This window comes from Flavobacterium sp. 2, assembly GCF_049949195.1.
In the GTDB taxonomy this organism is placed as follows: domain Bacteria; phylum Bacteroidota; class Bacteroidia; order Flavobacteriales; family Flavobacteriaceae; genus Flavobacterium.
The window spans coordinates 4,613,716-4,671,386 of the sequence record NZ_CP188206.1; the positions used below are offsets into that span (position 1 = coordinate 4,613,716).

The window sequence follows — 57,671 nt, forward strand, 5'->3', positions numbered from 1 at the left end:
TACAAATGGATTCTTTTCTGTTGTTGATGAAAATAAAAGAACGCCAAAATTTCTTGAGTTTACAAAGCTGAACGCTTATATCAGTGAATTCAAATTATATGGTCCAGATGTAAATACAAATATTCATAGATTTTCATTTCAGGATCATCGCGGATTGTATGTTTCTAATTTTGCCGGGAAATTTAGTTATACCAAAAAACAAATTAGAATTGAAAATTTGGCCATTAAAACTAAAAGATCTTCTATTTATGGCTACGCTATTTTAAATTATAAAGTTGAGGATTTTCTTCATTTTACGGATAAAGTTAGATTTGATGTTGCAATTGATTCGGCTTCGATTGCGTCAAATGATATTCGTTATTTTTATGATGGATTGGGAAGAAACCAGCATTTTAAAGTCCGCACAAAATTAAACGGACCTCTGAATAATTTAAATCTGCGTCGCTTGAGATTGAGCGATACCAATGGTTCGAGAATTGTCGGAAATATTAATTTCAAGAATCTTTTAGGCGATAAAATGCAAAAGTTCTCAATGGAAGGAAAGTTTGATAAACTGATTTCCAGCTATGATAATCTTGTTGTTTTGTTGCCAAATGTGCTTGGAAAAAAACTTCCAATAGAGCTTAAGCGAATAGGAAAAGTCAATATTGTTGGTAAAGCAAAAGTTTCAACGACTGATTTGGAAGCCAAATTTAAAATGGTAACAGATTTAGGAAATGGTGAAGCCGATATTCATATGAATAATATGGACTTTATCGATAAAGCATCTTATTCGGGAAATATTATATTGGATAATTTTAATATTGGTGCATTTTTAGACAGAAAAGATATTGGTAAAACAACTTTAAATGTTGATGTTGATGGTGTTGGCTTTACTGAGAAATATTTGAATACGATTATAAAAGGTGATATTGCAAAATTAGATTACAATAAATACACCTATAATAATATAACGGTTAATGGGAATTTCAAGTTGCCTTATTATAAAGGTGAAGTTACTGTAAATGATCCAAATTTGAATTTGACTTTTGATGGTTTAGTGGATTTGAGTAAACGAGAAAATAGATATGATTTCCATATTAATGTCGAAAATGCCGATTTGCGAAAATTAAGATTTGTGTCGGATTCTATTTCGCATTTCAATGGAGATGCAGTTGTTCAGGTTTCTGGTAATTCAATCGAAAATCTACAAGGAAATATTTTTATCAAAGATGCCGTATATAAAAATCCAAAAAACACGTATGCTTTTGATGATGTAACAATCAATTCTAGTTTTGATGCTGATAAACTACGTACTATAACAGTTAATTCAACAGATGTTGTAAACGGAAAAATTGTTGGAAAATTCCGTTTTGATCAATTGGATAAATTGGTAATGAATTCAGTGGGAAGTTTGTATACCAATTATAAACCTTATAAAGTTCGAAAAGGACAATTTCTTCGTTTCAACTTCCATGTTTATGATAAAGTTGTCGAAATGCTTTATCCGGATGTGAATATTGATTCATCTACAGTTGTTCGCGGTAAAATTGATGCAGATTTACAGGAATTTAAATTTAGATTTAAATCTCAGAAAATAACCGCAGCTAAAAACACATTTGATAATATCCGAATCAACATAGATAATAAAAATACACTTTATAATGCGTATGTTGAGTTAGATAGTATCAAAACGCCCTATTATAAAATACGTGATTTCAATTTGATCAATGTAACAGCAAAAGATACATTATTTGTTCGTTCAGAGTTTAAGGGAGGTGATAAAGGACAGGATTATTTCAATCTGGATTTGTTTCATACTATCGATAAAAACAAAAATAATATCGTAGGAATTAAAAAATCTGAAATGAAGTTCAAAGACTATATATGGTATTTGAATGAAGATGCAGAGAAGGATAATCAGATTATTATAGATCAATATTTTAAAAATTTCAATTTTAATAATATTGTCTTATCACACGAAAATCAGAAAATTGATTTAAACGGAGTTATTAAAGGAACAGATTATAAAGATCTCGTCCTCAATTTTGAAGATGTTGATATAAATAAAATTACGCCATTTAATTCCAAGTTTGTCTTTAATGGAAATTTGAACGGGAGTGTAAATTATAAGCAGAACAAGAATGTTTATCAGCCTACCGCTTCTATTAAAATTGATCATCTTAATTTGAATAAAACCGAATTAGGAACGTTGAATTTTGATATTTCAGGAGATGAAAATTTTAAAAAATTCACGATAAATTCTTCAATTCAGAATGGATTTACCGAGTCGTTTAAAGCAAACGGAACTTTTGCCATTGAAAATAAAGAAACATTTTTAGATTTGAATTTAAAGCTCGAAGGATTTAATCTGGCGACTTTAGGAACGGTCGGTGTTGATGTTATTTCAAATGTGCGTGGTTCAGTTTCAGGAAATGCGGCTGTTGTTGGGAATCTTAAAAAACCTGAAATCAACGGAAGGTTGTATGTTGAAAAAGCCGGAATGACAATTCCTTATTTAAATACAGATTATGAGCTGAGCGATCGAACTGTAATTGATTTGACGGATGAGAAGTTCTTGTTTAGAAACAATCAGCTGACCGATACCAAATACAAAACAAAAGGTTTGCTAAATGGAACGATTGAGCATCATAATTTTGGCGACTGGAAACTGGATTTAACCGTTACTTCAAAAAGATTATTGGCACTTGATACTAAAGATAGTGAAGATGCGGCGTACTTTGGAACTGCATTCATCAATGGAACTGCAAGTATAAAAGGTCCAACAGAAGGTTTATTTATTAAAGTAGATGCCAAATCTGAAAAAGGAACAGAAATTAAGATTCCGATTAGTAATGCGCAAAGCGTTGCCGAAAGTAGCTGGATACATTTTGTGACGCCAAAGGAAAAATACAATTTAGCCAATGGAATTGTCGAAAAAACGAGAAATTACAACGGACTTGAATTAGAATTTGATTTTGACATTACACCAGATGCAGAGGTTGAAGTAATCTTGGACAGAAATTCCGGTCACGGTATGAAAGGTAAAGGTTATGGATCTTTACTATTTAAAATTAATACGCTCGGTAAGTTTAATATGTGGGGGGATTTCCAGGCATACGAAGGAACTTATAATTTTAAATATGGCGGTTTGATTGATAAAAAATTCGCTGTAAAAAAAGGAGGATCTATCATTTGGGAAGGAAACCCAATGAAAGCACAATTGAATTTGGAAGCCGTATATAAAACTTCTGCAAATCCAGCTGTATTATTGGAGAATTCTTCGTTCAATAAAAAAGTGCCAGTTGAAGTTGTTATTGGGTTAAGGGGAGATTTAACAAGTCCTGATCCTAATTTTGATATTCAGTTTCCATCCGTAAGTAGTGTTTTAAAGTCGGAAATACAATACAAACTGGACGATAAAGATGTTCGTCAGACACAGGCTTTGTATTTGCTTTCGACAGGTTCGTTTATGAGTCCGGATGGATTTAATCAAAGTGATTTATCTGGAACATTTGCAGAAACTGCAGCAAGTTTGTTAGGCGGTATTATCAAATCTGATAATGATAAAGTAAATATTGACTTGAATTTTATTTCTGCAGACAAACGAATTGGTCAGGAAGCCGATGGTCAGTTTGTGGCTAATATATCATCACAGATTAATGAAAAAATTTCCATCAACGGAAAAGTCGGAGTTCCGGTAGGAGGAGTAAATGAATCGGCTATTGTTGGAGATATTGAAATCCTTTATCGAGTTAATGAAGACGGTTCAATGAATCTTAGGTTGTTTAACAAAGAAAACGACATTAATTATATAGGACAAGGAATTGGTTATACACAAGGTGTCGGTATTTCGTATGAAGTCGATTTTGATACATTCAGTGAGCTGGTAAACAAGCTTTTCAAAAGCCATAAATTAGAGCGTACAATAAAAGGTTCTTCAGATGATGTTCAGGATTCGTATTTAAATCCAGATTACATCAATTTTACCAATAAAAAGGATGCTGACAAGAATAAAAAGAAACCTGAGAAAAAAGAAGAAGAGAAGAAACCTCCACCCGTAAACAATAATCAAGGATTAATTCCTGATAACGATGATTTTTAAGATATTGTTAAAAAAAGCCATTATTCTCGTAATGGTTTTTTTTATGCTTAAATTTAAAGATTTAAACATTTTTTTCAAATGAAGGCACTTCGTAATTTTATAACACTTCATTTATGTATTGTTAATTTTAAGGATTTAATTAAAATAAGCGCCTTTTATTATTTTAAATGAATTTTTTGCCACCAAAAAACTTATTAACGAAAACGTTTGAATTTAACATATTTTATTAATTTATGATAAACATAGCCTGAAAAGTGCCGAATGTTTGCTAATTTTACAACTTAATACTTAAATAATGCCAAAAACAATAAAAAAAGTTGGTGTTCTTACTTCGGGAGGAGACTCACCAGGAATGAATGCCGCAATACGATCAGTTGTTCGAACATGCGCTTATCATAATATAGAATGCATAGGAATTTATAGAGGGTATCAAGGAATGATCGAAGGTGATTTTAAAGAAATGGGCCCTCGAAGCGTAAATAATATTGTAAACAAAGGTGGAACGATTTTGAAATCAGCTCGTTCAGTTGAGTTTAGAACCCCAGAAGGTAGAAAAAAAGCTCACGATAACCTTTTGAAAGCTGGAGTAGATGCTCTAGTGGTTATTGGAGGAGACGGAAGTTTTACCGGAGGTTTAATTTTTAATTCAGAATATGACTTTCCAGTAATTGGAATTCCGGGTACCATTGACAATGATATATATGGTACAAGTTATACATTAGGATATGACACAGCTTTAAATACTGTTGTTGATTCTATTGATAAAATCAGAGATACAGCAAGTTCACATAACCGTTTGTTTTTTGTAGAGGTTATGGGTAGAGATGCTGGGCATATTGCTCTAAATGCCGGAATTGGAGCAGGTGCAGAAGAAATCCTTATTCCTGAAGAAGACTTAGGTTTAGACAGATTGCTAGACTCACTTCAAAAAAGTAAAGCTTCAGGAAAATCATCAAGTATAGTAGTTATTGCAGAAGGCGATAAAATTGGTAAAAATGTATTCGAATTAAAAGATTACGTTGAAGCCAACTTGCCTGAGTATGACGTAAGAGTTTCTGTTTTAGGACACATGCAGCGTGGTGGTTCGCCATCTTGTTTTGACCGTGTTTTAGCAAGCCGTTTAGGTGTAAAAGCTGTAGAATCTTTATTAGAAGGAAAATCAAATTATATGGTTGGACTAAAAGAAGATAAAGTTGTTTTGACTCCGCTTGAACAGGCAATCAAAGGAAAATCAGAAATTGATAGAGAATTGTTAAGAGTGTCAGACATCATGTCGACCTAATAAATAAAAGTTTAAAAGGAAAGAAAGTTTATTGTGAGGAAATTAGACTTTTAAATTAGTGTAATAAAAACAAAAGCAAAAAATTTAGTAAAATGTCAAAAGTAAAATTAGGAATAAACGGATTTGGACGTATCGGAAGAATCGTTTTTAGAGAGTCTTTCAATAGAGATAATGTAGAGGTTGTAGCAATCAATGATTTATTAGATGTAGATCACTTGGCTTACTTATTAAAATATGATTCAGTTCACGGTCGTTTCAACGGAACTGTTGAAGTTAAAGAAGGAAAATTATATGTAAACGGAAGAAATATCCGTATTACAGCTGAAAGAAATCCAGCTGACTTAAAATGGAACGAAGTAGATGTTGATGTAGTTGCTGAATGTACTGGTATCTTCACAACTATCGAAACTGCAAGCGAGCACTTAAAAGGAGGAGCTAAAAAAGTTATCATTTCTGCTCCATCTGCTGATGCTCCAATGTTTGTAATGGGAGTAAACCACGAAACTGCAAAAGCTTCTGATTTAGTTGTTTCTAATGCTTCTTGTACTACAAACTGTTTAGCTCCATTAGCTAAAGTTATCAACGATAATTTCGGAATTGTTGAAGGTTTAATGACAACTGTTCACGCAACAACTTCAACTCAAATGACAGCTGACGGACCTTCTAGAAAAGACTGGAGAGGTGGACGTGCTGCTGCAATCAATATCATTCCTTCTTCAACAGGTGCTGCTAAAGCGGTTGGAAAAGTAATTCCATCTTTGAATGGTAAATTAACAGGTATGGCTTTCCGTGTTCCTACTGCTGACGTTTCTACAGTAGATTTAACTGTGAAATTGGCTAAAGAAACTTCTTATGAAGAAATTATGGCTGTATTGAAAAAAGCTTCTGAAAACGAATTGAAAGGTATCTTAGGATATACTGAAGATGCAGTTGTTTCTCAAGATTTTATTTCTGATAAAAGAACTTCAATCGTTGATGCTACTGCAGGAATTGGTTTGAATTCAACGTTCTTCAAATTAGTATCTTGGTACGATAATGAGTACGGATACTCAAGCAAATTGATTGATTTATCTGTGCATATCGCAGGTTTAAAATAATATTATATATTTTTGCAAAATCCCGTTATCTCCAAGTAACGGGATTTTCTTATTTTGTTACGTCTTTAATTAATGTAAAAAATACACTTTTTATTTAAATGAAGAAAAACTAACTCAAAAAACAAAAAAATAAAATGAAATTAATAGTTGATAGTGGATCTACTAAGGCAGATTGGATTGCAATTGATGATAATGGAAAAGTATTATTCACGACACAAACTTTAGGTTTGAACCCTGAAATTCTTGATGGTCCGGAAATCATCGAAAGATTAAACGACCGTTTTGATATTTTGCAAAATAAAAAAAATGCTTCACATTTGTTCTTCTACGGAGCAGGATGCGGAACAGACAGAATGAAAGAATGGTTGAAACAAATCTTTCAGGAGTATTTCTCTAACGCTATCGTGGATGTTCAGGAAGATACTTATGCTGCTGTTTATGCAACAACTCCTAAAGGTGAAGAAGCTATTGTTTCAATCCTTGGAACAGGATCTAATTGCAGTTATTTTGATGGAAAAGTATTGCATCAAAAAGTACAATCATTAGGATATATCGTAATGGATGACTGCAGTGGGAATGTTTTTGGAAAAGAATTAATCAGAAAGTACTATTTTAATAAAATGCCTAAAGAATTAGCTGTTGAACTTGAAAAAGAGTACGACGTTGATCCTGATTTTATTAAAAATAAATTATACAAGGAGCCAAATCCAAATGCTTATTTAGCGACTTATGCAAAGTTTTTAATTAAACATAAAGACACTGAATTCTGCAGAAAAATTATTTTCAAAGGAATGAAATCTTTCGTTAAAAACTACATTAAGCAGTTTGATAACTGTAAAGAAGTTCCTGTGCATTTCGTGGGTTCTATTGCATTTTATTTAAAAGATGAATTACAAGAAACTTTCGATAAATATGAGCTTAAATTAGGAAATGTTTTAAGAAGGCCTATTGACGGTCTAATTGCTTATCATGTTGCTAATCAATAGTTCTGGATTTATGGAAATTGCAATTATTGCTCATGACGGAAAAAAAGCGGATTTAATTGATTTTTTAATCAAAAATGAAGCTGTTTTGCACAATGAAAAAATAAGGCTGATTGGTACCGGAACAACCGGAGGAAAAGCTGAAGCTGCTGGATTTAAGACACAGAGAATGCTTTCTGGACCGTTAGGTGGTGATGCGCAAATTGCTGGAAGAGTTGCAGAAGGAATAACTAAGATGGTTTTCTTTTTCAAAGATCCATTATCAAGTCATCCACATGAAGCTGATATCAATATGCTTATTCGCGTTTGTGATGTGCATAATGTGCCGCTGGCAACAAATGAAGCAACGGCACAATTATTATTAGATGCTATTGCACAGCAATTATAGAAATTTCTACATTAACATTTTTTGGCAGACAAGCCACTTGAACCGTTTCACGAGCTGGAGCGGTTTTTTCGTTAAAATAAGAACCGTAAACAGTGTTTATTGCTCCAAAGTTGTTCATGTCCATGATGAAAATAGTTGCTTTGACAACATTTTCAAAAGTCATATCTGCAGCTTCTAAAATAGCTGCAATATTCTCCATAACTTGTTTTGTTTCGTCGTTGATATTATCGGTTACAAGTTCTCCAGAAGCTGGATTGATGGCAATTTGGCCAGAAGCATAAAGTGTGTTTCCTGATAATACGGCTTGATTATACGGACCGATTGGAGCCGGAGCTTTTTCGGTAAAGATGATTTTTTTCATAATGAAAGTATTTTGATTCGAAAATTGTTTATCTATTTGAAACGCTTCGTTTGTTCCATTTGATATCGCTAAGCATACCAGATTTAATTCCGATAAAGAAATTCCAGTTAGAATTTGTTCCTAATGGTTGCCAGTTAAAAGCCATTCTCCAGCTTAATAAATCTCTTTCAAAACGGAATTGAGTAAAAGTAATCCCTTTTTGTACAAAGTCATATCCTGTCGAAACTCCGCCTTTCCATTTTGGCGTAATATCGGTATTGATAGAAATCATTATGGAGTTTCCGCTTATTTTGTTTTCTCTGTTTACATTTGAGTATGTTAATGAATAAGCCATTGTCATATCCCACGGAATTTTTGCATTGAAAAATTCTGATATAACATCTTTGTCGTCATCTTTTTCATTGGCAAACTGACTGTTTCTGCTATCAGTTAAGTCGGTATTGGTTCCAAATAAATCATCATTACGACCTCCGTTCCGCTGGCTCTGCGTATTCGTTTTTTCTTTGTCTCCGCCTTTATTAGAAAACGAATAGTTTAAAGTAACATTGGCACTTGTCATTCTAAATAAACTTCCTCCGTTATCAATATTATATTTATCAATTCTTGTTCCTGAATTGTCAATTGCATAAGGATCTAAAGTAGCACCAAAATTCATATTCAGTTTATTGTCAAAAAACTGTGTTCCTCCTGATACAAGGACAGGCTGCCAGGCAAGAACTTGTTTTCCGTCGGCATTAAAATTGTAGCTCGTGCTGAAGTTTAAGTTGTTTAACAACATTATTTTTTTAGGTTCCGTTTTTGTGCTGTCACGGTCTCTTACTTTTGCTTCAAAAGTATTGCTTAATGCAAAGCCTACAACATTGGAATTTTCTTTTCCTGGAGCTCCGTAAACACCATTTTCAAAACGGGTGTATTCAGTTGTAATTCGGCCAGAAGCATCTACAGCATAAGTATCGTAGTATTTTTCAAAACTTGGTGTATAGGCGTAGGTAATAGACGGACGCATGACGTGACGAATCGATTGAATTTTTTTATCTGCACCAAAATTGAATGTTCCGTAAATTGTTGTTCCTAAATTTGAACTGAAATTATATGTTCTAAAAGCATCAAAACCATTTACAGGTGTGTCCACAACTTTGCTTTGGTCTACGTTGTAGCTTCGGCTGATTGTTTTAGTTACCCATGTTTCCTGGTAATTAGTTGACATTCCAGCACTAAAATATTTGAAAAGTTTAAAGTTAGTACTTAACGGAATTGTATGCTGCATTCCAATTTGAGCATCTCTAAACATTTGTGGCTTAAAGAATAAAGAATCAGTAGTTACAAAACTATTTTTCCCGCTTAAATTATATTGTAAATTGATGTTTTTTATGAAACCTTTTTTCACTCCGTCTTTTCCAACAAAAGGATAAATACGGTCAATACTTGCTTGAAGTGATGGCAAAGTCATGTTAATGACTTCGGTTTGGGTGTTTTGCGAATGTGTGGCTGTTAATGCTATTCTGGCTTGCGGAATCGTATTAAAAGTCTTATTCCATGAAATAGATGAACTTAATGTGTTGTTCAAATTAGAACCAATATTCGCCTGATTGATCGATTGCTTAAAATACTTACTACTACCCATGTTCACCGATGCAGAAAAAGTTGAATTTGGATTGGATTTAGTATCTTTTGAGTGCGACCACTGAATGTTGTAGATTTTTTGTTTCGAATAATCAGGATAACCTCGTTCGCTGCTGATTAAATTCTCAAAACGAACATTGATATTTCCTCTGTATTTATATCTCGTGGCATACGCCGATTCAAAACGCAAAGCGTAACTTCCGTTGGTATAATAATCTCCTAAAACAGTCAAGTCGTAATTATCGCTTAAAGCAAAATAATATCCTCCATTTTGAAGGGAGAAACCTCTTGTGTTTGAGTCGTTATAACTTGGTAAGATAATCCCTGAAACACTTTTTTCTTGGCTCATTGGGAAATAAGCAAACGGTAAAGCTAGTGGAGTAGGAACATCTGCAATAACCATATTAGTTAAGCCGGTTACCACCTTTTTTCCAGGAACAAATTTCACTTTGTTTGTTTGGAAGTAATATTCTGGGTTGTCTACATCTGTTGAAGTTGTGAAACGTGCGCCTCTTAAAAAGTAAACCGAATCGTTTTCTTTTTTAGTAACCGCAGCTTTAATTTTGAATTCACCTTGCTCTGTTCTGGAATTGAAAATTAAGGCTTTTTTAGTCTTGAAATTAAAACGAATCGAATCTGGTTGTACTTCATTTGATCCTTGTTTGAAATTTGGATACTGAGTTAAAACTCCTGCCGAATCTTTTATTCTTCCGGCATAAACTTCATCTTTTCCATAATCCAAAACAATGATTCCAGATTTTAATTCTACATCTTTATAGTAGAGTTCGGCTTCATTATATAAGGTAAGCTGTTTCTTTTTTTTGTCAATTGTTGCATAATCTTTTGCCTTGTATTTCACTTTTCCATCAAGAAAAGTCTTTGCAGGCTTGATACTATCTATTTTTACAGTATCAACTTTTGTCGCTACAGATTGATCTTTTTGTTTTGCTGCATCAGTTTTTGCAGTTGAACCTTTATCTGTTTGTTTTACAGTTGGTAACGGTTTTTTTGGGCTTTTTATATCTTGTGAATATACTTTACCACATCCTAGTGTTAGGAAAAATGATATTAAAACGATATTAAATAAGTTTGTGTGCAAAGGTTTAAATGCTATTTTTGTAAAAGTATGGCTTGTTTTTTGACATGTCAAAACTACATATAATTTTTTGGCAAAAATAATCAATTGCGAAAATTATAACAGTTGCAAATTATTAAAATTAACTTTTAGATTTATGAATATATTTAACAAAACTAGGCTATTATTTAGTTTTTTTCTAACTATAATTTCGTTTTGTGCTTACAGTCAGGCAAATGTTTTTAAAGTAACACTTGATGCCGGACATGGTGATCATGACTTTGGAGCTGTTTACAGTGGCCGAATAGAAAAAAATATTGCCTTGGCAATTGTGCTAAAAGTTGGGAAAATATTAGAATCAAGTCCAAATGTTGATGTGATTTATACGCGTAAAACGGATGTTTTTATTGATTTGGTTGAAAGAGCTAACATTGCAAACAGAGCTAATTCCAATATTTTTGTGTCAATTCACTGTAATGCCAATAAAAATACGGCAGCTGACGGAACAGAAACGTATGTAATGGGTTTGAGTAAAGTTGCATCGAATCTTGAGGCGGCGAAAAAAGAGAACTCGGTAATTACATTAGAAAAAGATTATAAGCGTAAATATGAAGGTTACGATCCGAATTCACCAGAATCAATGATCGGAATGACATTGATGCAAGAAGAATATTTGGATAACAGTATTTCTTTGGCTACAAAAATCGAAGATAATTTTGATCGACTTGGAAAAAAACTAAGACAAGGTGGTGTAAAACAAGCGCCGTTTATGGTACTTCATAAAGCATATATGCCGAGAGTTTTAGTGGAAACAGGTTTCGTTTCAAACCCTACAGAAGGAAATATTCTGAATTCAGAAGAAGGGCAAAATGATATTGCAAAAGCGATTGCAGATGCTATTTTGAGTTATAAAAGCGAATATTTTGGTTCTGGAATTCCTGAAATGTCAGATGTCAGACCTGCGAAAGATACTTCAACTCCAAAAAAAGCTAAACCTGCTGAACCATCTGCAGCAGCAAAAAATGCGGTAAAAGGAACATTTTATAAAGTACAGCTTATTGCTAGTATCAAAAAGACTACATTAGAACCTAAAAATTTCAAAGGTTTAAAAAATGTAACAATGCTTTACGAAAATAATGTTTATAAATATTTTTATCAGGAAACTTCGGATTATGAAGCAGCGAAGAAATTTTTGCAAGAAGCTAAGAGTAAAGGATATGGCGCTGCATTTTTAACTGCAACTAAAGATGGAGAAAAAATCAGTATTCAAGACGCTACTAAATAATAGTCACAAGTTCGAATATTTATATTAATTTTGTACAAACACTTAGAATTTTGAAACTAACAAGAGAAATTAAAACGGCTATTTTAGTCATCGCGTCAATTTTATTATTTATTTGGGGCTACAGTTTTTTAAAAGGCAGAGATCTTTTTACAAATTACAAAACATTATTTGTTGAGTATGATAATGTTGAGGATTTGGCACCATCAGCTCCAGTTACCATTAACGGACTTGCAATTGGTAAAGTAAATAAAATCACACTCAATGAAACAACAGGAAAATTATTAGTAGAGCTTCAGCTTAAAACTGATTTTCCAATTTCTAAAACAAGTACAGCAGCTTTGTATTCTCCAAGTTTAATTGGCGGAAAACAAATTAAAATTGTGCCAAATTTAACTGATAAAGATCCAGCAGCGGAAGGTCAGACATTGAATGGAACTGTTGAGCTTGGTTTGACAGAATCTTTAGGAGGAAAACTTGAACCAATTCAGGCTAAATTAGACAAAATGCTTGTGAATATTGATAATCTGGTTACTGGATTAAATAATACTTTAGATAAAAATACACAAGAAAATTTAAAGAAAACAATTGCTGAATTAAGCCAGACAATGGAGCAGTTTCACAAAGCTTCAGGAACTCTTAACTCTATCTTGGATACTAATAAAGGTCAAATTAATGGTGTTGTGACTAATTTAAATAAAATGTCAAGCAACTTTAATAAAATATCTGACTCATTAAATAAAGCCGATTTAGGAAAAACAGTACGAAGCTTAAATCAGACTTTAGCTAAAGTAGATGGTTTAATGACGAATTTGAATTCAGGAAAAGGCACAGCTGGTAAATTATTAAATGACGATGCATTATATAATAATTTAGCTAAAACTTCAAAAGAATTAGAATTACTGTTGCAAGACGTTCGTCTTTACCCAACTCGTTATGTAAATGTTTCCCTTTTTGGAAAGAAAAATAAACCTTACGTAGCACCAACAGAACAAACAAACTCAACCGATAAAAAATAATTATAAATGAGTTATTTAGATAATATTTTATTTGCCATACTTCTTATAGTTGGTTTTGGTTTTTTTACAGCGAGCGTAAAAAAAATCATCCGCAACATTAATTTGGGAGTTGATGTAGATCGAAAAGATAATCCTAAAGCTCGTTGGAAAAACATGGCATTGATCGCTCTTGGGCAATCAAAAATGGTGAGACGCCCTGTTGCCGGAATACTTCATATTTTTGTATATGTTGGTTTTGTAATTATTAACATCGAATTGCTTGAAATTATTATTGATGGGCTTTTCGGGACACATAGAATTTTTGCTCCTTATTTAGGAGTTGTTTATGATGTTTTAATTGCTTCATTTGAAATATTGGCAATGCTTGTAATTATTGCAGTTGTCACTTTTTGGATCAGAAGAAATGTAATTCGCTTAAAGCGTTTTATAAGTAATGATTTGAACGGATTTCCTAAAAGCGATGCGAATTATATTTTGTATTTCGAAACCGTTTTAATGATTCTGTTTTTATTGATGAATGCTTCTGATTTGCATTTGCAGAATGTTCCAGGTGGATATTCTCATTTTCATAAAGCAGGAAGTTATCCAATAAGCCAATTTATAGCACCAATTTTTAATGGTACATCTAATGAATTGGTAGGACTTTTATTTGAGGTATTTTGGTGGCTTCATATCGTTGGTATTTTAGTTTTCATGAACTATTTGTACTTCTCAAAACATTTGCATATTCTTTTGGCATTCCCAAATACTTATTTTGCAAACTTGAAACCAGAAGGTCAGTTTGATAATTTAGAATCGGTTACAAAAGAAGTGAAGTTAATGATGGATCCAAATGCTGATCCGTTTGCAGCAGCTCCAGTTGATGAAAATGCTGCTCCGGCTAAATTTGGAGCAAGCGACGTTCAGGATTTAAACTGGGTACAGCTTTTAAATGCTTATACATGTACAGAGTGCGGACGTTGTACTTCGTCTTGTCCTGCAAATCAAACAGGTAAAAAATTGTCTCCTCGTAAAATTATGATGGATACAAGAGACCGTCTGACGGAAGTTGGAAAAAATATAGATGCAAATAAAGGTGTTTTTGTTCCAGATAATAAGACATTATTAAACGATTATATTACACCAGAAGAATTGTGGGCTTGTACATCATGCAACGCTTGTGTAGAAGAATGTCCGGTAAATATTAGTCCGCTTTCTATTATTATGGATATGCGTCGTTATTTAGTGATGGAGCAAAGTGCTGCACCAATGTCGCTAAACGCAATGATGACTAATATCGAAAACAATGGTGCGCCATGGCAATACAGTCAGCAGGACCGTTTGAATTGGAAAAACGAGAATTAAAAAAGTTTAATCGGTTATTTGTGTAACCGTTTAATCGATTTGAAAATATTTAAGGTTTTTGGTAAGGTTATGGCAAAGAGTACGATTAACCAAATAAACGATTAACCGATTTAACAAAAGTGAGAGAAATGTCAGAAAGTTTAGTAGTGCCAACAATGGCTGAAATGCTAGCCCAAGGAACACAGCCAGAAGTTTTATTTTGGGTTGGTTGCGCAGGAAGTTTTGATGATAGAGCAAAAAAAATTACAAAAGCATTTGTACGTATTTTGAATCGTACTAATGTTTCATTTGCAGTTTTAGGTACTGAAGAGAGTTGTACCGGAGATCCTGCAAAACGTGCTGGAAACGAATTTTTGTTTCAAATGCAAGCCATGATGAATATCGAGGTTTTAAATGCATACGAAGCAAAAAAGATTGTTACGGCTTGTCCGCATTGTTTTAATACTCTGAAAAATGAATATCCTGAATTAGGCGGAAACTATGAAGTTATTCATCATACAGAGTTTTTAAAGTCATTAATTGATGATGGAAGATTGACTGTTGAAGGCGGTCAGTTTAAAGGAAAGAAGATCACTTTTCACGATCCGTGTTATTTAGGAAGAGCGAATAAAGTTTACGAAGCACCAAGAGAATTAATTCAGAAATTAGATGTTGAATTAGTTGAAATGAAGCGTTCTAAAGCAAACGGATTATGTTGTGGAGCTGGTGGAGCGCAAATGTTTAAAGATGCTGAGCCTGGTAACAAAGAAGTAAATGTTTTGCGCACTGAAGATGCATTGGAAACGAAACCAGATATTATTGCTGCAGGTTGCCCTTTTTGTAATACAATGTTGACGGATGGTATCAAACATCAAGAAAAAGAAGGTCAGGTTAAAGTGCTTGATATTGCAGAATTAATTGCAAATGCGCAAGATTTATAATATGAAGAAAATATTCTTATTTATTGTTTTATTGTGCAATGTTGCAGGATATTCACAAGAAGTGTTAACTGTAATAGCGAAAGAAACTTGTGATTGCTTGCAGGCTAAAAAAGATAAACTACCTAATTTATCCGGCGAGGATTTAAAAAAGGAAGTTGGCGTTTGTATGATCAAAAGTTACTCAAATCATTTATCTGAATTTAAAAATGGCGATAAAGTAGATTTTGGTGATAGCGAAGGAATGAGAAAGTTAGGAGAAAATGTTGCAATTAAAATGATGCAGTATTGTCCTAATGTAATTATGGAATTAGGCCAGGCTGCTCAAAAAGATGAGGAAGAGGTTCAAAAAGAAGATGCATTTGTTGAAGGTGTAGTTGTTGATATTTTATCAGAACAATTTGTGACTTTGCAATTGAAAGATCAAAATGGAAGAAGTTACAATCTTCTTTTATTGGATTATTTTGATACCGCATCTTTGTTGACAAATAATGAAATAAAGAAAAAAGATAAGGTTAAAGTAAGTTACTCTGAGATTGAATTATTTGATTCTAAAGCAAAAGAATTCAGATATTATAAGATTATGACCAAAATTGAAAAAAAGTAGTTTTTAAAACCTGATTTTTGAAGTTTTGAGCTTGTAATTTTTATGACTTGAGACAAAATAAATTTAAAGAAAAAATAAAATGTATATACCTTTTGAAAATTTACCTGGTGAATCTAGAGTTTGGATTTACCAATCGAACAGAAAATTTTCTGAGGAAGAGTTTTCTGAAATTGAAACTGATTTGAAAGCTTTTGTTGAACAATGGGCGGCACACGGAACAAGTCTTGAGGCTTCGTTTTTGTTGAAGTATAATCGTTTCATTATTTTAGCTGTGAATCAGGATGTGCAGGCGGCGACAGGTTGCTCAATTGACAGTTCTGTTGAATTTATTCAGGGTTTGGAGAAAAAGTATAATGTTGATTTATTGGATAAAATGAACGTTACTTTTAAGCTTGGAGAACATATCGCTCACAAACCTCTAATTGATTTTAAAAAGATGGTTAAAGATAAATCGGTTTCTGAGAATACGATTGTTTTTAATAATCTTGTAAACAATATAGAAGAATTTAATGAATCTTGGGAAGTTCCTGCTGCAGACAGCTGGCATAGCAGATTTTTCTAAGAGGAATTTATAAAATATTTGAAAGGCATGAAATTTTGATTTTATGCTTTTTTTTTGGTTTAAAGTTTCAGGTTTCAAGTTTGAAACTTTTTGGTTTTTAAAATTAATCTTTGTTGAAAATGGATTATAAGAAGTTGAAAATAGTACTGTTGCTTTTTGTGTTAGCGGTAATAGTTTTTTTTATTCTTGACTATTTTGTTGGGGAAATGTTTTCGGGTCTACATCCGTCCGATTAGCTTTAAAATCGATCTTTTAATAAGTCTTGTAAGTTTGTATGTGTTTTCAAAGATGGCGTTGCTGAAGTTTGTTGTTTTTGAAAACAAAATAATCTCATTTAGCCCCGATGGGAGCGGCATCCTTTTATGGTCTCGTTTCTTTAACGAGACCATAAAAGATATAGCGGACAGCGGGACTGGACTTTCTTTTGAAAATGGATTTTTCTGCTCCTGATAAAAATTAGAATATTTTATGTTGTGAATTCTAATCGCTTAATACTCTGGCGAATCTAAGATTTACAAAAATCTAACAAACGAAACGGTCAATTAAACGCTATTTTTGAGTATTTTCGTAGAATTAAATTTAATACATGAAAATAGCAATAGTTTGTTATCCAACGTTTGGCGGTAGTGGGGTAGTAGCCACTGAGTTAGGTCTCGAATTAGCCAGACGCGGACACGAAATACACTTTATAACTTACAGTCAGCCGGTGAGACTGGCACTTTTGAACGCCAATGTTCATTATCACGAAGTTAACGTTCCTGAATATCCTCTTTTTCATTATCAGCCTTATGAATTGGCTTTATCGAGCAAATTGGTTGATATGGTGAAACTCTATAAAATTGAGGTTTTACATGTACATTATGCAATTCCCCACGCATATGCGGGTTATATGGCAAAGCAAATGCTAAAAAATGAGGGAATTAATCTTCCAATGATTACTACGCTTCACGGAACGGATATTACCTTGGTTGGAAATCATCCTTTTTATAAACCTGCGGTGACATTTAGTATCAATAAATCAGATTATGTGACTTCGGTTTCTCAGAGTTTGAAAGATGATACTTTGAAATTGTTCAAGATCAAAAATAAAATTAAGGTGATTCCGAATTTTATTGAATTGGATAAAGTGGTAAAAGATCCAGATGCGCCTTGTCATCGTTATGTTATGGCGAAGGAAAATGAGCGCATTGTGACACATATTAGTAATTTTAGAAAGGTAAAACGTATTCCGGATATTATTAAGATTTTTTATAATATCCAGAAAGAAATGCCTGCTAAATTGATGATGGTTGGTGACGGTCCTGAAAAAGAAAAAGCGGAAGTTCTGTGCATGGAATTGGGTATTTACGACAAAGTGATTTTCTTTGGAAACAGTAATGAGATTGACAAGATTTTATGCATGACCGATTTGTTTTTACTGCCTTCAGAAACAGAAAGTTTTGGTTTGGCGGCTTTGGAAGCAATGGCACTTGGTGTTCCGGTAATTTCAAGTAACTCTGGTGGTTTGCCTGAAGTGAATTTTGATGGTGTTTCGGGTTATTTAAGCAATGTTGGAAATGTTGATGAAATGGCTGCAAATGCAATCAAGATTTTAAAAGATGATGCAACGCTAAAAGAATTTAAAAAGAATGCACTGGAAGTTGCTAAGAAATTTGATATTAAAAATATACTTCCAAAGTATGAAGCGTTATATCAAAAAGCAATTGACGATTATAAAGAATAAACATCAATTTAATAATTTAATGCATGAAAAAGATAATTTCAGTTTTAGTGGTTTTTGTTTTGATCTCGTGTGGAGCGAAAAAATCTTCGAATTCAACAGCGCTATATGAGGTTTTGACGGAACAGTCAGATGGCGGTGGCAATATCAAGTTTTTTGAAATTTTGACGGAACCTAACGAAATTAAAATGCTTGAAAATGATCCGCTTTTAGCTAGTAAGATGAAACAGACTGATATTAGCAATTCGAACTATATTATTCTGAATATGGGAGAAAAAAACACCAGCGGTTATTCTATTGGCGTTGAGAAAGTAGAAGAAACTGATAAAAATATTATCATTACAGTGAAAGAAAACAGTCCAGCGCCAGACGCTATGGTGATGCAGGTTATTTCATATCCTTATACTGTGGTAAAAGTGCACTCTAAAAAAGAAATTATTATAAAATAAAGGGCTTCGGCTTCGCGCAGTCTGATAATTAATATTCTAGTTTCAGATAAAAAAAACCTGTCGTAATTAAAGCGACAGGTTTTCTTTTACAATTATTTTTTAATTTAATTTTAGAATTTGAATTTGATCCCTAAACCAACATCAAATCCAAAGTTGTCATCGTCATAATATCCAGAACCAATTTCTGGTCTAGCATCTAATGATAAAAGAATTGGCACTTCTTTAAAGCCATATTCTATTCCGATATCTCCTGCAGCAAAAACATACGTTCCGCTGTCATTATATTTTGTGTTTCCGTTGTAATAATCGTGATCCCAAGCGGCAAGTCCACCACCAACACCAGCGTACCAGTTGAAACCTCCGTCTATATTCCAAACCCATTGATAAAGTGCTACACCTTTGATAGCGTCAACATCACTGCTGTTTCTCCAGCCTAAATCAAATTCTAGTCTGTTTTTTTGGTTTAATCCTCTTTGATAAGATACTTCTCCTCCAAAACCGTTATTGTCGCCTAGACGCAAACCTAATGCATTTTTAGCAATGTCTTGTGAATGAGCCGTAAATGCTAAACCTAATAGCATAATGGCTGATAAAATGATTTTTTTCATAAAAATGATTCAATTAATTTTTTCAAATGTATAATTACAACTACCTATAGAACGTATAAGATTTTTGAAAATTGTTATATAATTTACATTTTTATGAAAACCGAATTTTGTAATTCAGTTATAAAGTCTATTAAATATTGCCTTTTTTTAATTTAGCGGCTTGTTTTTCAACTATTGAAGTCAGTAATTGAGAAGTAAGATTATCTTCCATTTCAAATAAATTTTCTTCTTCGGTAAAATTGTTTTTTTCGTAAGTGTATAATTTCCAGCGTTTTTTATGGTATTCTAAAGCTGTCAAATTCTCAACCCAATCACCAGAATTTAAATATAAAGTAGATCCGTGCTTGTTTTCTATGGCTGCTATTTTTGGTTCATGAATGTGACCGCAGATAACATAGTCGTATTTTTTTTCAATAGCCAAATCGGTTGCCGTGGTTTCAAAGTCTGAAATGAATTTTACTGCTTTTTTTACGCTGGCTTTTATTTTTTTTGAGAATGAGTAAGGTTCTCTTCCTAGTTTTGTCAGACACCAGTTTGCAAAACGATTTGTAAGAATCAAATAATCGTAACCTAATCCGCCTAATTTTGCAATCCATTTGGAGTGTTGTACCGAAGCATCAAAAACGTCACCGTGAAAAATCCACGCTTTTTTATCATCTAACTCCAAAACTAATTTATCGACTAGGGAAAAATTCCCCATATTCATATCGCTGAATTTTCGAAGAATTTCGTCATGATTTCCGGTGATATAATAGACTTTTGTTCCTTTTGAAGCCATCCCGATAATACGCTGAATTACTCTTAAATGTGCTTTCGGGAAGTACGATTTTCGAAATTGCCAAGCATCAATAATATCTCCGTTTAAAACTAATGTTTTAGGTTTAATGCTTGATAAATAGTTGTTTAATTCCTTGGCGTGGCTTCCGTAAGTTCCCAAATGGACATCAGAAATAATGACCAGTTCGACATTTCTTTTTTTCAATTTTTCGTGATTTGAAGTTTAGCAAATAAAAGAAACAAACGCTGGATTTATTTTATCAAAAGGTTATCAATTTGAGGTCAATTTTAATAAATTATGATTTTTAAACAGCTTAACCTTTATTTAATAATCACAATTTTATATTTTTTAATTTAATTCATAAAACTTACATTTGCTAAAACAAATAACATGGCAGGAAATAGCTACGGCACATTATATAGAGTTACAACATTTGGTGAATCACACGGCGAGGCTTTAGGCGGTATTATTGATGGATGTCCATCAGGAATTGAGCTTGATTTTGAAGCAATCGAAGTTGAAATGTCTCGAAGAAAACCGGGACAATCGGCAATTGTAACACAAAGAAAAGAACCAGATGCAGTTCAGTTTTTATCTGGAATTTTTGAAGGGAAAACGACCGGAACTCCAATAGGTTTTATTATTCCAAATACCAATCAAAAATCGGATGATTACTCGCATATAAAAGATAATTACAGACCAAGCCATGCTGATTATGTATATGATCAAAAGTATGGTTTTCGTGATTACCGCGGCGGCGGAAGAAGTTCAGCTCGTGAAACAGCAAGTAGAGTAGTAGCTGGTGCAATTGCTAAGCAAATGTTACCAGAAATTAAAATTAACGCCTATGTTTCTTCAGTAGGTCCAATTCACTTAGATACTCCTTATCAAGATTTAGATTTTTCGAAAATAGAAAGCAATCCAGTTCGTTGTCCAGATGAAAAATCGGCTGCAATTATGGAAGAATATATTCGTGATATCCGTAAGCAAGGTGATACTGTTGGAGGTGTTGTTTCGTGCGTGATTCAGAATGTACCAGTTGGCCTTGGCGAACCGGTTTTTGACAAACTTCATGCCGAATTAGGAAAAGCAATGCTTTCGATAAATGCTGTAAAAGGTTTTGAATACGGCAGTGGATTTTCAGGTTCTGAAATGAAAGGAAGTGAGCACAACGATTTGTACAACCCTGACGGAAGTACAAAAACGAATCTTTCTGGTGGAATTCAGGGAGGAATAAGCAATGGAATGGATATTTACTTTAGAGTAGCTTTCAAACCGGTTGCAACTATTATGCAGACACAAGATTCATTAGATAATAAAGGAAATATTACACCAATGACAGGTAAAGGCCGTCATGACCCGTGTGTAGTACCTCGTGCAGTGCCAATTGTTGAAGCAATGGCTGCAATTGTTTTGGCTGATTTTTATTTAATCAACAAAACATATTAATAAAAGTTAAGACAGTGAGGGTCTTAATATTTTAATTTAAAACAAACAATTAATGCAACAAGTTACAGAAACTAAAAAAAAATCATTTCTTTCAGGATTAACAGGTCAGATTATAATTGCAATGGTCTTAGGGGCAACTTTAGGAATTATATTGCACGCTACAATTTCTCCTGAAGCAGCGCAATCTTTCAGCAGCAAAATTAAAATGCTGGCGACCATTTTTATTCGATTGGTTCAAATGATTATTTCGCCTTTAGTATTTACCACTTTAGTAGTTGGAATTGCGAAACTTGGTGATATTAAAACAGTTGGAAGAATTGGAGGAAAAGCACTTGGATGGTTTTTTACTGCTTCATTTATATCACTGTTAATCGGATTATTTTATGTAAATATCCTGGAGCCAGGCGTAGGTTTGAAATTAGGCCACGTTGATATGGCCGCAGCGACAGAAGTAACTGGAAAAACAAAAACACTTTCTGTAGAGAATTTTGTTGAACATATTGTTCCGAAAAGTATTTTTGAAGCAATGGCTACAAATGAAATTTTACAGATTGTAATATTCTCAATCTTTTTCGGATTAGCTGCAGCTTCTATTGGAAGTCCTGTAAAACCTGTAATTAATGCACTAGACAAAGCTTCGCACATCGTTTTGAAAATGGTGAATTATGTGATGAATTTTGCTCCAATTGGAGTTTTTGGTGCGATTGCGGGAGTATTTGCAATTAGAGATGCAGAAGAATTAGTGATTACTTATTTCAAATTCTTCGGATCATTTTTAGTAGGAATCAGTACACTTTGGGTAGTTTTAATTGCAGTTGGTTATATTTTCTTAAAAGGAAGAATGACAGAGTTATTAAAACGTATAATCGGGCCATTAGCAATTGCTTTTGGAACAACAAGTAGTGAGGCGGTTTTTCCAAAATTGACAGAAGAATTAGAAGATTTCGGTGTTAAAGATAAAATTGTTTCTTTTATGTTGCCGCTTGGTTATTCGTTCAATCTGGATGGAAGTATGATGTATATGACATTTGCCAGCATCTTTATTGCTCAGTTTTATGGTGTTCATTTAGATCTGGGAACACAAATGGTTATGCTTTTGGTTTTAATGCTAACCAGTAAAGGAATTGCAGGTGTACCTAGAGCAAGTTTAGTTGTAGTAGCTGCCACCTGTGGAATGTTTGATATTCCTGTAGAAGGAATTGCGTTAATTTTGCCTATCGATCATTTTTGTGATATGTTCAGAAGTGCAACAAATGTTTTAGGAAATGCTTTGGCTACTTCTGTTGTTGGACAATGGGAAAATAATAAAGAAGAGAGTTTGAATATTGAGTAAATATTTAATTTGCTTCTTGTAAAATAAAAGCCGTGAAAAATATTTTTCACGGCTTTCTTGTTTTATTCGCTTCTTTGAACGAAAGAAAAGTAGCAACTAATAATTTATTTTGCTGCTACTTTTCCTTTTCTGCTTTCTTCACTTTCAGGTTCTGGAGCGTCACCACCTGTTATTGATTTTTGTTGTGCTTTAGTCAATTTTTCTGTTTCTGCGAATTTTTTAAAATTTTCTAACATAATTTTGATTTTAATGCTCCAATCTCTTAAACACTTGGGGCTTGTGTCTTTTATTTTGTTAAAAATAGTATTATTTTTTATTTTTTATAATATTTTACTGAGAAAATTGAATAAAATTTTTAACAATGCGATGCAATAAGAGCTCAAATTTTATAATAAAGAAATTTTTATGATCTTCTTTTAAGTACTTTCGGAATATTATTAACATAAAATATAAAAAACTGATTATAGAATCATTAGCAATTAATTAATTGCTTTTATTTCGTATTATTGTAATGATAAATATTTGAATAAAGATTTCCCCAATTATGCTTTATTATAGATTTTGTTCTCTTTTTTTGGTTTTCCTAAGTATATTTTGCCATGAGTCGCCGGCTCAGAGCAATACTGCATCAATGGCGAAAATTAATGATTTAACTCAGCAGGCCTGTGACTACTTGGATAATGCCAATTATGAAAAATCTTTAGAGAAATCTGGAATTGCTTTGAAGTATGCATTTGATCTCAAAAATGATACTTTAATTTCAAGAAATTACAACATAATTGCTATTAATTTTCATGAATTAGGCGAAGTTGATAAAGCGGCTTTCTTTTATAAAAAAGCCTTGTTCTACGCAAAACAATCCAATATTATTAGTATGAGAATGATGATTACTAGTAACTTGGGTAATCTTTATTTTTTTGAAAAAAAAATGTATACTGATGGAATTCGTTACTACAAAGAATCGTTGAAATTTGGGAAGGATAAAAAGTATGCGAAAGAAGTTGCGATTACAAATCTGAATATAGTTTGGTCTTATTTCAAAATTGGAAATTATAGCGAAGGTCTGCCTTATTTGCGCTATATAAATGATCATCAAAATGATTTAAAAGGGAAATCGGATGATATTGCACTAAATTTTCTTAACGGAATGTACTGGGGCCATAAAAAAGATAATGAAAAGGCAAAAAAATACTTTTTAAAAGCAATTTCCTCTTATGATAAATCTAGTGATGAAATTACAGATTTGCTGTATGCGCACTTAGAATATTCGAAATTTCTAAATAATATTGGCGAATTTGAGAATGCTTACAAAAACTTGGTTATTTACAACAGCATTAAAGATGAAATAACAAATAAAGAAAAAGTAAAGAAGGCTTCTACTGCAGGTTTTAATCGTGAGTTGGATGAGTATAAAAGACAAATAGACAAAATTGAAAGCGAAAAAATAGAACAATATCATAGTTTAAGGAAATCGAGAATAATTGTGATATTGTTTATCATAATTTCATTGATTTTATTACTGTTAATTATCACTTTAATTAAAAATATTCGTTTAAAGAAAAAGGCCAATATAGAGCTTTTACAGGCTAAAGAAATTGCAGAGGAAGCTTCGTTGCTGAAAACCCAATTTATCTCGACTATTAGCCACGAATTGCGCACACCATTATACGGTGTGGTAGGAATTACAAACATGCTTTTAGAAGAGCACAAGGAATTATCAAGAAGCCAGCATTTAAGCTCTCTTAAGTTCTCTGCAAGATATTTATTATCGCTTGTAAATGATATTTTGCAGATTAATAAAATTGAAGAAAATAAAGTAGTTCTTGAAAATCTAACTTTTAATATTTCAGATGAAATAACGGTAATAAAGAACTCACTTTCTTTTTTATCTCAAAAGAACAACAATAAAATTAACGTATATGTAGACCCGGATATACCAGAATATTTAATTGGAGATAAATTAAGATTGGCACAAATTTTAATGAATTTAGTTAGTAATGCTTTGAAGTTTACAAAAGATGGAGAAGTTGAAGTTAAAGTTGATCTCTCTAAGATTGAAGGCAAAAATTATTTCCTGGATTTTTTGATTAAAGATAATGGCGTTGGGATTGCAATTGTAGATCAAGGGAAGATTTTTGAAAAGTTTGTTCAGGTTGGCAGAAAAGAAGAGGATTATCAAGGAACTGGACTTGGATTGAGTATTGTAAAACGATTATTAGGGCTTTTTGGCAGCAATATTACGGTTGAAAGTGATATTGGTCAAGGGACTTCTTTTTCATTTGTAATTCCCTTTGAGCATGATCCACAAAAGACACAGAAAATCATAGAGGATATTGAAGTTGATTTAACGTCAAATGATGTCTTTAAAATTTTAGTTGTTGAAGATAATCTAATCAATCAGATGGTTACTAAAAAGATTATTGAAAAGAATAATTACACTTGTAAAGTTGTAGATGATGGTTTTGCCGCTTTGGAAATATTAGATAAAGAAGATTTTGATCTTATTTTGATGGATATAAATATGCCTTTGATGAATGGTTTTGAAACAACAAAAAGAATTCGTTTAAAAGGAATAAAAACACCAATCGTGGCTTTAACTGCTTTTGATAAGGATGAAATTACAGACGAAGCACTTTCATCAGGAATGAATGATATTATTATTAAACCTTTTGAGCCGGTTAAACTCTTTAAGATTGTAAATTACTTAATACATGAAACAATAAACGCTGGTTAGTACCAGCGTTTTTTATTTTTCTTAGAAGTATTTGATTTGCGCGATTTATGAGCACCTCCGCTTCTGTTTGAATTTTTAGGTTTTTCTCCTGCTTCAGGACTTCCTGAATGCCATTGATAAGGATGTTCAGTAATTATTTTGACATCGACTTTTATCAGTTTCTTAATATCTTTCCAGTAAGGTTCTTCATCTTTTCCACAGAAAGAAATTGCAATTCCACCATTTCCAGCACGTCCGGTACGTCCAATTCGGTGTACGTAAGTTTCGGGAATATTCGGTAAGTCAAAATTGATTACGTAAGGAAGTTGTTCAATGTCAATTCCTCTCGCAGCAATATCAGTCGCAACAAGAACACCAACTTCTTTATTTTTAAAAGCGTCTAAAACGCGCTGTCTGGCATTTTGTGATTTATCTCCGTGAATTGCTTCGGCCGGAATATCTTTTTTACGAAGCGCTTTTACAACATTGTCCGCACCATGTTTTGTTCTTGAAAAAACCAGTACGTTTGAAAGATTTTCTTCTTTAATTAAATGGTAAAGTAAGTTCCTTTTCTCTGTTTTGTCAACAAAATAAATACGTTGTTCTACATTTTCTGCAGTTGACGAAACTGGTGAAACTTCAACTTTTTCAGGATCTTTCAGAAACATTTCTGCTAATTCGCGAATAGCAATCGGCATTGTTGCAGAAAAAAGTAAAGTTTGACGATTTTTAGGAGTCAGTTTTACAATCTTTTTTACATCGTTTATAAAACCCATATCCAACATTTGATCGGCCTCGTCTAAAACTAATGTATGCAAATGGTCAAAATCAAGAAATCCTTGTTTGTGTAAATCCAATAATCTTCCTGGAGTTGCCACAAGAATATCTACTCCTTTTTTTAAGGTTTCAACTTGCGGATTCTGAGAAACACCGCCAAAGATTGTTAATTGTGTTAAATTGGTATATTTGCCATAAGTGTCAAAACTTTCTCCAATTTGTACAGCAAGTTCACGTGTTGGCGTAACAATAAGAGCGCGAATTTGTTTCGCTTTTTTTGATGAACCTACAATTCGGTGTAATTGATGTATGATTGGGATTGCAAATGCTGCTGTTTTTCCTGTTCCTGTCTGTGCGCACCCAATTAAATCTCTTCCTGATAAAATAATCGGAATAGATTGTTCCTGAATTGGAGTGGGGTTTAGGTAGCCTTCTTCAAATACGGCTTTTTGTATACTTTTTGAAAGTGATAAATCTTCGAATAACATATCTTAGGTATTAAGAATTTAGTTTGTATAACTAAAATTCTGTGCAAAGATAGGCTTATTCGGTCAATCCTTTATTTGAATCTTGTATTATTTGGAAAATGTGCGGTTTTAAACCAGTTGAAGTTCAGTTAGATTTTTCTTTTTCATTATTTGCTTTAATAAAATCGGTAACCAAATAACCAATTAATTTTCCAATTAAATTATTATTTGGAGAATCTGCTAAATCTGGTGCTCCTTCGCAAATATGCAAATAAGTAGCATTTTTATGCTGACCAAAGAAGGAAACAAACTGACGCAGTTCTTCTACCGAAAATCCACTGATTGTCATTGCACTGCTGGCAATGTTTGGAATGGCGTCTAAATCAATTTCGATTCCAAAAGAGTCGGTTCGGATAAATTCTAAAGCAAGCGCCATTTCTCGGTTAAAATCTTTTTCTTTACGAATATTGACACTGTCGTAAGTATTATAACGAACACGATCTTCAAGTTTTTTTATAATATCCAAAACGCTTTTTGAAGTATAATTTTCGTGTAATCCAAAGATGAAATATTTCTTTAAAAAACCTTCTTCATAAGCATAAGAAAATCCGTTTCCACTATGTCGACCTTCTAAAATTCTAAAATCAGAATGTGCATCAAAGTTGATGGCATTTATCGGTTTTCCTTTGGCAAGAGCCGAACCTTTAATATTTCCGTAAGCATTATTATGGCCTCCGCCAATGATAATTGGAGTTTTTCCGGCTTTTATAATTGTGAATATAATATGAGAAACTTCTTTGTCGATTTTTTCAACCAATTGACTCAGTTTCGAACGGTCGTCGATATCATTAAAATCCAGATTTTCGACATCACGCATTTCTTGAGAAACGTTAATCTGACCCAAAACAATGATCTGACTTCCTTTTGAGAAACGATTGTGTTGAATATTGGCAATACTTTTTATGGCGCATTCCCACGCCGATGCAGCGCCCGGACGCCCATAGTTTGCGCGCACGCCAATATCTTCCGGAATTCCTAGAAGTACATATTTAGCCTCACTTTCAGTCAAGAATTTTATTTTGTCAGCTTCTTTAGGAATGACAATCATCTTTTCGCCGAATTTAATTTCGCCGCTTCGGTGATTTGTGATTTTTGCTAAATCATTAACAGTAAAAGGAATTAATTTCTCCATATAAAAAAAATATTGTCCAAAAATAATATAATTGCGTCAACTTACGTTATTACGATATATTAATTCTTAAATTTGTTAATAAAGAAAATTATTAAATATGGAAAACCCAAAGAACAACAACTCAAGTCTAAAAGCGGTAATCGCTGTTTTAGCAGTCCTACTGATTGGTAGTTTAGTGTATATTTTTAAATTGTCTTCTGATACAGAAGTAGTTAAAACTGAACTTACCACAACAATGACAGAAAAAGAATCTGTTATGAAGGATTTACAAGAATTAAAAGCAACTTATGATGCTGCAATTGCTGAAAATACTTCAATGTCTGATGAACTAATTCAGGAAAGAGATAAAGTAGTAGCGCTTATGGATGATTTGAATAAATCAAAAGGAGACGTTTCTAAATATAGATCTCAAGTTCAGGCAATGCAGACCAAAATGAAAACTTTAGTTGCTGAAAATGATGAGCTGAAAAAACAAAATGGTGTTTTAACAACTCAAAGAGATAGTACTATTGTAGTTTTAGGAGAGTCTAAAAAATACAATGAAGTATTAGTTGGGCAAAACGAAGAACTGGCTAAAACTGTTGAAAAAGGTTCTAAATTATCTATTTTAAACACAAAAACAGCAGCTTACAAATTGAAAAGCTCTGGAAAACAAATTGAAACAGATAAAGCAAGTCGTGCTGATGTTTTGAAAGTAAGTTTTACAATTGCTGAAAACCAAATCGCTAAATCTGGAGATAAAACATATTATGTTCAGGTAATTGATGCTAAAAATAATGTTTTAGGAGAAAAGAAAACAGAAAGTTTTGGTGACAACTCTTTAACTTACAGCTTTAAAACTACTGTTCAGTATGAAAATAAGAGTGTAAATGTAAGTGAAGATCTTCCTGGAAAAGATTTTGTTAAAGGAACTTATTTTATCAATGTTTTTGATAATGGTGAATTAGTTTCTAAAACAAGTTTTAGTTTAAGATAATTGTCGTTTTAGGATAATAATACCACTTTGATATTAAAGGTCTGTGAGTTTTCACAGACCTTTTTTTATTTTTTTATTCTAAAATTTTTCCTTCGAGAAAAACACTTTCGATTAAATTGCTTCCAAAAGCGTAAGGAATTTGATAATAAGAAGAAATTGGTTTTGTCAGGATTAAATTTGCTTTTTTTCCTTTTGTGATACTTCCGTGAGTTTCTGAAAGTCCCATTGCGTAGGCGCCATTAATTGTTGCAGCGTTGATAGCTTCTTCAGGCGTCATTTTCATTTTGATGCAGGCTGTTGCTACAACGAAATTCATATTTCCGGATGGAGTAGAGCCAGGATTGAAATCTGTGGCTAATGCTATTGGCAGGCCTGCTTTTATCATTTCTCGTGCTGGCGTGTACGGAATGCTTAAGAAATAAGAACATGAAGGCAATGCAACTGGCATCGTTTCGGTATTTTTTAAAGCTTCAATGTCTTCTGTATTCATTACTTCAAGATGATCTACAGAAAGCGCGTTAAATTTAACGCCAGACTGGATTCCGCCAATGGAATTAAACTGATTAACGTGAATTTTTGGCTTTAAGCCGAAATCAATTCCAGCTTGTATTATTTTTTCAGTTTCTTCAACAGAAAAATAACCAGTTTCACAGAAAACGTCGATATAATCGGCTAGTTTGTTTTGAGCAATTTCAGGAAGCATTTTAGTTATGATTTCGTCAATATAACCTGCTTTGTTTTCTTTGTAATGTGTTGGGAAAGCATGAGCGCCTAAAAATGTAGCTTTGATTGAAATAGGATAATTTTCGGCCAATTTTTTAATAACGCGAAGGATTTTTAATTCACCTTGAATTGTTAGGCCGTAGCCTGATTTTATTTCAACCGCGCCGGTTCCTAAATGCATTACTTCTTCTAATCGATGTTTTGATTGTTCGTAGATTTCATCTTCGGAAGTTTCATTTAGTTTTTTAGCCGAATTTAAAATTCCGCCACCGCGATTAGCAATTTCTTCATAAGTAAACCCGTTGATGCGGTCTACAAATTCCTGTTCACGGTTTCCTGCATATACAATATGTGTGTGACTGTCGCACCAAGTTGGAAGAATTACTTTTCCTGTAGCATCGATAATTTTATCGGAATTAATTTCAGGTAGATTTTCCATTGAACCAAAATTTTCAATAAGATCATCTTTGAGAATTAAAAAAGCGTTTTTTATTGAAGGAAGTATTGCCATCTCTGAGCCTGAAACTTTTGTTATTGAAGTTTCACGAACCTGAAGTAGCTCTTGTATGTTTTTGATTAATGTGATCATATTTGTAAGGTTGTTAAAAAACAAATTTCACAAATTTCCACGTATTAAACGTTGAAAACTTGTGAAATTCGTAAAAATATTTTGTTTTGATTTATTCCGAAACTGTTATTTCAAACATTTTGCTCCAGTTTTTACCAGTTACAAAAATGGTTTTTGTTTTAGGATTGTAAGCAATTCCGTTTAAAACATCATCTTTGGTAATGTCACTCATGAACTTACGCAAACCAGACATATCTAAGATTCCTTCAACTGCTCCAGAAGTTGGATTTACAACTGCAATTGCATCTTTTAACCAAACGTTTGTATAGATTTTTCCGTTAATCCATTCCAATTCATTGATAGCTTTTATTTTAGATTCACCAGAATATACATTGATGTAATCAATCATTTTTTGCGTTGCTGGATCCATTTTCCAGATTTTTTCTGTTTTATCTGTTTGATAAATGTATTTTCCGTCATTTGTCATTCCCCAGCCTTCAATATCTTTATCGTAAGCAAAAGTTTTTTCAAGTTTTAAAGTATTGGCGTTATAAATAAAACCTGTTTTTTCCTGCCAGGTTAATTGATATAATTTACCATTAATAAAAGTAATTCCTTCTCCAAAATATTTTGAATCAAGATCGATTTGCTTAAAAATCTTTCCTGTTTTATAATCGTATTTTCTTACGTATGAAGTTCCGTTTTGTCCTGTACTTTCATATAGAGTATCTTTATAAAACTCTAAACCTTCTGTAAAAGACTTTTTGTCATGTGGGTAAGAATTGACAACTTTATATTTTAATAATTTAGGCTGAATATCAGAAACTAATTCAATTCGTTTAGTCGCATCCGAAGAATCTGAACCAAAATAAACGGTAGCTTTTAAATATTGGTAACCTAATTTTTGATCTAGTAATTCAATTCTAAAATCTGTAGCACCTTTTGTGCTTCCAACTCTTTGGTCGTTTATGAAGTAAGCAACGCTGTCGATTTCTTTCGATTTTGGGTTTAAAATTCCGATTGTAAGCGGTTCTTTTTGCGTAAAATGAGCCGGAAATGCAGAATCGTCGATAGTAAATAAAGAATTTTCACCTTTATTTTTTTCTCCACATCCAATTAATGTGATTCCTAATAAAATGACAGCTAGGAAGTTATATTTTTTCATAGTTTAAAATTTGAATAAGCCAATATACAACGATATTTTTATAGCAACAAAGCTCTTGCAAAAATATAAAAAGATTGTATATTTGCACCGGCAAGTCCTACACGACCAGCTCCTGCAGACTCCCCCAGGATGGGAACATAGCAAGGGTACGTGGTTGAGCGGTGCGATGTAGGTCGCTTGCCATTTTTTTTTTTTTTTTTTTTTTCGTTATTAAGATTCTTTTTTAGAATTCATATAAATCTAATCTTCCTTCGGGGAGATTTTTTTATTTTTGATCTTTTTGAAAGTTAAAAGTTATTGGTAAAAAGTTAGAGTATCTAACTGTATCTTTGAATTTTGACTCCCAATAAATTTTTATCAGCATATATAATACTAACATCTAACTTATAAAAATGAATAAAGTCGTTTTAATTACAGGAGGTTCCTCAGGGATTGGAAAATCAATTGGTGAGTTTTTGCATAAAAAAGGTCATATAGTTTATGGAACAAGCCGAAATCCAGAAAAAGTACTTAATTCTATTTTTCCGCTTTTAGCTTTAGATGTTAGAAATGCAGATTCAATTCATTCTGCAGTTGCAAAAGTTATTGAGATTTCTGGGCGTTTAGATGTTGTAATTAATAATGCAGGAGTTGGAATTACTGGACCTTTGGAAGAAATTCCGATGGAGGAAATCAAAAATAATTTTGAAACTAATTTTTTTGGTCCAATTGAGGTAATGAAAGCAGTTTTGCCGCAAATGCGCGAGCAAAAATCAGGTTTGATTATCAATATTACTTCAATTGCTGCTTATATGGGATTGCCGTATAGAAGTGTGTATTCGGCTTCAAAAGGCGCTTTGGAATTGATTACCGAAGGACTAAGAATGGAAGTAAAGCAGTTTGGAATTGAGATTACAAATGTAGCTCCAGGCGATTTTGCGACAAATATTGCAGCAGGACGTTTTCATGCGCCGGTTATAAAAGGCTCTGCTTATGAAAAAGTGTATGGTGAAACACTGGCAACAATGAATGAACATGTTGATGCAGGAAGCAATCCGAATGAAATGGCTGAGGCAATCTATAAAATCATGCAGACTAAGAAGCCAAACGTGCATTATAAAGTTGGTGTTTTTATGCAGAAATTTTCAATTGTTTTAAAACGTGCTCTGCCAGATAAAATGTACGAGAAAATGTTAATGAATCATTATAAACTATAAAAATAAGGTTAATAGCAAGATTTCAAACATAATTGTTAAATTGATTTAAATTTTAAAACTGTTATTGGTATTGATTTTGTAATTTTGCACCGAATTTTTCAACACACAATTATAAATAGATAGATTATGAAATTTTTTATTGATACAGCTAATTTAGCTCAAATTAAAGAAGCGCAGGCTTTAGGTGTTTTAGATGGTGTAACCACTAATCCATCATTGATGGCAAAAGAAGGAATTACCGGAAAAAACAACATTTTGAAGCATTATGTTGATATCTGTAATCTTGTTGAAGGTGATGTAAGTGCTGAAGTAAATGCACTTGACTTTGAAGGAATGGTTAAAGAAGGTGAAGAATTGGCTGAATTGCACGATCAAATCGTAGTAAAATTGCCAATGACTAAGGAAGGTGTTATGGCAGCAAAATATTTTTCTGATAAAGGAATCAAAACAAACGTAACACTTGTTTTTTCTGCTGGTCAGGCTTTATTGGCTGCAAAAGCTGGTGCAACTTATGTTTCTCCGTTTGTTGGTCGTTTAGATGATATTTCAACTGATGGTTTAAACTTGATTCAGGAAATTAGAGAGATTTATGACAACTACGGTTACGAGACTCAAATTTTGGCAGCTTCTGTTCGTCACACAATGCATATTGTAAACTGTGCAAAAATTGGTGCTGATGTTATGACTGGACCTTTATCTGCAATCACTGGTTTATTGAAACATCCTTTAACTGATATTGGTTTAGCGCAGTTTGTTGCTGACTTTGAAAAAGGAAACAAGTAAGAATCAGGTTTTTATAAAATATTTAAATCGTCTTTTTTATTGAAAAAGGCGATTTTTTTTTACTTTTATGTAAACGTAAAAAAAATATTTATGAAAACCATCTTAGTTTTAGTTTCGTTTTTTGTTGCGACAGTATCGATAAATGCGCAAGCCAAAGTTTTAACTAGTGTTAATGATGCAGGCGATGTCGCTACTTATGAGCTAGATTGTACAACCAAGTTTCAGTCTTTGGCAAAAGGTCTTCGTTATAATATTACCCGACATGAATTTAAAGGACCAGAACTTAAAAATTCATATAGGTTGATGTTGGTAATGGATGGATTTTATTCTAAAACGCCAAATAAGGAAATGACTATTTCGGCCATATTAACAGATGGTACGGTAATCGAAGCCCGAAAAATAATCGAAGATGATGGTTTTTTTGATGGTGCTTGTACATTAAAAATAAAAGACCCAAATGCTCTATTAGCGGCTAATATTGATAAAGTTGTTGTTCATGCCGATAAAGAAGTTATTTATAAAGTATCAGAGCAAAGCAGAGCGATTTTTAAAAAGAATTTGAGTAATATTATCAATGCTAAGTAAAATACACTAAGAGACTGTGTTGCTAAGATTCTGAGATTTCTTTTTGTGATATAAAAAAAAACTCCCATTGATAAATGGGAGTTTTTTTTGTTTTTTAGTGTCCGCCACCGCCACCTTCAACGTGGTTGATTCCTTGTCTTTTTAAAATTTTAGGGCAATAGAACCCGTAAAATGCTAAATAAGCAAAACCAATAAGTGGTACAACATATGAGAAATGTGTATATGAAATTCCGAAAATTCCACCTGGGTTTGTAGCGTCTAAATCACAGATACTTCCTTGGATCAATGGAATAACTCCTCCTCCAAGGATCATCATAATCAAGAAAGATGAAGCTTTTCCAGTGTTTTTTCCTAAACCTGCAATCGCTAAATCGAAGATAGAAGGCCACATGATAGATAAGAATAAACCTCCTGAGATAAAGAAAAATTTAGCAATTGATGGATCTGGCCAAACTAATCCGGCAACCATCATTGTGATTCCTGAAAGACCGAAAAGCATTAAAGTTTTTCCAGCATTTTTACCTCCTACAAAACTTACCGCAATAAACAATAAAATCCAGATTGGGTAAATATAAAATGAAGAAACATCATGAGCAGCAAAAATATTAGCTCCAATGATTACTCCAAATGCTAAAGCAGGAACGATGAATTTTAAAGCTGTATTTACAAGGTTAGAAGTATTGAAAACGTTTACACCACCATTCCAGCGTCCGATCATTAAACTTCCCCAATATAAGGCGATAAATGGTGCGATGGCATCTTCTAGTACGCTTCCGAACTCACTTGTTTTTAATAATGCAGGAAGATTACTAATGATGGTCACCTCAGTTCCAACATAAATAAAGATTCCTAACATTCCAAGGTATAATTGAGGATAATCAAAAATGCTGAATTTAGCATGTTTGTGTTCGATTACCGCTTCTTCTTCGCTAATTTTTGCAGGATCTTCAATTTTAGAGAAATACATGAAAATAGCTACAACAATAAAAGCAAATCCTAAGATTGTAAAAGGAAATTTAACTAAATGTAATTTAGATTTTACAACTTCAAGTGGCAATTTAATTTTTGCAACCTCTTTTTCAATTACTTCATATTGTGCAACAAAAGGTTTTACAGAAACTGAAGGATTGTTTAAGTTTTTTGAAATTTCAGCTAATTGAACGTCGATTTGACTTACTTTTTCAGTCAACGCAGCCGTAGCGGCTTGTGTTTCTTCTTTTGAATCTATGTTGTCAACTGAAATTTCTTTTATGTTTTCAGATAATTCATTTCTTAATTTAGTGAAATCATTTTGTACGATTTCAATTGATTGAAGGTCTTTTTTCTTACCATCGTCATTTCCCATTCCAAATAAAGCGATTCCAAGTAAAATAGCACCAATTGTTGTTCCAAATGAGTTGATACCTCCCGCTAAAGTCAAACGGTGTGCTCCAGTTGCTGGATCTCCCATTTTAATAGCTAATGGATTGGCAACAATTTGTTGAATTGAAAAACCAAGACCCACGATAAATAATGCTGTTAAAAAGAAAGGGAAACTACCAAACGAAGCCGCTGGAATAAACAAAAATGAACCAACTGCAGAAAGAAGTAATCCTGCTGCTAAAGTTTTTTTGTATCCAAATTGCTGTAAAACATCTCTTTTTAGAGATACAAGGAAAAAGATTACTGCACCAACAAAATAAGCAGCATAAAAAGCCCATGCTACTAACTGTGATTGTACTTGTGATAAAGTAAATACTTTTTTGAATACTGGTATCAGGATGTCATTGGCAGAACCAACAAAACCCCAAAAGAAGAACACGATTATCAATGAGATAAATTGTCCCCACTTGGTTTGTACATTTTCTGAACTCATAATTGTAATAAGGTTAATTTTTTATTATAGTGTTTTTTGAAGACCGTAAATATATTTGTTACGAATAGCAAAAAAAAATAAAAAGGCACAAATAATGTTAAATTTAAACAAACAACATCATTTTTTCAACAATGTGTTAGTTTTAACTTAGTTAGAAAATGGAATATGAAGTGGATTTTATTCCAATATTTTGTTTTTTACATCCTTACTGTAGTTTCTGCCAATAGGAATTGTATAAGATTGTATCTGAATACGGTTTCCTTCAATAGATTTTACCTTATTCAGTGCAATAACGTACGATTTATGTATGCGTAAAAATCTATCGATTGGCAATTCCTCAGATAGAGATGTTAAAGATTTGTGTGTAATATAAGTTTTGTCTGGAGTAACTACTTTTATGTATTCTTTCATTCCTTCAACAAAGAGGATTTCTTCAATGTTAATTTTCATCATCTTTTTATCGACTTTGATAAAAATATGAGAATCGCCTTTTGTTGTTTCAACCTTAATGTTGTTTTTAAGATTGTACTCGGTAGTTATTTTGTTGATGCATTTTATAAATCTTGGTAACGGAATTGGTTTTACCAAATAATCTAAAACATCAAGATCGTAACTTTCGGCAGCAAATTCCCTAAAGGCAGTGGTTATGATTACTTTGGTCTTGTTTTCGATGAGGCTGATTAATTCAAATCCGGTCATCATTGGCATATTGATGTCTAGAAATACGGCATCAACTGGAGTGCTGTTTATAAAATCAAGTGCTTCCAAAGAATTATTGAATGTTGCAACCACTTCAAAATCTGTAAAATTAGCAAAGTAATTTTGCAGGACTTTGATAGCCAAAGGTTCGTCATCGATCAAAACGCATTTAATCTTCATTTTGAATAGGTATTTGCAAACGGATTATATAGTAGTTAAGTTTTATTGCCTGTTTTAAAGTGAAATTATTCTTGTAAATTAACTTTAATCTTTTTTTAGTATTGACTAATCCAATTCCTCCTTTTTGATTAAGATTTTGTGAAATTACAAAATTATTTAGGATTTCAAAATCTAACAATTTATTGTCAATAACTTTACAATTGATTTTTATTTTTAGGTTTCGATTGTTTAAACCTCCGTGTTTAAAGGCATTCTCAACCAATGAAATGAAAATTAGAGGCGGCACAACAATGTCCTCAATATTAGACTCCAAATTGATGGTAACTTCCACGTTTTCAAAACGAAGCTTTTCAATTTCAATATAATTTTGAATGTAATCAATTTCTTTAATCAAAGGAACAAATTTTGTTCCTTTTACATCATACAACACATATTCCATCAAATTGGATAATTTAATGATAACGTCAGGAACCTTATTTGAAGATTCAAGCGATAAGGCATATAAATTATTTAAGGTATTGAAGAAAAAATGTGGCTGTATTTGATTTTCAAGATACTTTAATTTGATTTTGAATTGATTTTCTCTCAATGATCTGTTTCGTTCACGTTCTCGAAGCCAGGTTAAAGTCAAATAAACTGAGGAGGCCATTGCAAGAACATAAAGTTCACCAATACAAACGGCTACAATATGATTAATTTCAAAAGGATGATATTCCCGATTGGCTTCGGGCCAGATATTTTCAGATATAATATAATAGGTAAGAGCGGTTTTACATAAATACATTACAAATAAGCTTATTAAAAGCGAAAATGTATAGAGAATATATCTTTGTTTGAGGACAAATCGCGGCACCAAAACAAACAAATTGAAATATACTAAAGGTATAACTAATGCAAATTCAATCGAATTTGATTTGAAAGCATAAGGATAGTCATTAAAATAAGCTCCCCATCTTAAAAAATTTAAAGTAAAATAAATGCTCCAAAACCAAATGTGGTTTTGAAGTTTGATGTCGAATTTTAACTTTTGAATTTCGTTCAACTTAATTTCTTGGGATTTAGCTTTTGTTAAGCAAATGTTTAAATATTGTGCAACTTTAAACAATTAGAAGCTAAAACGCAATTCTTTTGAAGAAAAAAATGTAAAAAAACTGAAAAGGTATTTTATTTTTTGAGAATAACGTTTTCGTAAAACATAATGTTGAATGATTTATGTCGTTTGTTTAAAGTTTTATGCTGTTTGTATAAATTGTTTTATTTATGTTAAAATTAACAATAAATTTATCGCATAACTAAAAAAAACCATGAAAAAATGAAACAATTTGTATTAATCTTTGTGATTTTTCTCACCACGCAATTTATGAGCGGACAGGTGAAAACTATCAAAGGTTTGGTAAGCGATGAGAGCGGATTACCGTTGCCTGGAGTAACTGTATTAGTTCAAGGCACAAAAACGGCAACTCAATCGGATTTTGACGGAGTTTATACGATTCAGGCATCTACAGGAGATGTACTTGTATTTTCGTATATCGGAATTAAAACTAAAACTGTTACAGTTGCAGGTGCTACAACAGTGAATGTAGTATTGAGTCCTGATGCGCAAAACTTAAATGAAGTAGTTGTTACTGCATTAGGTATCAAAAGACAAAAGAAAGAATTGGGTTATGCCGTTCAGGATGTTAAAGGAGATCAATTAAATAAAGTAATTACAACTAACGTTGCGACAGCTCTTTCTGGAAAAGTTGCCGGTGTTGATGTGTCTATTCCTGCAACAGGTGTGGGAGGAAGTACAAGAGTTATTATTAGAGGTATATCAAGCATAGGTGAGAGTAACCAACCACTTTATGTTGTAGATGGTGTTCCTATTGATAACTCAGGTTTAAATAATGATCAGGCTGCAACAAGTAAATGGTTTGATGGAAGAGATAGCGGAGACGGTATTTCGAGCATCAACCCAAATGATATTGAGAGCTTAACTGTTCTTAAAGGAGCGGCAGCAGCGGCACTTTATGGTTCTAGAGCGTTAAATGGAGTAATTTTAATTACAACTAAAAAAGGAAGCAAAGGGAAACTGCAAGTTGAATTAACAAGTGGTGTAAGTTTCGATAGAGTAAATGCTAAATACAGTGACTATCAAACGGAATACGGTACAGGTTCAAACGGAATTTTGCCAGATCCAAATAAAGCTCCTACTGAAATATATGGATACACTACAAATGCGTGGGGACCTAAATTTTCAGAAACAGTTGGACAGCAGGTGAAAATATTTGATGGTTCAATGAGACCTTATGCTAAAGTAGATAATAACATTCAGGATTTCTTTAAAACGGGAGTTACACTATCAAATGGAGTTGCGCTTTCAGCAGGAAGTGATAATGCATTTGTACGTTTTGGATTCAATAGTCTTAAAAATGACGACGTGATTCCGGAGTCTGGTTTAGAAAGAAACAACGCTACTTTAAATGGTACTATTAAATCAGAGAAATTTACTTTGGATGCAAATGTAAATTATATCGCTGAAAATACGAACAACAGACCAGGTTTAGGAGATTCACCAAATAACGTTGGATATTCATTAAGCGGCTTAGCGCCAAATATTGATCAGGCTTGGCTTAAAAATTCTGTAAATCCAGCTGATGGTTCAATGTATCAATGGAATAACAATGTATATTTATTGAATCCGTATTGGGTTGTAAATGAAAATCATAATGCTACTGTAAAAAATCGTTTTATAGGTAATGTTACTGGAACTTATCAAGTTAAAAATTGGTTAGGATTAACTTTCAGAACAGGTTTAGATACTTATACTTTTAATTCTAAAGATTTTATGGCTAAAGGAAGTACTTGGCCAGGAAGAGATCTTGGTTATCTTGGATTAGAAACTATTACAGTTTCTGAACAGAATACCGATTTTATTGCCACTTTCAGCAACATAAAATTAGCTACAGATTTAACACTTTCTGGAATTTTAGGAACAGGAAGAAGAGATTTTAGAAGACAGCAAAATTCTAGATTCGGAACAAATATTATTGAGCCGGGTACAGAGTATATCAGCAATTTTTCTAATCAGACAGAAAATGCACCACAGGATACAAAAACAAGAACAAATTCAATTTACGGTTCTGCTAAATTCGATTATAAAGGATATTTGTATGCTGAGTTTACAGGAAGAAATGATTGGTTCAGTGTAATCAATAAAGATGCTTTTTATCCAGCAGCTTCGTTAGGTTTTGTATTCTCTGACGCATTCGATATTCAAAGTGATGCTTTCTCTTATGGTAAATTCAGAGCATCTTGGGCACAGGTTTCAAATGCACCTGGAGCTTACAAAAATGCTTTAAACTATACGACATATTCTTCTTATAATGGTGGAAGTGTTGTAAACATTAAAAATACTTCAGCACCAAATCCTAATTTGACTTATCAGTCTAAAACTGGAGTTGAGTTTGGACTTGAAACGGCTTTCTTCAAAAACAGATTAAAAGCAGATATTACAGTTTACCGTGAAGATACTTCAGATCAAACAATTGATTTACCATCTTCAGCAACTTCTGGATATGAGTATATTTCAGTAAATGCTGGTAAACTTCGTAATGAAGGTATCGAGATTTTCTTATCAGGAACACCAATTAAAACTCAGGATTTTGAATGGGGAATTGATTTGAACTTTTCAAAAAACAAAAACTCGATTATCTCTTTGCATCCAGATATTGATACTTATACTATTTCTGAAGCTCGTTGGGCTGGTGCTGCAATTGTGGCACAAGTTGGTGGACAATACGGAACTATTATTGGTAAAGATTTCCAAAAAACACCTGATGGAGAAATGATCGTTGGAGCAAATGGTTTACCTTTATATACAGATACTAAAGTTGCTTTAGGAAAAGGTCTTCCTGATTGGGCAGCAGGTTTAACAAACCGTTTTTCTTATAAAGGATTTACATTCCAGTTTTTAATTGACATGAAATTCGGAATGGATGTTTACTCAATGACAAACTCATTGGCAGCACAAAAAGGACTTCTTGATGTTACAACAGAAGGTAGAGATGCTTATAATGCAGCAAGAGCTCAAGCGGTTGCAAATGATCCAAACTTTAGCCAGGCAACTTGGATTCCTACTGCGGGTTATGTAGCAAATGGTGTTCAAAATACAGGAACAGAGGCTAATCCGGTTTATGTGAAAAATACAACTCCTGTTAACCCTCAAGATTACTGGACTTCAGTTTTCAACAATACACCAGCACCATTTATTTATGATGCTTCTTACGTGAAATTGAGAGAGGTAAGTTTAGGATATCAGATACCGAAAAGTGTTTTCGGCGGAGCAAAAATCAATTCAATCTATGTTTCGGCTTTTGCAAGAAACTTGTTCACTTTCAATAAAGATTTGCCAAACATTGATCCAGAGTCTATGTACACTTCAGGAAATGGACAAGGTTTTGAATATGGTTCGTTGCCATTTAGAAGATCATATGGTTTCAATCTTAAAATTACATTCTAAAAAAAGAAATTATGAAATTTAAACAAATAATAGCTTTATTGGCAATATTTACGCTGGTTGGCTGTACAGAAAATTTTGACGAACTGGAAAAAGATCCGGTGGCGTTATCTGCAAATCCTGCAGGACAACTTACGTTTGCACAATTGTGTATGTCTGGTGACGGTTATTACCAATGGAGAGCCAACTTGATTTACTCAGGAGGATTTGTACAGCACTATGCAGGTGCATGGAACGTAACAGAGTTTGGAAGTAAATTCAAGAAAAATGATGATTATGCGACTGCTTTATGGCGAAATGGTTACGCCAACGAATTAAAAGGTGTTGTAGATATTATTGAGAAAACTTCTGGCGATCCAACTTTAGTTAATATGAATGCAGTAGCAAAAATTATGAGAGTAATGATTGTGCAGCGTATTACAGATCTTTATGGTGATTGTCCTTATTCAGAAGCAGGTTTGGGTTTCTCTAAAGGAATTGTAACACCTAAATATGATAAACAAGAGGATATTTATAATGCCTTTTTTAAACAATTAGAAGAAGCGTTTGTACAGTTGAATGATGGCGGAGGTGCTATAAAAGGAGATCAGTTTTATAATGGTGATGTTTCAAAATGGAAAAAATTGGCGAACACTATGCGTTTGCGTCTAGCAATGAGAATTTCTGAAGTTAGTCCGGCAGAAGCAGAAAAACAAGCTAAAGCAGCATTTCAAAATGGAGTTTTTCAAAGCAATGCAGACAACTGTTTTATGAAATGTTTGGATTATCCATTTAATGATACGCCGGGAGCACTTGATTTTAGAGGAAACGGATTGTCATATGCTTTCATTGGAAACGAAAATGGCGACCACTTCAGTTCTTTGATGATCGACTTTTTAAGAAACAATGGCGATCCTAGATTAACAATGTTGGCTACTCCAAAAACTGGAAGTTCAAATTGGGGACCTCCAGCACCTGGTGAAGAATTATATGTAGGGAACACTCCTGGAGTTTTTCAATGGGAAATGCCAGGTGGATCAAATGCTATCTCAGGTATTCAACCTTATTTAAAATTAAAAACAACTCCATTTTTACATGTAAGTTATTCAGAATCACAATTGTTATTGGCTGAAGCTGCATTTAGAGGGTGGGTTACAGGTTCAGCTGCTGATTATTATAAAAAAGGAGTTGAAGCAGGTATCAGACACCTTGCAATGTATGGTGCAGCGTTGCCAACTCAAGGTGCAATAGATACTTATTTGAACAACAAACCTCTAGTTGCAGGAAAAGAGAAAGAACAAATTGCAACACAGCTTTGGGTTACTTATTTATTAAATAGTATTGAAGCCTATTCAAACTGGAGAAGAACTGGATTCCCTAAGTTATTACCAATTACAAATCCAGATTCTGAAACCGGCGGTGTTGTACCAACACGTTTGTATTATCCAAATGATGAAGCACAGAAAAATGGACCAAATTTCCAGGAAGCTTTGACAAGAATGGGAGGTAAGAATGAATGGACAAATAAAGTTTGGTGGGATAAAAACTAAAAATAAAATCCTAAAAATATAGAGTTATGCCTAATAAGGTATTATTTCAATCTAATTAAAATTAAAAACAATTTGTTTAAAATTAAAAATTATGATCAATAATAAAGCCTTATTAGGCATTCTTTTCTTTATAACTTCGCTTGGATCGGTTTACAGCTGCACTTCAAATAAAGATTCAAATATTGATGATCGCCAGCTTAAAACGGCCAGAGTTGTAGGTTATCTAGCATCGGATAATTTTAATAAAATGACTTCGATTCAGTTTTGTAAATTAACTCATCTGAATGTTGCTTTTGCTAATCCGGATAAAAATGGAAATATCATTTTTACAGGAGATATTGATGCACTTGTTAAATATGCCAAATCGGTCAATCCTAATATTATAATAAGTATTTCTCTCGCAGGAGGTGTAATTTCAGAAGAACAGTCCACAAATTGGTCTTTGTTAATTGATAAACCAGAAAACAGACCTGCTTTAATTCAGAATATAATCAATTTCGTAGAACTTCATCATTTAGACGGTGTTGATGTTGATCTCGAATGGAATGCTGTAACAGTTGGTTATAGTGGATTTGTAATCGAATTAAAAAAGAGTCTTTTTGAACATAAAAAAATTATGACGGCAGCATTGCCTAATAATACTCGTTTTGAAAATATCAGTGCCGAAGCTTTAAATGCATTTGATTTTTTAAATATTATGGCCTATGATAGTACAGGGCCGTGGACTCCAAATAATCCAGGTCAGCACAGCTCTTTTGAATTTGCAAAAAACGGAATTGAGTTTTGGCACAAACTTCAAAATGTTCCAAGTGAAAAACTAACACTCGGAGTACCTTTTTATGGATATAATTTTACTTATCCAAATGTTACAAGTTCAACTTACGGACAAATTGTTGAGGCAGGAAAACAATTTGCAGAACTTGATGAATTAGGGAAGATATATTATAACGGAAGATTGACCATTTCAAAAAAGGTAGAATATGCAGCTCAAAACACGGGAGGAATTATGATTTGGGAACTTGCGCAAGATTCTTTTGATGAGTATTCATTATTGGAAGTTATTCATCAAAAATATAAATCATTAAAAATCAAGACCACAAATCTCTGTGGAAATTAAAAAAAATATGAACGACATTATTTTTAATATAATCTGCTAAATAGAAAGTTGATATAATTCTTAATATTTTGTTAAAATCAGGCCTGTTAAAAGACTTTTGAAGCAATTGTTGAATTTAATGTCTTGTATTTTAAATAGTTGTAATATTTTGTTTTATTTACTAAATCTGCAAATTTTTTGCATATAATGCGAAAAATTATTGAAAACGTGTTAGTATTTTCATTTGAAAACGTTTTCGCAAAACGCATTATTGAATGTTTTATGTCGTTTGTTTAAAGTTTAAGGCTGTTTGTATAATTTATTTTTTTTAACAATGCCTTAAGAATAATTTTACGTCATAACTAACAAAATAAATAAACATGAAAAAAATTTTCTTAATCTTTATGATTGTTTTTACGGCGCAAGTTTCGCTTGCACAGGTGAAAAATGTCAAAGGTGTGATTACAGGTTCTGATGGAATGCCGTTGCCAGGGGCATCTGTTTTGGTACAAGGAAGTCAAAAAGGAGCTACTACCGATTTTGACGGATTGTATACAATCGAAGCACAAAAAGGACAGACATTAGTTTTTAGCTATGTAGGTCTTGAAACACAAAGTATTGTGGTTGGTGATGCTACTACTGTTAACGTAAAAATGGTTAATGCATCTTCAAATGCTTTAAGTGAAGTTGTTGTTACTTCATTAGGTTTAAAAAGATCAAAAAAGACGCTTACTTATGCAGCGCAAGAGGTAAAAGGTGATGAGGTGACAAGAGTTAAAGATGCGAACTTAATGAACAGCTTATCTGGAAAAGTTGCAGGTTTAATTGTTGGAAAAAGTTCTGCTGGAGCTGGTGGAGCAGTAAAAGTAACTATTCGTGGTAACTCATCTGCAACAAACAATCAGCCTTTATATGTTATTGATGGAATTCCAATGTTGAACTCTAATTCTGCTCAGGCAAATCAGGTTTTTGGAGATACAGCAGGAGGAAATAGAGATGGTGGTGATGCAATTTCGATGATGAACCCTGATGACATTGAATCTATGACAGTTCTTAAAGGAGCTTCTGCAGCTGCTTTATATGGTTCTCAAGGTGCAAATGGTGTAATTTTAGTAACTACTAAAAAAGGAAAAGAAGGAAAAGTAACAGCAAATTATAATGCGAGTTTATTTGTAGACAATGTTGTTTCATTACCTGAATTTCAAACTAATTATGGAGCAGCTCCATCATCTGACAAAACTTGGGGTGCAGCTAAAAATTCTCCTGATCACGTTAAGGATTTCTACAATACAGGTGTTACTATGATTAACTCAGTATCTGTAAATGGTGGATCTGATAAAATGTCGACTAGTCTTACTTATGCAAATACTAAAGTTGATGGAGTAATCCCAACTAACGAGTTTAAGAAAAACAATATTGCACTTCGTCAAAGTGTTAAATTATTTGATGATAAAGTAACTATTGATGGTTCGATATCTTATGCTGAACAAAAAATTATAAATAAACCAACAAACGGATTATATTTCAACCCATTAACTGGAGCTTATTTATTCCCAAGAGGAAATGATTTTAATGATTATTACAACAATTTTGAAGTATTTGATCCGGCTAGAAACTTAATGACCCAAAGATGGCCAACTCAAACATCAGATATTATTCAAAATCCAGGGTGGATCTTAAATAGAAATCAATCAATTGATAAAAATCAATCATTGATCAGTTCTGCAGCTATTACATACAAAGCTAATGAGTGGTTAAGTATTAAAGCAAGAGGTGGTTATAATAAATTTGACAACATTTTTGATAAAAAAATGTACGCAGGTACAAATGAAACATTGGCGCCTTCTACAGGTAGATATATTTATTCAGATAGCGAAAGCACTCAATTATATGGTGATTTAATTGCTACTATCAATACAAAATTCAGCGATGATTTCTCATTCAGCGCTAATATTGGTACAAGTATCACAAAATCTACAATCAATGATGCTTACATCAGTGATTCAGGTCAAAAAAATGGATTAGTTAATGCTAACTGGTTTAATACAGGAAACTTTGTATCTGCTGAAAGAAATGCACATACTATTGGAGGTAAAAAAGAAGTGCAGTCAGTTTTTGCAAGCGCAACAATTGGCTATAAAGATATGATCTATTTAGATTTGACTGGAAGAAATGACTGGTCTTCAACTTTAGTTAATACAGATAATTTAAGCTTCTTCTATCCATCTGTAGGTTTATCAGCTATTTTGAGTCAAATGGTAACATTGCCAGAGTCAATTAGCTATGCAAAAGTTAGAGCTTCATTTGCTCAAGTGGGTAATGATATCTCTCCTTTCTTAACTTCCCCAGTAAATACTTTGGTTGGAGGTATTGTAACGGCTCCAATTGTTGGACCACAACCTGGAACTTCATTGAAACCAGAAATGCAAAATTCTTATGAATTTGGTACAGAATGGAGATTCTTGAACAACAGAATTGGATTTGATTTTACTTACTACCATAACGAAACTAAAAATCAGTTAATCACTGCTCCAGCTCCAATCCCAAATACTACAGGATATACTAATTATGCATTTAATGCAGGAAGTATTGAAAATAAAGGTTTTGAGATTACAGTAACTGGTAAAGCAATTCAAACAGATAAATTTTCTTGGGATCTAGGATTGAATTATGCTTCAAATAAAAACACAGTACTTGATTTAGGTTCAGGTGCAAATGGAGAAATTAATACAGTTATCTTGACTAATGGAGATCCAAATAGTTATAGATATGTTATGAAAGAAGGACAACCTTTTGGAACAATTCAAGGAAAAGATATTGTAAGAAATGCGCAAGGTCAAATTTTACTTGATGACGCTGGACGTATTCAAAAAACGGACTGGGTAGATATGGGAAGTTCTAATCCTGATTTTATGCTAGGTTTCTCAAACTCATTCAAATACAAAAAAATCTTCTTAAATGTTCTTATCGATGGAAGATTCGGAGGTAATGTAATGAGTATGACAGAAGCAATGCTTGATTCTTATGGCGTATCTAAAAATAGTGGTGATGCAAGAGATGCTGGTGGTGTTAAAATTAATGCAGTAAAACCTGATGGAACAGCTGTAAGTACAATGAATGCTCAAGATTACTATAGCCAAGTTGGAGATAGAGCAGGTGCTACAGGAGAATATATGTACAAAGCGACAAATATCAAATTAGGTGAGCTTTCTTTAGGATATACATTTGACTTTAGCAAAAGCACAATTTTCAATGCAGTGAATGTTTCTCTTGTTGGTAAAAACTTATTTTTCTTCTACAAAGATGCTCCGTTTGATCCAAACGTAACATTAAGCTCTGGAGAAGGATTACAAGGTGTTGATATTTTTGGAATGCCTTCAACAAGAAGTATAGGTGTTAATTTGAATTTAACTTTCTAAAATAATTTCAATAAAAGGACAAAACCTTTTGGTTGTTGTAAGATCCTTGTTTGTTGATTGAATGTGGAAATAATGTAAAACAACAAACAACGAAACCCTTGATTAGGGGTGGCTTATAAATCAATAAAAATGATTTTAATTAACGATAAAAATTCACAGATGAAAAATAAATTATTAATATTAGGTTCAGTTTTAGCTCTTTCATTAAGTAGCTGTACGGGAGACTTTGAAGATATAAATACCAACGAGAGTGGTTTTAGCAATACTCAATTAGAGCAAGATTTTAATCAGGTAAAAGCGCCTCTTAAAACGATGCAGAGAGGAATGTATATCTTAGTTGCAGATGACTGGCAGGGAGATATTCAGTTTAACTTAAATGCTGATATCTTTTCAGGATACATGGGAACACCTCACGATTTTGAAGGTAATGCAAACAATTCAACTTATGCTCTTTTAGATGGATGGAATGGTGCTGAGTGGGTTCAGAAGTACCAAAAAGAAATGGTAAATGCATATAACCTTGAAAAATTAACAAAAGAAAAATACCCTCAATTTTATGCATGGTCTCTTATTTTGAAAGTTTATGCAATGCATAAAACTACAGATTATTACGGGCCAATCGTATATTCAGGTTTTGGAAATGCAGATGGAACAACTCCATATGATTCTCAAAAAGCAGTTTATGATCAATTTTTTGCAGAGTTAAAAACTGCGATTGATATTTTAACTCCAAAAGCTGCAGATGCTTCTGCTACATTTTTCCCTTCAGGAGATGCAACAGATGGAACAACAGCGGCTGGAAATATTCAGAAATGGGTAAAATTTGCTAACTCTTTAAGATTACGTTTAGCATTGCGTATTTCTAATATTGATCCTGCAAAAGCAAAAACAGAAGGTGAAGCTGCGTTAGCTGGTTTAGGTGTAATCACTTCTAATGCTGATAACATGGCTTATATCGCTGAGCACCCTGTTAAAACCTATACAGGTCCTTGGGCAGATATCAATGCTGGTGGAGCAATTACTTCTATCATGAACGGTTATAATGATCCAAGAAGAGCTACATTCTTCTATACAGGTACAGGTGGTATTTATCAAGGTATCAGAATGGGAACTATAGTAGACGCTAATTATAGAACAGCAAAAGCAGATTTATTCTCTAAAGTTGGACCAATCGTAGAAAACAACTTAATTCCTTGGTTCAATGCATCTGAATCTTATTTCTTAAAAGCTGAAGCAGCTTTAAAAGGATGGAATGTTGGTGGATCTGCTCAGTCATTTTATGAAGCAGGAATTTCTACTTCTTTTGCTCAATTAGGTGCAGGAAGTGCAGCTGCTTACATTGCTGATGATGTTTCAATGCCAGCAAATTTTACAGATCCGTTAAACGCAGCTAATAATATTGCAGCGCAAAACTTGGTAACTGTAAAATGGTCTGATGCAGCGACTAATGAAGTTAAACTACAAAAAATTATCACTCAAAAATGGATCGCAGGTTTCCCTGACGGACAAGAAGCTTGGGCTGAAACAAGAAGAACCGGATATCCAAAATTATTCTTGCCAGCAAACAACTTCTCTGGAGGAAAAATTCCTAACGGAACATTTGTAAGAAGATTAAATTTCTATGTGAATGAGAAAACTTCTAACCCTACAGGTTATGCTCAAGGTGTTCAGCTTTTAGGAGGACCTGACACAGGAGCAACTAGACTTTGGTGGGATACTGGAGTTAACAAATTCTAAGAAAACATAAAGAATAAAAGGATTTAAGTTTGGTTAGTAATTGAAAATGGTATAAGTAATGAGAGTTACTTATACCATTTAAAAAGCCAAAATTGTACATACCAAAAAAAGAAAAAAATGAAAAGTGCTTTAGAAATTAAACCTGATATCAGCTATAAAAGCGCCGGTAAATTTGAAGAGACAAGATTCGAGAAAATTCACAACGAAATTTTCAAAAATTCTGCCGAAGCATCTATAATTGTTGCGCAGGAAATTGCTCAGTTAATCAGATTGAAGCAAGAAAAAAACAAATCTTGCGTATTAGGTTTGGCAACAGGTTCTTCTCCTATAAAGGTTTATGAGGAACTAGTGAGAATGCACAGAGAAGAAGGATTAAGCTTTAGCAATGTAATTACTTTTAATTTGGATGAATATTATCCAATGTCAAAAGAGAATAATCAGAGCTATCATTATTTCATGCATCAGCATCTTTTTAATCACATTGATATTAAGCCTGAAAATGTTAATATTCCTGACGGTACAGTTGCAATTGATGAATTGAATCAATATTGTATCGATTATGAAATGAATATAAAACAAGCTGGAGGTCTAGATTTTCAGTTGTTAGGAATTGGACGTACGGGTCACGTTGGTTTCAATGAACCAGGTTCACACATCAATTCAGGAACACGAATCATTACATTGGATCATATTACAAGAGTTGATGCTTCATCTGATTTCAACGGAATTGACAACGTTCCAAAACGTGCAATTACGATGGGAGTTTCAACCATTATGAGATCAAAACGAATTGTATTAATGGCTTGGGGGCAAAATAAAGCCGACATTATCAAAAGAACAATTCAGGGAGATATCAGTTCTGAGGTTCCTGCTACATTTTTGCAGAATCATCCAAATGCAACTTTCGTTTTGGATCAATCTGCAGCTTCTGAGTTGACTCGTTTTAAAACGCCTTGGCTGGTTGGAGAATGCATCTGGACTCAGGAATTAAAAAGTAAAGCAATTGTTTGGTTGTGCCAAAAAACGAAACAATCAATATTAAAATTGACAGACCGTGATTACAACAATAACGGAATGTCTGATCTTTTGGCACAGGAAGGTTCTGCTTACGATTTGAACATCAATATGTTCAATGTATTGCAGCACACCATTACAGGATGGCCAGGAGGAAAGCCAAATACAGACGATTCACACCGTCCGGAAAGAGCCAATCCAGCCAAGAAAAGAGTGATTCTTTTCAGTCCGCATCCAGATGATGACGTGATTTCTATGGGAGGAACTTTTTCAAAATTGATCAAACAAGGACATGATGTGCATGTTGTATATCAAACCTCTGGAAATATTGCCGTTACTGACGACGAGGCATTGAAGTTTGCTGAAGTTTGCAACGATTTTGCCGGAGAAAATCTTCCAAAAGATATCAACTTCAAATCGGTTATTGAGTTTTTGAACAAAAAGTCAGAAAATCAGATTGATTCTCTTGAAGTTAGAAAATTAAAAGGATTAATCAGAAGAAGAGAATCTTACGCAGCAACAAGATACATCGGCCTAAAAGATGAAAACACACACTTTTTAGATCTTCCGTTTTATGAAACCGGACAGGTAAAAAAGAATCCGTTAGGACCAGAAGATATTGCTATTGTAAAAGATATTATTGCCAAAATAAAACCGCATCAGGTTTTTGCAGCAGGAGACTTGGCAGATCCGCACGGAACACATGAAGTATGTCTGAATGCGATTTTCGCAGCGATGAAAGAGCTGAAGCCAGAAAAATACATGGATGACTGCTGGCTTTGGTTGTACAGAGGAGCTTGGCACGAATGGGATATTCATGAAATTGACATGGCAGTTCCGCTTTCTCCATCAGAAGTATTATTGAAACGTCATGCGATTTTATACCATCAATCTCAAAAAGACAGAGTTATGTTCCAAGGAAATGATTCAAGAGAATTTTGGGTTAGGGCCGAAGACCGAAATAAAAATACTGCGATTCTGTATGATGAATTAGGTTTAGCAGAATATGAAGCAATCGAAGCCTTTAAACGCTTTGATTACTAGAATAAAATTTAAGATTCGTATTTAGAGCGAGTCGAATTACAAAATTCAGATTGGTTTCATAGCGATTAGTGAGGTTCAATAGAGATCCTTCTGAGTTTTGTTTCTTTTATCTATTTATTACTGTTTCTTCAGGGAAACATCATTTCAAAAAAATTAAAATGAAGTATTTATTAGTCCTACTATTTGCAGGTTTAACATCTAGTGCTCAGGTTCAAAAAGAGCAGCTAAATCTTATGCCTTGGCCTCAGAGTGTTGTTATAAACGACGGAAATTTTACTTTAACTAAAAGTTTTAAAGTAAATATTACCGGAAACCCAAATCCAAGAATTTTTGGAGGGGTAACGCGTTTTTTGCGCCGTTTAGATGGACGGACTGGTATGTTTTTCTCTCAAGGTTTTGTTACAAAATTAAACGAAGTTCCAACAGCTGAGCTTCAGATAAACTGTACCAAAAGCGGAAAAATTGCTTTGTATGAAGATGAAAGTTATCATTTAGATGTCAAACAAAATAAAATTACAATAAACGCAACAAGTGATTTAGGTGCCTTGCATGGTCTTGAAACCTTATTGCAATTATTGCAGAATAATAATACCTCATTTTACTTCCCGAATTCGCAAATATCAGATTTGCCTAGATTTACATGGAGAGGATTGATGATTGACGCTTCAAGACATTTTCAGCCGGTTGATGTTATCAAAAGAAATATTGATGGATTGGCAGCAATGAAAATGAACGTTTTTCATTGGCACTTAGTTGACGATCAAGGATGGAGAATTGAAATGAAAAAACATCCAAAGCTAATTGAGGTTGCTTCGGATGGATTATATTACACACAAGAGGAAATTAAAAATATCGTAAAATATGCTGATGAGCGCGGTATTTTAATAGTTCCGGAAATAGATGTTCCAGGTCACGGATCTTCGATATTAACAGCTTATCCAGAAATTGGAAGCAAAGTGATTACGTTGACAGGAGGAACTTCTGAAAAAAATATTCAGGGAACAGCAATTGCTACCTATGGAATTGAAAGAAATGCCGGTATTTTTTCGCCAACATTAGATCCTTCAAATCCTAAAACATATCAAATTTTAAGTGAACTTTTTGATGAGGTTTGCCCCTTATTTCCCGGAGCTTATTTTCATATTGGGGGAGATGAAAATGAAGGGAAAGACTGGGACGCCAACCCAAAAATTCAAGAGTTTAAAAAGAAACATAATTTAAAAACAAACCACGAATTACAAACCTATTTCACTATGCAGTTGGCTCCAATGCTTAAAAAACATGGAAAACAATTAATGGGATGGGAAGAAATTTTAACTAAAGATCTTTCAAAAGAAGCAATTGTTCATTCTTGGAGAGGTGCAAATGAAGGAATGGCAGCTGGACAATCTTTAGTTGATGCTGTAAAAAAAGGATACAAAACCGTATTGTCAAACGGTTATTATATCGACTTGATGTATCCGGTTGAAAGCCATTATTTAAATGACCCGATGCCAAAAGGTGCTGTATTGACTGCAGAAGAAAAAGCAAGAATTCTAGGTGGAGAAGCTACAATGTGGACAGAGCTTGCATCTGAAACAACTATAGATTCAAGAGTTTGGCCAAGAACAGCTGCAATTGCAGAAAGACTTTGGTCGGCAGAAGACATTACAGATGTATCAAATATGCGTAAACGTTTAGATGTAGTTTCATTTAGACTTGAAGAATTAGGATTGACGCATATTCGCAACAAAGCTGTAATCTTAAGAAATATTGCAAACAATCAGGATATTAGTTTGTTAAATGAGTTTTCGAATGTTTGTGAACCATTAAAAGGATATACACGCAATAAAGGCGGAACTGAATATCAAATGTATTCACCATTGACACTTTTTGCAGATGCATGCACGCCTGATGCAAAAGATGCGCTAACTTTTAATGAAGCAGTAACGCAATATGTAGCGAATAAAACGCCTGAAAATAAAGCTAAAGTAGCATCATTTTTAACGAAATGGATTTCTGTGAATAAAGGATTAAATGAATTAAGCGCAAATGCGCCACTAGTACAGTCATTTCTTCCTTTGTCAAAAAAATTAAGTGACGCCTCAGAACAGGTTTTATTGGTTTTGGATAATAAATCGACTTTAAAGTCAGAAGATTTGAAGAAATTAATCGAAGACTGCAATACAAAAGAGTATGCTGATGTTGAGCTTGCAGTTTATGCAGGTTTAAAGAAATTAATATAAAGATTTGGTTTGAATTAGTATTTAGTAAGTTTAAGTATTGTTTTAAGAATGCTGATTATCTCTGCCAAAAAAACATTTGGCAGAGGTAATTATAATTAAACTTTTAGATTCTTTTTAATTCCACATCTCAAACAGAATAATTGCAAAATAACCACTAACGGAGTATTAACATTTAAAAACCAAATAGAGAGAGTACAATTTAAAACATGACAAAACAAAGTTAATTGATGAGTAGTCCCAAATTTATCAGTTGTATTTAATAGTAATTTTTTAAAAATTATAAATAAATATCAATCACTACTATTTGCTAATGATTATCAAGAATCAGTAATAGTAATATTTATCTATAGAATTTAATTTGAGTTTATTTCCAATCGACGCAGCCTTCCAACCTGTGTTGAGCGAAACCCAGCAGTGAAAACTGCTTCGGCCCAATTATTTATTTTCTATTAACCAATATTAATAACTATGAAACATTATTACAGATTACTTTTTTTGTTTTTGTTGTTTCCCTTACTTGCGTTAGCCCAACCAGCTCACGGTAAAAAAGTAGTAGGGTATTATGCACAATGGTCTATTTATGCCCGGGATTTCAACGTTCCGAAAATTGATGGAAGTAAATTGACGCATTTAAATTATTCTTTTTATGGCACAACGTATGATCCGGCACATCCGGAGAATACAAAATTGAAATGTTTGGATACCTATGCTGATTATGAGCACATGGAAGGTGGAATCCCTTGGGATGCTCCTGTAAAAGGAAACTTTTATGACTTAATGAAACTTAAGCAAAAGTACCCTCATTTAAAAGTTTTAATTTCTGTTGGAGGATGGACAAAAGGTCAGGATCTTTCGCCAATTGCCGCCAGTCCGGTAGCAAGAGCAGCATTAGCAACAGATATGGCAAATTTCATTGTTACTTATCCATTTATTGATGGTTTCGACATCGATTGGGAATATCCTCTTTCAGGCGGAACTGATGGTACAGAAATAGTGAATGGAGCGCCTGTTCCTGCACAAAAATACAGTCCTGATGATAATAAAAATTTAGTGCTTTTATTAAAAGCAATGCGTCAGGCAATGCCAAATAAGCTGATTACAATCGCCGCAGGAAACAATGTTCGAAATGTAGCAAAGCAGTATTTAGGCCCAAACAACAGATCACAATACGGAATGACTGAAGATATTTCTACATATTGCGATTATATCACTTATTTTGGATATGATTTTGGAGGAAACTGGTATGACAAAACATGCTATAATGCTCCTTTATACGCAAGTGGAAACCCAAATGATCCATTATATGGCGCGACTCAATCTGAATCATTGGATGAATTGACTAATCAATATTTAAACGTAATTGGTTTCCCTGCAAATAAATTAATCATGGGATTGCCATTCTACGGAAAAAAATTCGATCACGTTGCTACTAACTCAACAAACGGATTATTCGTTTCGGCTCCTAGAGATATAGTTGGAGGATGTACCAATCCACAAAACCCAATCGGAACTTGGGATGGTTCTGGAGCGTGCGAGCGTTCAGGAAGCATCGAAATTTGTGATTTAGTCGGAAATCCGGTTACGAATTCACATGCTTATTTAGATCCAAATACAATGCAGGTAACAGCATCTGCAGCAGCAGCAGGATGGGTAAGATATTTTGATAATACTACAAAAGTTCCTTATTTATATAATGCTACTACAAAAGAGTTTATTTCTTATGAAGATAAACAATCAATGGATTTAAAAGTTCAGTATATAAAATCGAGAAATTTGGCTGGAGGTATGATTTGGGAATTATCTCAAGATACCAGAGGTTCAATTCCAAATTCATTATTGAATCAGGTTGATACTTCTTTCGGAAGCGTTGTTCCAGGAACGGTAAGTATTTCGGGTTCTGTAAAAAACGGATCAACTTTAGTTACAGATGTTACAGTTGAATTACGTGATGCAGGTAATGCTGTATTACAAACTGTAGTTTCTACAGCAGGTAATTTTACATTCAATAATTTGCCTTCCGGACAAAATTATACCCTTACCGCTTTAAAAGCCACTTATACATTTACACCAGTAACACTAACAAATGTTACTGTTAATCAAACGGGTATTGTTATTAATGGAACACAGCCAACTTATACAGTAAGCGGAACAATTTTAGATGGTTCAACTCCTATATCTGGAGTTACGGTTACCGCAACTTCAGGAGCTACAGTTTTGACTGCCGTTTCGAATGCAAGCGGAGTTTACAATGTTGCAGGATTAACCGCTGGGCTTAATTTTACAGTTACAGCTGCAAAAACCGGATTTTCGTATACGCCAGTTTCAACGGTTTATAATGCTATTGATGCAAACAAAACGTTGAATTTTACTCAAAGCGCCCCAATTGTTTATTATACCGTAAGCGGAACGATTTTAAACAATACAACTCCGGTTTCAGGTGTAACCGTTACAGCAACTTCAACAGGTGGAAATTTTACTGCAGTTACAAATGCTAGCGGGGTATATTCACTTAGTTTGCCTTCTGCAGGAAATTATACCGTTACGGCTGCTTTGACAGGACAAACATATACGCCAGCTTCAACTGTTTATACTAATTTAACAGCCAATAAAACATTGAATTTTTCTCAAGATGTTATTGTTGTTGGAACAAGTAAAATTAGCGGAACAGTCAAAAATGGTACGATTCCAGTTTCTGGTGCAAAAGTAGAATTGATTTTGCCTTGGACAGATAACACACACCCTTATTTAAGCAAACTTGCAGTTACAGATGCACAAGGTAAATATAGCTTTGATAATGCCATATTGACTGGATACACTACTATTTCAAGTTTAAAATTAAATACTTGGGAAAACGGAGAAATTGTTTATTTACCAAACAATTTGACAAACTTTGCTGTTCCTGCAAATCCAACAGTTTACGATTTTAATACAGGTGCAGTAACGACAACTTATACGGTAAGCGGAACTGTTCTTAACGGAGTAACTCCAGTTTCAGGCGCAACAATTTCAGCGGTTACAGGAACTACAACACTAACAGCAACTTCTGATGCTTCTGGAAATTACAGTATTGCTAATTTGGTTTCAGGATCAAATTATACAGTAACAATTGCTAAAACGGGATTAACTTTCACACCGGCTTCAACGGTTTACAACGCAATAAATTCAAATAAAACATTGAATTTTACGCAAGTGGTAACTCCGGTTTATTACACTGTTAGCGGAAGCGTTCTTAATGGAGCAACTCCAGTTTCAGGTGCAACAATTTCAGCAGTTACAGGAACGACAACTCTAACAGCGACTTCTGATGCTTCAGGAAATTATAGTGTTGCTAATTTGGTTGCAGGTTCAGATTACACAGTGACAATTGCTAAAACAGGATTAACTTTTACGCCTGCGTCAACGGTTTATTCAGCTATTAATGCAAATAAAACATTAAATTTTACGCAAGTAGTAACTCCGGTTTATTACACCGTTAGCGGAAGCGTTCTAAATGGAGCAACTGCGGTTTCTGGCGTAACAATTTCAGCTGTATCAGGAAGTACAACTTTAACAGCAACTTCTGATGCTTCAGGAAATTATAGTGTTGCCAATTTAGTTTCAGGTTCAAATTATACAGTTACTGCTGCAAAAACAGGTCTAAGTTTTAGTCCAGCTTCAACAGTTTATTCTGCAATCAATGCAAATAAAACGTTGAACTTTACTCAAAATGTAGCAAGCGGAAACTTAATCAGCGGAACAGTTAAAAATGGTTCAACTCCAGTTTCTGGTGCCAAAGTAGAGTTAATTTTACCTTGGACAGATAGTACTCACGGTTATGTAAGTATTATTGCAACTACAGATGCTTCAGGAAATTTCAGTTATAACAATTCGGCTTTAGCAGGATATTCAATCATCACAAGTTTAAAATTGAATTCATGGGAAAATGGAGAAATTGCCTATTTTCCAAATAATTTAACAAACTTCGCGGTGCCAACAACGCCACAAGTTTATAACTTCAACACAAATACAGTTACACCTCCGCAGGTTACTATTACGGCTCCTTCAGCGGCAACGATAGCGATTGCTCCGGGAACAGCTATTCAGCTTAAAGCAACTGCAAGTGTAGATGCGAGCTTAACAATTTCGTCAGTTGTATTCAACATAAACGGACAGAATATTACAGCAACACTTTCAGGAACAGAATATGTAGCAAATTGGACGCCAGTTGCAGCAGATTTCAACAAAAATTATACGTTGAAAGCAACTGTAACCTCTTCAAGTGGAACAACT

40 protein-coding genes and 1 other RNA gene (2 of these 41 only partly in view) are annotated in these 57,671 nt (G+C 33.4%); 29 read left to right on the forward strand and 12 right to left on the reverse strand.

All coding sequences use genetic code 11. The annotated features are described in order from the left end of the window. From ACNFIH_RS20145 to ACNFIH_RS20165, 5 genes are all read left to right on the forward strand, one after another. A protein-coding gene (locus ACNFIH_RS20145) for a translocation/assembly module TamB domain-containing protein (protein ID WP_426484515.1) crosses the window boundary here: on the forward strand, nucleotides 1–4,084 show its 3' portion. The gene continues 416 nt to the left of window position 1, outside the view; the window shows 4,084 of its 4,500 coding nt (coding positions 417–4,500); its start codon lies beyond the left edge, outside the window; its stop codon occupies nucleotides 4,082–4,084. 295 nt (nucleotides 4,085–4,379) lie between these two features. Then, nucleotides 4,380–5,366, forward strand: coding sequence for a 6-phosphofructokinase (gene pfkA / locus ACNFIH_RS20150; protein WP_426484516.1), 987 nt, complete (start codon nucleotides 4,380–4,382; stop codon nucleotides 5,364–5,366). Nucleotides 5,367–5,458: 92 nt separating this feature from the next. After that, nucleotides 5,459–6,463: a type I glyceraldehyde-3-phosphate dehydrogenase gene (gene gap / locus ACNFIH_RS20155; protein ID WP_026730156.1), complete on the forward strand. Its 1,005-nt coding sequence runs from the start codon at nucleotides 5,459–5,461 to the stop codon at nucleotides 6,461–6,463. Nucleotides 6,464–6,597: 134 nt separating this feature from the next. Continuing rightward, nucleotides 6,598–7,449: an N-acetylglucosamine kinase gene (locus tag ACNFIH_RS20160; RefSeq protein ID WP_035646974.1), complete on the forward strand. Its 852-nt coding sequence runs from the start codon at nucleotides 6,598–6,600 to the stop codon at nucleotides 7,447–7,449. Between the two features lie 10 nt (nucleotides 7,450–7,459). Next, nucleotides 7,460–7,834 (forward strand): methylglyoxal synthase, encoded by a 375-nt coding sequence (locus ACNFIH_RS20165; protein ID WP_111379227.1) that lies wholly within the window; start codon nucleotides 7,460–7,462, stop codon nucleotides 7,832–7,834. On the opposite strand, the gene ACNFIH_RS20170 is transcribed toward ACNFIH_RS20165, so the two are convergent. Continuing rightward, a complete protein-coding gene (locus ACNFIH_RS20170; protein WP_035646972.1) occupies nucleotides 7,815–8,195 on the reverse strand; it encodes a RidA family protein in 381 nt (126 codons plus the stop codon). The two genes, ACNFIH_RS20165 and ACNFIH_RS20170, sit on opposite strands and share 20 nt — an antisense overlap. A gap of 28 nt (nucleotides 8,196–8,223) precedes the next feature. Continuing rightward, the gene (locus ACNFIH_RS20175; protein ID WP_426484517.1) at nucleotides 8,224–10,968 is read right to left on the reverse strand and encodes a putative LPS assembly protein LptD; all 2,745 of its coding nucleotides are present in this window, start codon (nucleotides 10,966–10,968) and stop codon (nucleotides 8,224–8,226) included. Nucleotides 10,969–11,050: 82 nt separating this feature from the next. Here ACNFIH_RS20175 and ACNFIH_RS20180 point away from each other — a divergent pair, with 82 nt between their 5' ends. From ACNFIH_RS20180 to ACNFIH_RS20215, 8 genes are all read left to right on the forward strand, one after another. Continuing rightward, a complete protein-coding gene (locus ACNFIH_RS20180) occupies nucleotides 11,051–12,178 on the forward strand; it encodes an N-acetylmuramoyl-L-alanine amidase family protein (RefSeq protein ID WP_142450839.1) in 1,128 nt (375 codons plus the stop codon). A gap of 50 nt (nucleotides 12,179–12,228) precedes the next feature. Further along, nucleotides 12,229–13,194, forward strand: coding sequence for an MlaD family protein (locus ACNFIH_RS20185; RefSeq protein ID WP_426484518.1), 966 nt, complete (start codon nucleotides 12,229–12,231; stop codon nucleotides 13,192–13,194). Between the two features lie 6 nt (nucleotides 13,195–13,200). Next, nucleotides 13,201–14,538, forward strand: a complete 1,338-nt coding sequence (locus ACNFIH_RS20190; protein ID WP_426484519.1) for a 4Fe-4S dicluster domain-containing protein — start codon at nucleotides 13,201–13,203, stop codon at nucleotides 14,536–14,538. A 128-nt stretch (nucleotides 14,539–14,666) separates the two neighbouring features. After that, nucleotides 14,667–15,458, forward strand: coding sequence for a (Fe-S)-binding protein (locus ACNFIH_RS20195; protein ID WP_155101722.1), 792 nt, complete (start codon nucleotides 14,667–14,669; stop codon nucleotides 15,456–15,458). 1 nt (nucleotide 15,459) lies between these two features. Then, nucleotides 15,460–16,062, forward strand: coding sequence for a hypothetical protein (locus ACNFIH_RS20200; protein WP_426484520.1), 603 nt, complete (start codon nucleotides 15,460–15,462; stop codon nucleotides 16,060–16,062). Between the two features lie 79 nt (nucleotides 16,063–16,141). Then, nucleotides 16,142–16,624 (forward strand): hypothetical protein, encoded by a 483-nt coding sequence (locus ACNFIH_RS20205; protein WP_035646965.1) that lies wholly within the window; start codon nucleotides 16,142–16,144, stop codon nucleotides 16,622–16,624. Between the two features lie 586 nt (nucleotides 16,625–17,210). Then, complete coding sequence (bshA, locus tag ACNFIH_RS20210) at nucleotides 17,211–18,347, forward strand: N-acetyl-alpha-D-glucosaminyl L-malate synthase BshA (protein ID WP_035646963.1); 1,137 nt, start codon at nucleotides 17,211–17,213, stop codon at nucleotides 18,345–18,347. A 23-nt stretch (nucleotides 18,348–18,370) separates the two neighbouring features. Continuing rightward, the gene (locus ACNFIH_RS20215) at nucleotides 18,371–18,793 is read left to right on the forward strand and encodes a protease complex subunit PrcB family protein (RefSeq protein WP_035646961.1); all 423 of its coding nucleotides are present in this window, start codon (nucleotides 18,371–18,373) and stop codon (nucleotides 18,791–18,793) included. A 110-nt stretch (nucleotides 18,794–18,903) separates the two neighbouring features. On the opposite strand, the gene ACNFIH_RS20220 is transcribed toward ACNFIH_RS20215, so the two are convergent. Together ACNFIH_RS20220 and ACNFIH_RS20225 are read right to left on the reverse strand one after the other, a co-directional pair. Next, complete coding sequence (locus ACNFIH_RS20220) at nucleotides 18,904–19,401, reverse strand: hypothetical protein (protein ID WP_132988060.1); 498 nt, start codon at nucleotides 19,399–19,401, stop codon at nucleotides 18,904–18,906. Nucleotides 19,402–19,531: 130 nt separating this feature from the next. Next, nucleotides 19,532–20,383 carry a UDP-2,3-diacylglucosamine diphosphatase gene (locus tag ACNFIH_RS20225; protein WP_426484521.1) on the reverse strand — a complete coding sequence of 284 codons (852 nt, stop codon included), beginning with the start codon at nucleotides 20,381–20,383 and terminating at the stop codon, nucleotides 19,532–19,534. Between the two features lie 186 nt (nucleotides 20,384–20,569). Between ACNFIH_RS20225 and aroC the strand changes: the two genes are divergently transcribed. Together aroC and ACNFIH_RS20235 are read left to right on the forward strand one after the other, a co-directional pair. Beyond that, nucleotides 20,570–21,628 carry a chorismate synthase gene (gene aroC / locus ACNFIH_RS20230; RefSeq protein WP_426484522.1) on the forward strand — a complete coding sequence of 353 codons (1,059 nt, stop codon included), beginning with the start codon at nucleotides 20,570–20,572 and terminating at the stop codon, nucleotides 21,626–21,628. 52 nt (nucleotides 21,629–21,680) lie between these two features. Then, nucleotides 21,681–22,961, forward strand: a complete 1,281-nt coding sequence (locus ACNFIH_RS20235) for a dicarboxylate/amino acid:cation symporter (protein WP_426484523.1) — start codon at nucleotides 21,681–21,683, stop codon at nucleotides 22,959–22,961. Between the two features lie 104 nt (nucleotides 22,962–23,065). Here ACNFIH_RS20235 and ACNFIH_RS20240 read toward each other — a convergent pair whose 3' ends face one another. Further along, nucleotides 23,066–23,197, reverse strand: a complete 132-nt coding sequence (locus ACNFIH_RS20240) for a hypothetical protein (protein WP_262711387.1) — start codon at nucleotides 23,195–23,197, stop codon at nucleotides 23,066–23,068. A 395-nt stretch (nucleotides 23,198–23,592) separates the two neighbouring features. Between ACNFIH_RS20240 and ACNFIH_RS20245 the strand changes: the two genes are divergently transcribed. Then, nucleotides 23,593–25,695 (forward strand): response regulator, encoded by a 2,103-nt coding sequence (locus tag ACNFIH_RS20245; RefSeq protein ID WP_426484524.1) that lies wholly within the window; start codon nucleotides 23,593–23,595, stop codon nucleotides 25,693–25,695. On the opposite strand, the gene ACNFIH_RS20250 is transcribed toward ACNFIH_RS20245, so the two are convergent. Both ACNFIH_RS20250 and ACNFIH_RS20255 read right to left on the reverse strand, forming a co-directional pair. Then, nucleotides 25,692–26,939 (reverse strand): DEAD/DEAH box helicase, encoded by a 1,248-nt coding sequence (locus ACNFIH_RS20250; RefSeq protein WP_035646954.1) that lies wholly within the window; start codon nucleotides 26,937–26,939, stop codon nucleotides 25,692–25,694. The two genes, ACNFIH_RS20245 and ACNFIH_RS20250, sit on opposite strands and share 4 nt — an antisense overlap. A 124-nt stretch (nucleotides 26,940–27,063) precedes the next feature. Next, on the reverse strand, nucleotides 27,064–28,110 hold the full coding sequence (locus ACNFIH_RS20255) for a formimidoylglutamase (protein ID WP_035646953.1): 1,047 nt from the start codon (nucleotides 28,108–28,110) through the stop codon (nucleotides 27,064–27,066). Nucleotides 28,111–28,207: 97 nt separating this feature from the next. Between ACNFIH_RS20255 and ACNFIH_RS20260 the strand changes: the two genes are divergently transcribed. Further along, the gene (locus tag ACNFIH_RS20260) at nucleotides 28,208–29,086 is read left to right on the forward strand and encodes a hypothetical protein (RefSeq protein ID WP_035646952.1); all 879 of its coding nucleotides are present in this window, start codon (nucleotides 28,208–28,210) and stop codon (nucleotides 29,084–29,086) included. A gap of 73 nt (nucleotides 29,087–29,159) precedes the next feature. Here the strand turns inward: ACNFIH_RS20260 and hutI are convergent, their stop codons facing one another. Together hutI and ACNFIH_RS20270 are read right to left on the reverse strand one after the other, a co-directional pair. Then, the gene (gene hutI / locus ACNFIH_RS20265; RefSeq protein WP_426484525.1) at nucleotides 29,160–30,398 is read right to left on the reverse strand and encodes an imidazolonepropionase; all 1,239 of its coding nucleotides are present in this window, start codon (nucleotides 30,396–30,398) and stop codon (nucleotides 29,160–29,162) included. Between the two features lie 91 nt (nucleotides 30,399–30,489). Next, nucleotides 30,490–31,542, reverse strand: coding sequence for a glutaminyl-peptide cyclotransferase (locus tag ACNFIH_RS20270; RefSeq protein WP_035646950.1), 1,053 nt, complete (start codon nucleotides 31,540–31,542; stop codon nucleotides 30,490–30,492). Between the two features lie 88 nt (nucleotides 31,543–31,630). On the opposite strand from ACNFIH_RS20270, the gene ffs reads away from it, so the two are divergent. From ffs to ACNFIH_RS20290, 4 genes are all read left to right on the forward strand, one after another. Continuing rightward, nucleotides 31,631–31,728, forward strand: an RNA gene (gene ffs, locus ACNFIH_RS20275) — signal recognition particle sRNA small type. A gap of 206 nt (nucleotides 31,729–31,934) precedes the next feature. Continuing rightward, entirely contained in the window at nucleotides 31,935–32,738 is an 804-nt protein-coding gene (locus ACNFIH_RS20280) for an SDR family oxidoreductase (protein ID WP_426484526.1), read from the forward strand. Between the two features lie 126 nt (nucleotides 32,739–32,864). Next, nucleotides 32,865–33,521, forward strand: a complete 657-nt coding sequence (gene fsa, locus ACNFIH_RS20285; RefSeq protein WP_035646944.1) for a fructose-6-phosphate aldolase — start codon at nucleotides 32,865–32,867, stop codon at nucleotides 33,519–33,521. A 90-nt stretch (nucleotides 33,522–33,611) separates the two neighbouring features. Next, nucleotides 33,612–34,106 carry a hypothetical protein gene (locus ACNFIH_RS20290; RefSeq protein WP_426484527.1) on the forward strand — a complete coding sequence of 165 codons (495 nt, stop codon included), beginning with the start codon at nucleotides 33,612–33,614 and terminating at the stop codon, nucleotides 34,104–34,106. A 94-nt stretch (nucleotides 34,107–34,200) separates the two neighbouring features. On the opposite strand, the gene ACNFIH_RS20295 is transcribed toward ACNFIH_RS20290, so the two are convergent. The 3 genes from ACNFIH_RS20295 to ACNFIH_RS20305 form a co-directional block, all read right to left on the reverse strand. Continuing rightward, a complete protein-coding gene (locus tag ACNFIH_RS20295) occupies nucleotides 34,201–35,961 on the reverse strand; it encodes an MFS transporter (RefSeq protein WP_035646942.1) in 1,761 nt (586 codons plus the stop codon). Nucleotides 35,962–36,138: 177 nt separating this feature from the next. Further along, entirely contained in the window at nucleotides 36,139–36,840 is a 702-nt protein-coding gene (locus ACNFIH_RS20300) for a LytR/AlgR family response regulator transcription factor (protein ID WP_035646940.1), read from the reverse strand. Then, complete coding sequence (locus tag ACNFIH_RS20305) at nucleotides 36,830–37,624, reverse strand: sensor histidine kinase (RefSeq protein ID WP_238567955.1); 795 nt, start codon at nucleotides 37,622–37,624, stop codon at nucleotides 36,830–36,832. Before ACNFIH_RS20305 ends, ACNFIH_RS20300 begins: the two co-directional genes overlap by 11 nt. A gap of 528 nt (nucleotides 37,625–38,152) precedes the next feature. Here ACNFIH_RS20305 and ACNFIH_RS20310 point away from each other — a divergent pair. From ACNFIH_RS20310 to ACNFIH_RS20345, 8 genes are all read left to right on the forward strand, one after another. Further along, entirely contained in the window at nucleotides 38,153–41,341 is a 3,189-nt protein-coding gene (locus ACNFIH_RS20310) for a SusC/RagA family TonB-linked outer membrane protein (RefSeq protein ID WP_426484528.1), read from the forward strand. Nucleotides 41,342–41,352: 11 nt separating this feature from the next. Beyond that, entirely contained in the window at nucleotides 41,353–42,867 is a 1,515-nt protein-coding gene (locus tag ACNFIH_RS20315; RefSeq protein ID WP_426484529.1) for a SusD/RagB family nutrient-binding outer membrane lipoprotein, read from the forward strand. Between the two features lie 91 nt (nucleotides 42,868–42,958). Next, nucleotides 42,959–43,984 (forward strand): glycosyl hydrolase family 18 protein, encoded by a 1,026-nt coding sequence (locus tag ACNFIH_RS20320; protein WP_426484530.1) that lies wholly within the window; start codon nucleotides 42,959–42,961, stop codon nucleotides 43,982–43,984. A 359-nt stretch (nucleotides 43,985–44,343) separates the two neighbouring features. Then, a complete protein-coding gene (locus ACNFIH_RS20325; protein WP_426484531.1) occupies nucleotides 44,344–47,382 on the forward strand; it encodes a SusC/RagA family TonB-linked outer membrane protein in 3,039 nt (1,012 codons plus the stop codon). Nucleotides 47,383–47,541: 159 nt separating this feature from the next. After that, on the forward strand, nucleotides 47,542–49,119 hold the full coding sequence (locus tag ACNFIH_RS20330) for a RagB/SusD family nutrient uptake outer membrane protein (protein WP_426484532.1): 1,578 nt from the start codon (nucleotides 47,542–47,544) through the stop codon (nucleotides 49,117–49,119). A 117-nt stretch (nucleotides 49,120–49,236) separates the two neighbouring features. Next, nucleotides 49,237–51,177 (forward strand): glucosamine-6-phosphate deaminase, encoded by a 1,941-nt coding sequence (gene nagB, locus ACNFIH_RS20335; protein ID WP_426484533.1) that lies wholly within the window; start codon nucleotides 49,237–49,239, stop codon nucleotides 51,175–51,177. 158 nt (nucleotides 51,178–51,335) lie between these two features. Beyond that, on the forward strand, nucleotides 51,336–53,402 hold the full coding sequence (locus tag ACNFIH_RS20340) for a beta-N-acetylhexosaminidase (RefSeq protein WP_426484534.1): 2,067 nt from the start codon (nucleotides 51,336–51,338) through the stop codon (nucleotides 53,400–53,402). A 468-nt stretch (nucleotides 53,403–53,870) separates the two neighbouring features. Further along, nucleotides 53,871–57,671 carry the 5' portion of a glycosyl hydrolase family 18 protein gene (locus tag ACNFIH_RS20345; protein ID WP_426484535.1) on the forward strand. 1,683 nt of this gene lie beyond the right edge of the window, so only the first 3,801 of its 5,484 coding nucleotides appear in the window; the start codon lies at nucleotides 53,871–53,873; the stop codon falls past the right edge of the window.

What these genes read in the sequence shown, in the direction of transcription:
- pfkA (WP_426484516.1), top strand. Translation starts at nt 4,380, where the DNA reads ATGCCAAAAACAATAAAAAAAGTTGGTGTTCTTACTTCGGGAGGAGAC.
- gap (WP_026730156.1), top strand. Translation starts at nt 5,459, where the DNA reads ATGTCAAAAGTAAAATTAGGAATAAACGGATTTGGACGTATCGGAAGA.
- ACNFIH_RS20160 (WP_035646974.1), top strand. Translation starts at nt 6,598, where the DNA reads ATGAAATTAATAGTTGATAGTGGATCTACTAAGGCAGATTGGATTGCA.
- ACNFIH_RS20165 (WP_111379227.1), top strand. Translation starts at nt 7,460, where the DNA reads ATGGAAATTGCAATTATTGCTCATGACGGAAAAAAAGCGGATTTAATT.
- ACNFIH_RS20170 (WP_035646972.1), bottom strand. Translation starts at nt 8,195, where the DNA reads ATGAAAAAAATCATCTTTACCGAAAAAGCTCCGGCTCCAATCGGTCCG.
- ACNFIH_RS20180 (WP_142450839.1), top strand. Translation starts at nt 11,051, where the DNA reads ATGAATATATTTAACAAAACTAGGCTATTATTTAGTTTTTTTCTAACT.
- ACNFIH_RS20190 (WP_426484519.1), top strand. Translation starts at nt 13,201, where the DNA reads ATGAGTTATTTAGATAATATTTTATTTGCCATACTTCTTATAGTTGGT.
- ACNFIH_RS20195 (WP_155101722.1), top strand. Translation starts at nt 14,667, where the DNA reads ATGTCAGAAAGTTTAGTAGTGCCAACAATGGCTGAAATGCTAGCCCAA.
- ACNFIH_RS20200 (WP_426484520.1), top strand. Translation starts at nt 15,460, where the DNA reads ATGAAGAAAATATTCTTATTTATTGTTTTATTGTGCAATGTTGCAGGA.
- ACNFIH_RS20205 (WP_035646965.1), top strand. Translation starts at nt 16,142, where the DNA reads ATGTATATACCTTTTGAAAATTTACCTGGTGAATCTAGAGTTTGGATT.
- bshA (WP_035646963.1), top strand. Translation starts at nt 17,211, where the DNA reads ATGAAAATAGCAATAGTTTGTTATCCAACGTTTGGCGGTAGTGGGGTA.
- ACNFIH_RS20215 (WP_035646961.1), top strand. Translation starts at nt 18,371, where the DNA reads ATGAAAAAGATAATTTCAGTTTTAGTGGTTTTTGTTTTGATCTCGTGT.
- ACNFIH_RS20220 (WP_132988060.1), bottom strand. Translation starts at nt 19,401, where the DNA reads ATGAAAAAAATCATTTTATCAGCCATTATGCTATTAGGTTTAGCATTT.
- aroC (WP_426484522.1), top strand. Translation starts at nt 20,570, where the DNA reads ATGGCAGGAAATAGCTACGGCACATTATATAGAGTTACAACATTTGGT.
- ACNFIH_RS20235 (WP_426484523.1), top strand. Translation starts at nt 21,681, where the DNA reads ATGCAACAAGTTACAGAAACTAAAAAAAAATCATTTCTTTCAGGATTA.
- ACNFIH_RS20240 (WP_262711387.1), bottom strand. Translation starts at nt 23,197, where the DNA reads ATGTTAGAAAATTTTAAAAAATTCGCAGAAACAGAAAAATTGACTAAA.
- ACNFIH_RS20245 (WP_426484524.1), top strand. Translation starts at nt 23,593, where the DNA reads ATGGCGAAAATTAATGATTTAACTCAGCAGGCCTGTGACTACTTGGAT.
- ACNFIH_RS20250 (WP_035646954.1), bottom strand. Translation starts at nt 26,939, where the DNA reads ATGTTATTCGAAGATTTATCACTTTCAAAAAGTATACAAAAAGCCGTA.
- ACNFIH_RS20255 (WP_035646953.1), bottom strand. Translation starts at nt 28,110, where the DNA reads ATGGAGAAATTAATTCCTTTTACTGTTAATGATTTAGCAAAAATCACA.
- ACNFIH_RS20260 (WP_035646952.1), top strand. Translation starts at nt 28,208, where the DNA reads ATGGAAAACCCAAAGAACAACAACTCAAGTCTAAAAGCGGTAATCGCT.
- hutI (WP_426484525.1), bottom strand. Translation starts at nt 30,398, where the DNA reads ATGATCACATTAATCAAAAACATACAAGAGCTACTTCAGGTTCGTGAA.
- ACNFIH_RS20270 (WP_035646950.1), bottom strand. Translation starts at nt 31,542, where the DNA reads ATGAAAAAATATAACTTCCTAGCTGTCATTTTATTAGGAATCACATTA.
- ACNFIH_RS20280 (WP_426484526.1), top strand. Translation starts at nt 31,935, where the DNA reads ATGAATAAAGTCGTTTTAATTACAGGAGGTTCCTCAGGGATTGGAAAA.
- fsa (WP_035646944.1), top strand. Translation starts at nt 32,865, where the DNA reads ATGAAATTTTTTATTGATACAGCTAATTTAGCTCAAATTAAAGAAGCG.
- ACNFIH_RS20290 (WP_426484527.1), top strand. Translation starts at nt 33,612, where the DNA reads ATGAAAACCATCTTAGTTTTAGTTTCGTTTTTTGTTGCGACAGTATCG.
- ACNFIH_RS20295 (WP_035646942.1), bottom strand. Translation starts at nt 35,961, where the DNA reads ATGAGTTCAGAAAATGTACAAACCAAGTGGGGACAATTTATCTCATTG.
- ACNFIH_RS20300 (WP_035646940.1), bottom strand. Translation starts at nt 36,840, where the DNA reads ATGAAGATTAAATGCGTTTTGATCGATGACGAACCTTTGGCTATCAAA.
- ACNFIH_RS20305 (WP_238567955.1), bottom strand. Translation starts at nt 37,624, where the DNA reads ATGTATTTATGTAAAACCGCTCTTACCTATTATATTATATCTGAAAAT.
- ACNFIH_RS20310 (WP_426484528.1), top strand. Translation starts at nt 38,153, where the DNA reads ATGAAACAATTTGTATTAATCTTTGTGATTTTTCTCACCACGCAATTT.
- ACNFIH_RS20315 (WP_426484529.1), top strand. Translation starts at nt 41,353, where the DNA reads ATGAAATTTAAACAAATAATAGCTTTATTGGCAATATTTACGCTGGTT.
- ACNFIH_RS20320 (WP_426484530.1), top strand. Translation starts at nt 42,959, where the DNA reads ATGATCAATAATAAAGCCTTATTAGGCATTCTTTTCTTTATAACTTCG.
- ACNFIH_RS20325 (WP_426484531.1), top strand. Translation starts at nt 44,344, where the DNA reads ATGAAAAAAATTTTCTTAATCTTTATGATTGTTTTTACGGCGCAAGTT.
- ACNFIH_RS20330 (WP_426484532.1), top strand. Translation starts at nt 47,542, where the DNA reads ATGAAAAATAAATTATTAATATTAGGTTCAGTTTTAGCTCTTTCATTA.
- nagB (WP_426484533.1), top strand. Translation starts at nt 49,237, where the DNA reads ATGAAAAGTGCTTTAGAAATTAAACCTGATATCAGCTATAAAAGCGCC.
- ACNFIH_RS20340 (WP_426484534.1), top strand. Translation starts at nt 51,336, where the DNA reads ATGAAGTATTTATTAGTCCTACTATTTGCAGGTTTAACATCTAGTGCT.